Raw genomic sequence first — 57671 nt, 5'->3', positions numbered from 1 at the left:
GAAGTCATGATCTTCATTCCTGACTTCTTATAGATTTTTTCCAGAGCCTTAGAAACTTCAACATCTTCTACAGGCACGATGCGATCCATGTATTCAACAATGGTTACCTCTGTGCCAATGGAGTTATAAAAATAAGCGAACTCCACTCCGATCGCTCCAGAACCTACTACTACCATTTTCTTAGGCTGTTTCTCAAGAGTCATCGCCTTTCTGTAGCCGATGATTTTCTTGCCATCCATTTTCATAGATGGAAGCTCACGAGATCTAGCACCCGTGGCGATAACGATATTATCTGCAGAATAGACGGTCTTTTTACCGTCCTTATCGGCAACTTCGACCTTTTTGCCCGCTTGGATTTTACCCCAACCTGCTATCACGTCGATTTTATTTTTTTTCATCAGAAAAGTAACTCCCTTGCTCATTCCGTCGGCCACACCTCGGCTACGCTTCACCATGCCTTCGAAATCCGCTTTTGATTCCTTTACAGAAATACCGTAGTCGGAAGCGTGCTGGATGTACTCAAATACCTGTGCGCTTTTGAGCAAGGCTTTGGTAGGAATACAGCCCCAATTGAGACAAATTCCTCCTAATTCCTCTGCTTCAATGATGGCGGTTTTGAGTCCAAGTTGGCTCGCTCTAATCGCTGCTACATATCCACCTGGGCCACTGCCCAACACGATCAAGTCATATTTTGTCGAAGACATATTTTATAATCTTAATTGAAAACTGATTGAAACTATGCAAAAATAGGTCTTTTGGATTCAGAAAAAAATTTGGTGAGATGCGCAGAAAATAACCAAAAATGGACTTGAGCTTCCAGAAGAACCACTTTTCCAAATGTACTTTGGTACAAGTCATTTTTCTCGGGAAAAAATTCTGAAATTCTACTATCTTTTGACTTTAATTCTTGAGGATCAACTCAAAAGGGATTAGCCAAAGCATAGAAAAGATTCTTTTGGGTTTTTTTCTAATTTTGAACAAACAAAAACAACAAACGAATGGGATTACTTTCCGGTAAAACAGCCTTGATCACTGGTGCCTCCAAGGGCATCGGTAGAGCCATCGCTATCAAATATGCACAAGAAGGGGCAAATGTGGCCTTTACATTTTTATCCTCAGTGGAAAAGGGCCAGGCGCTAGAAGCCGAGCTAGCTGAGTTTGGTATCAAGGCCAAAGGCTTTAGATCTGATGCATCCGACTTCAAAGCCGCCGAAGAATTGGTGAATGCTGTGGTTGCTGAATTTGGCGCACTGGATATTTTGATCAACAATGCAGGGATCACTCGTGACAATCTTTTAATGCGCATGACGGAAGAAGCTTGGGATGAAGTGATCGGGATCAACCTAAAATCTTGTTTCAACACCGTAAAGGCCGCAACACGTACCATGATGAAGGCAAAAGCCGGATCCATCATCAACATCACCTCTGTGGTCGGGATCAAAGGAAACGCCGGACAGACAAACTATGCAGCTTCCAAAGCCGGCATCATCGGTTTTACAAAATCAGTAGCCTTGGAACTTGGCTCTAGAAATATTAGATCCAATGCTGTGGCGCCAGGATTTATCGAAACAGAGATGACTGGCGTCTTGGACGAAAAAACAGTTCAAGGATGGAGAGATGCTATTCCTATGAAGCGCGGCGGCCAGCCTGAAGAGGTGGCAAATGCCTGTGTTTTCCTAGGATCCGATATGAGCAGCTACATTTCCGGTCAGGTACTTCAGGTGGATGGAGCAATGCTGACTTAATTTTTCTCCTATTATTTAGAATCAAAAAAGCCCTGAAAATTGATTTTCAGGGCTTTTCTTTTGACTTAGCGAGGATTACTTATCACTCTCCAAAAACGGATATCGATAATCCACCGCAGAAACAAAGGTCTCCTTAATCGTACGTGGAGAAACCCAACGTAGTAAGTTGATCATAGAGCCAGCCTTATCGTTGGTTCCTGAAGCTCTCGCTCCACCAAATGGCTGCTGACCTACCACCGCACCAGTTGGCTTGTCGTTGATGTAAAAGTTACCCGCAGCATTCTTTAGCTTTTGGGTAGCCAAATCGATAGCATAACGATCTTGAGAGAAAACTGCTCCGGTCAAGGCGTAAGGCGAAGTCTGATCGACAAGTTCCAATGCTTCCTCGTAATGCTCTTCATTGTACACATAGATAGTCAAAACAGGTCCGAAAATCTCCTCACACATCGTGGTATACATAGGATCTTGGGTGACGATGACCGTAGGCTCAATAAAATATCCCTTGGACTTATCACAATTTCCACCTGCAATGATTTCGGTCAGTGGATTCACTTTGGCAGAGGTGATATAGCTTTCGATTTTATCAAAGGACTTTTCGTCAATTACTGCATTGACAAAATTGGTAAAGTCTTCCGTGCCACCCATTTTAATGGAAGCAAGATCCTCAAGCATATATTTTTTCACATCCTCCCAAAGATTGGACGGGATGTAGGCTCTTGAAGCCGCAGAACATTTTTGACCTTGGAACTCAAATGCTCCTCTCACTAGACCAACGGCTACCCCCTTCGCATCTGCCGATTTATGGGCGATCACGAAGTCTTTTCCACCAGTCTCCCCTACTATTCTAGGGTAAGATTTATACTTGTGAATATTTCCACCGATAGTCTTCCAGATATGCTGGAATACGCCAGTAGAACCAGTAAAGTGAATCCCAGCAAAATCAGGATGATTAAAAATCACCTCACCTGCTGTAGGACCATCGACATAGATCAAATTGATGACTCCATCTGGCACACCAGCCTCTTTGAATACTTCCATTAGCACATTTGCCGAATAGATCTGGGTATATGCTGGCTTCCAAACAATGGTATTGCCCATCATAGCGGCTGAGGTTGGAAGATTTCCTGCTATCGCGGTAAAATTGAATGGGGTCAATGCGAACACAAAACCTTCCAATGGTCTTTGTTCCAATCGATTCCACACACCATTACCCGAAACAGGAGGCTGCTGCGCGTAGATTTCGGACATGTATTTCACATTGAAGCGAAGGAAATCAATAAACTCACAAGCCGCATCGATCTCAGCCTGCATGGCATTTTTTGATTGTCCCAGCATGGTCGCCGCATTGATTTTTGCCCGGTAGGGTCCTGCGATAAGATCAGCTGCCTTTAAGAAAATCGCTGCACGCTGTTCCCATGCTAAATTTTCCCAATCATGTTTTGCCCCCAAAGCAGCGTTTATTGCTTGCTTCACATGAGAAGCATCTCCTTCATGAAAATGGCCAAGAATATGCTTATGATCATGCGGAGGAGACATCGGGCGTGTTTTACCCGTCCGAACCTCTTCCGAACCGATATACATCGGTACATCCAATTGCTTTGCACGAGCTTCCTTTACCGCAGCTTGCAATTCTTTTCGCTCCGGGCTTCCGGCAGCATAAGCTTTCACCGGTTCATTCACCGGATTGGGTATATTGAAAAATCCTTTTAACATGATATTTGGAGTTTATTTGATTACAAGTGGGGCAAAGATAAACACTTCGCTCAATTTGGCCTGTGATAGAAGTGACAAAAGGCTTAAAGAAATCCTTCCAACTCCTTCAAGTGTTGAATCGTAAAGGTAGGTTCGAGATCAATTTCCTTTTGATCAGGATTGAAAAAGACCTGGTCTATTCCTGCATTTATTGCACCCAGGATATCTGAATTGGGATTGTCTCCGATCATCAAGCAATCCTGATGGCGAGCATTCACGCGCTCTACGGTGTGATGGAAAATTCGAACATCCGGTTTCTTATGTCCTGTAGTTTCGGAAGTGACCACTAATTCAAAATACGGATCCAATTTAGCCGAACGGATCTTTTTAGCCTGAGACTCATTAAAGCCATTGGTAATAATATGGAGTTGATATTTTTCTTTGAGGTAATCCAAAATCTCAAACGTATAAGGGAAAACATGTGGCTTCGAAGAAGTTCTATGCATAAAATCCTCTTCAAATTCCGCAGGAATGGCCTCTGGTCTTCCACCAGCATGGGAGAAAATTCTTGGGAAGCGAGTTTTTCTGAGATTCACTTTATCTATCCGACCGACATTGTAATCGTCCCAAAGCTGATAATTCACATGGTGAAAAGAATTAAAAAATGCTTCGAAAGTGGGAATACCCAAGGAAAGCAATTCGTAATGATGATAAAGTTCGGAAAGTGATTCGGTAACATTTCTATCGTAATCCCAGAGTGTATGATCGAGGTCGAAGAATAAGTGTTGGTATTTTTTCAAAGGGTTAGCGTCTATATTGGTTGTTTTGAATTTTATTGATGGCTAGTTCACGGTTAGATTTCAGGATTTCGAAAGTTTCCTGATCCTTGATTAGGCTAGGGTCCTTTTGTATAAACTTAAAAATCTGCTGAATGATTTCGAGATACTCTTCTAAAATGTAATAAAACACCCATTGATCCACCCGACGGCTACCAAGCAGACCAGCATTCTTGAGGTAGATCAGGTGCCGACTTGTTTTGGTTTGGGTATAATCCAGGATCAATTCAAGGTCTGAGATCGAAAGTTCCTTGTTCCAGATCAAGAGATGGATTATGCGAACTCTCGACTCGTCAGATAGGGCTTTAAATATCCTCAGACCGTAATTTAAGCTGATATTTTTTAGACGCATTTGTAAGTTTTAACTCAAAAGATTGGAACAATACCGAAAAATCGTCCCAAATTACATATAATTGATGGAGCAAATGAACCAACGCTCCGAGTCTAAGTTATATTAATTGTGCAGCAATTTAATCTCTTCCGCCCGCTAGCTATTCTAGTCTTTGGATTTTTCTTCACCTTCATCTCGGCAAATGCCCAAGATCGAAGCGAAAAGAAAGTGATCCAACTATCCGGTATTATTTTGAATGCGGATAGTACTGATGCTGTAGCCGGTGTGAACGTCTATGTACCAAAAAAAGGGCGAGGAACGAGTTCTGGACGATTTGGATATTTTTCAATGCCCGTGCTTGAGGGTGATAGTGTAGTTTTTTCATTTATTGGTCTTAAAAAGCAAACTTTCAAAGTTCCTGAAAATGTCAAAGAAGATCGTGTCAGCCTGATCTTGACTATGGAAGTGGATGAAATTGCTTTGGCAGAGATCGAGGTAATGCCTTATCCCACCGAGGAGGAATTTAAACAGGCAGTGATTGCTATGAATGTAGTGGATCCGATGTCTATTTCCCGAGCAAACATGAGCCCAGAGATGCTTTTGAGATGGGCTGAATCCATGCCGGCATCGAGCAATGAAAACTTCAGGTATTTCCAGCAAGGGCAAATGTTGCAAAATCAAGACCTTTATGGCCCAAGACCTCTTCGATTGCTTGATCCATTTGCATGGTCACAATTCATTCGCTCCATTAAACGCGGGGATCTGAAGAGCAGAGATTAAGGGCAGGCTCGCCACGATGCATCATTTTGATTTTGTGAAGGTTTACTGAATCTCCGGGAGCACCCAGTTTTCCAATCCGCTTGGCATCTTCATCATGGTTTCAATCGCCTCGACTGTTCGTGGCGCATCAATTGATAGGTTGATCGGCTCAGCATCGGTTACCAAGATATCATCCTCGATACGGACGGCTATTCCCCACCATTTTGGATCGCAATCACTTCCTTCAGGAATATAGATTCCAGGCTCTACAGTAAGCACCATTCCCTGCTTCAACGCACCATAACCCCCGCGATCGTGGACATCCAATCCCAAATGATGACTTGTGCCATGAGGGAAATAACTATGCCTCTGTCCTGGCTTGATGATACCGAGTTCGGCAAGACCTTCATTGATTATTTGCTTGGTCACTCGGCTAATCTCACCAAATTCCACCCCTTCCTTGCACAATGCTATTCCAGCCTCTTGAGACTTGAAGACGAGCTCATAAATAGCTTTTTCCTCCTCATTGAATTTTCCATCAATCGGGATGGTTCGAGTAACATCAGCAGTGTAGCCTCTCCATTCTGCACCAAGGTCCATCAATAAAAGTCGTTCGTTGATGTCAGTAAGATCGTTTTCGGTGTAGTGCAGAATACATCCGTTATTTCCAGCACCCACAATTGAGGGATAGCCGATTTCTTCTGATCCGTACCGCTTATAAATGAATTCGTGGATCCCCTGAATTTCTCTCTCAGACATTCCTACTTTCGCCGCCTTCATGACCTCCACTTGACCAATGGCAGAAATTTTTGCCGCTTTGGCTAGCAGGGCAACTTCCTCTTGGGTCTTAACTTCTCTCAGTGCATCCATTGCCTTATCCAAGGCGGTAAGGTTGACTTTTTGAGTAGGAATAGATTTCTTCACTTCCATTCTCAACTCTGGAGTATTGGCATTTACAAAGTTATTGAGCACCTCATCCTCTTGGACCTCAGGATAGCGCTGTTGAAATCTACCTATGATTTGAGCCACATTGGCGGAGTTTTCAAGATCCGTAGCACGGATGAGTTCATAAGCTTGGAGCGTAGCCTCGCTTTTCCCCTCAGGATAATTTGAAGCGGTTTTGAACGTGCTGATCATATTGAGCAAAGGTGCATTTGAGCTACTCTCTTCAATTCCTTTTGCCAAGCTAAATGAGAATATTTCATCAAAATCTTCAGAATTCAAACTTGGCTTAGAGCTAAATTCAGAATTTAGAAAAACCACCTCAAAACCTAGAAGCTCCTTTGCACCTTCGATTCCAAGTCTTTTTCCGTTCCACATTTCAGCTCGTGGATCTCTATTTTGAACATAAAGGATCTCAGCAGCCTGAAAATCACCTAAATTTCTTTCTTCGCTAAAGATGACTAATGCAGCATTCGGCTCTCGGAAACCTGTGAGATAAAAGAAATCTGTATCAGGATGGTAAGCAAAGTCTACATCGTTTGTTCGGTTTTTAACGGGATTGTTGAAAAAGATGGCCATGGTATTTGCAGGCATTAACTTGCGTAGTTCTGCCCGTCTAGAAGCATGCCATTCGGCCGTAAGCCCATCTTCGAAATAAGATTGAGCTTGTGTAACGGATAATGTTAAAAAAAGAAGGAATAGAAATATGACTGATTTTCTCATTTGAATGAATTTTAAGGTGCCCAAATTGTACACTTTTAGCCATTTAACAAAGTCTTAACTCTCCAAAAGACGGATATCCTTATCTTTGGATACATAACAACATTATCTATGAAAAAAATTTGGATGATTTTGGGAGTTGCACTTTTTTTCTCCCTCAACCTAGCGGCTCAAAACAGCCCTAAAAAACCAAAACTAGTGGTCGGAATTGTGGTCGATCAAATGAGACAAGAGTACCTCTATAAATACGCCGCCCGATATGGTGAAGATGGATTTAAACGACTGATGGGTGATGGATTTATGATGAAAAATGCTCATTACAATTACATCCCTACCTACACTGGGCCAGGTCATGCTTCGGTTTATACAGGCACCACACCGGCCGTTCATGGAATCATCGGTAATTCCTGGTACTCAAGGAAGCTGAACGCCGCAATTTACTGCGCTGGGGATTCCACTGTTTCGGCGGTGGGGGGAAGCCAAGCCAGTGGACAGATCAGCCCTAGAAATATGCTCACCACTACTATTACAGACGAGCTTAGGTTTTCAAATAATAAAAAGTCCAAAGTAGTGGGAATAGCCATCAAGGATCGTGGAGCAAGTTTGCCTGCGGGTCACCTTGGGGACGCATATTGGTATGACAGTGGTACTGGAGAATTCATGACTTCAACTTACTATTCTGACGCCCTTCCAAAATGGGTAGAAGACTTCAATGGTCGCGAGCTTGCTGCTAAGTATTTGGAAAATACTTGGAACACCTTGTATCCTGTGGACTCTTATGTCAACAGCATTGCTGACAACAATGATTTTGAAGTGGGCTTTGGTGGCAAAGAAACTCCAACTTTCCCTTACAATCTTGCTGAGCTCAAAGCTCAAAATGGGGAATTGGGAATGGTAGCAACCACACCTTATGGCAATACTTTGACTTTAGACTTTGCCTATGCTGCGCTTGAGGGCGAGCAATTGGGCATGAGAGGCGAGACGGATTTTCTTGCACTTAGTTTTTCTACACCTGATTATATCGGTCACAGATTTGGCCCTACTTCGGTTGAATTAGAGGATAACTACCTCCGACTTGATCAAGAAATAGCCAAGTTTTTAAACTACTTGGATCAGACCTATGGCAAAGGAGAATATCTGATTTTTCTCACTGCAGATCATGGTGTCGCAGATATTGCGACTTACATGATGAGCGAAAATGTTCCAGCAGGAAATTTCCGGTTGAGCTATGTAAATGGTGTTCTTAAGGCCTACTTCAATGAGGTTTATGGAGAAGGAGAATGGATTAAAAATTTCTCCAATGATCAGATCTTTTTGAATACAGATCTTGCCATAGAAAAAGACATTGACATTGATGATATGGAAGAGGCTGCCGCACGGTTTATGCTTCGATTTAATGGTGTAAAAGAGGTCTATACCTCTACCGCTATGCGAAATGTTGATTTTACCGAAGGTAGTGCTGCACTCCTGCAAAATGGATATAATCATAAAGCTTCCGGTGAACTGCTAGTCATACTTGAGCCAGGTTGGCTAACAGGTGGGCCAAGGGGAACTACTCACGGCACAGGGTTTAGCTACGATACACATGTCCCTATCCTATTTTACGGCTGGGGTGTAAAGGCTGGCTCAAGTAGTAGAAAAGTGGCTATCACAGATATTGCTCCGACGCTTTCCATGATGCTTGGAATACGCCTTCCGAATGGAAGCACCGGTCAACCACTTCTGGAAATTCTAGAATAACATGATAAAAATCATGTTTTATGACAGCCTGGGTCTACTGGACTCAGGCTATTTTTTTGGCCATTTAAAGAATGGAGGTGGAAATGGCAGGTTTGCCACGCTTCGTATCTCCACCCTTTCAAACTCCAAATCATCATGCGAGACGGACATTCCGACATCTGGACGCATCTTGTCCTGAGCAGTAAAATGCATGAGCCCATTTTTAGTCCAAAAATGATCCCAGAAATCCAGCAAGCACTGGAGGATTTTATTTCCCAGACTCCAAATCGTCAAGGCACCTATTGCGTACTTTCAGATCATATTCATCTATTAGTCAAACTCCCTCCTGATATTTCCATAAATACTTTGGCAAACCAAATCCAGGATTTAGTCGCAGGGAGATTAAGGCAGCAAGGGCATCTAACCAACCTCGAGTGGGATAGTGACTATCACGCCCACTCCGTGAGTCTCAATCGACTGGAATTTGAAAAAAGTCTGATACAAAGACAGCCATTAAAACACCAAGACATTTCTCTGGCAGAAGAATTAAAGTTCTTAGGAATGTAAAGAGGCCGGAAATTCCGGCCTTATTTTAGTCTGTCCAACTCATCGGGTAATTTTCATCAACAAATTCCAGGGCATCTGTGGTGATATATAAGGACTTAAAGGTATCCAGCATGACAGCATACTCCTCAGTTGCCTTTGCACCGATTGATTTCTCTACGGTGCCTGGATGAGGACCATGTGGCAATCCCCCCATATGAATCGTGAATGATCCACGGTCTATTCCTCTTCGACTCATAAACTCTCCTTCTGCATAATATAAGACCTCATCCGAATCAATGTTAGAATGATTATACGGCGCAGGAATCGCAAGCGGATGGTAATCAAAAAGCCTAGGAACAAAAGAACAGATCACAAAACCCCAAGCTTGAAAAGTTTGATGGACTGGTGGTGGCTGGTGAATTCTACCCGTAATCGGCTCAAAATCATAAATAGAAAGCGCGTAAGGATACAAATACCCATCCCATCCCACAATATCAAGCGGGCTATGTCCATACGTATATTGATGAAGCATGTCTTGCTTTTTGATCTGCACGAGACAATCCTTTTTTTCTTCCTCGACTTGAAGTTCATGTGGCGGACGGATATCCCGCTCACAGTAGGGCGAGTGCTCCAAAAGCTGTCCTACCTCATTTCGGTATCTCTTTACCGTTTCGATTGGCCCCTTTGACTCAATCACCAATAGCCTCAGTGGTCCTTCTTCATCAAATTCAAAACGATAAATAGTGGTTCGAGGAATAACAATGTAATCGCCTTTCCTCACTTCAAGCTTACCAAACTGACTATACATCACACCATTTCCATCATGGATATAGATCAGCTCGTCACCATCAGCGTTTTTGAAGAAATAATCCATTTTTCGTTGCTTGGGTGAACAAATACCCATCATTACATCCGAATTCTTCATCAACATTCGGCGCGCTGTGAGGTAGTCTTCTCCGGTAGTTTGAACGCCTGTAGTCTTTAAATGGGTCTGCTGTAATCCATGCTCTTTGGCTTCAGTCCAAGCATAAGGCTTTGGCCTACCAATGGATTTCACCTCATTCGGGTTGTGAATATGGTACAGGTTGGAATAGATACCAGAGAAGCCCTTTGAGCTTACTAGCTCTTCCTTATAAAGACTCTGATCTGGTTGCCTGAATTGTGTATGTCTTTTCGGTGGGATCTTGCCCAGTCGATGGTAGTATGCCATGGTTTTTTGGGTTTATTCTGTCTGCAAATTACAAAAATCACGGAAAGCCTTCAGATAAAAAGTGACTGCTTTCACTGTATTTTTAACAAGGCCTTAGACAGAAAGTTTGCTAACTTGATAGCTATCATTGGATAATTGCCCGTAATATTTGGCAAAGTCTATCCTTAGGTTTTAATTGGATTCTATCCACAGTTAGCAAAGCTTACCATATGCAAGATCCTAGTGTAAAAAGAAAAAAACTTAAAGCTATTTTGGTCATTGCCGTTCTTTTAGGGCTGATTTATGCCAAAAACTCCTTAGAGCGGGAATCCTTTAAGGAAATGGGAAGGGCATTTACCGAGGTGTATGAAGACCGGCTGGTGGTAAATAGCTACATTTTCTCTATCTCCGAAAATCTTTTTGAAATCCAAGAGCTCGTTGATCACTGCGATATTGATAGTGACTATTCCCAGGCGGTAAATCAAATCAAATCCAAAGAAGACGAAATCCTGACGATAATCTCGGATTTTGAGCAAACCAAATTGACTGAAAAAGAAGCTGAACTTCTAGCAGATTTTAAGAAGATCATAGAAAATGACCTCCGAATCACAAGCTATGACTTACTTTACTCAGACTCATTGGGCGTCAATGTGGAGCAAGTGAAACTCTATGACGCTCGGATCAGTCGTGCTCATAATGATCTGGATCAACTTTCGAAAATCCAGGTCTCCGAAGGAGACCGTGTGACTCGGCAGGCAAAGCGTTTACTCAACAGATCTCAAATTTGGTCTCAGTTTGAGGTGGCACTTTTGGTTATTTTGATTCTGGTTCTTTACCTTTTAATATTTAGAGATTCTAAGCGAAATCGCGGAGTGGTTACATAAAAAAAGGGGCGTTAAGCCCCTTTTTTGCTATTCATCTGAATTTAAATTGCGTAAGCCTTATCCCCTTCATTGAAAGGAATACAGCCATCATACCTCCCGGGAACCTCCACATAATTCAATGCTTGAGTAGCTCCTATCTCTGATGTAAAATATCCCAAAACCGTCAAGTCTCTCAACATTCCAATCACAGGCACTTCTTCCGCTTTCATCTTATTCAAATAAGCCGTACGCTCTTCAGCAGATGCTTCTTCAAAGGATTTTCCATTTTCGGACTTGAATGCTTTCCGCATCTCATTAATCCCACTTACAAAAGCACCTTGGTTTTCAGCGTCATAAGTGTCTTTGACCATCATGACCATAAAGGATCCGATACCCGCAGCTTTCGCTCCTGGAGTGTCTGTTTCTGGAATAATTGTGTCTCCCACCTCATCCAAAAAGGCAATATCCGCAGGACTAAAATTTAGGCCCTCGATTTGATTTTCAGGCGCACAACCAGTCAAAATGGCTGTTGAACCAACCATGGTCCCTCCCATCATGAGAACCATACTCTTCAATGCATCTCTTCTATTTATACTCATGGTTTCTTTCTTTTTGGATTAGAGATTGTTTTTCTTCAGTTCACTCACAGCAAAATCCGCTGCTCTTGCCGTCAAGGCCATGTAAGTAAGGGAAGGATTTTGAGCCGCGGCAGAGGTCATACATGCACCATCTGTAACGAACACATTTTTCGCATCCCAAACTTGATTATTCCCATTCAAAACAGAGGTCTTAGGATCTCTTCCCATTCTGGCTGTTCCCATTTCATGGATACCTTGCCCGAAGGTGTAACCCGCATCATACGTTTGAATGTTTTTGGCTCCCGCCACTTCCAGCATTTCTGCTGCATCGTTCATCATGTCAACACGCATTTTGGTCTCATTCTCCTTGATTTCAGCATTCATTACGAGCGCCTCCATTCCCCAGGCATCTTTTACATCCTTGCTCAGTTTCGCCGTATTTTCGTGATAAGGTAAAATCTCACCAAAGGCCGTAAAGCCAATGCTCCAAGGTCCTGGTTTAGTCAAGGCCTCCTTCATCGGAGCTCCGAAGTTCATCTCCGCAACATCACGATTCCAGCCACTTCGGCTTGCTCCTCCTTGATATCCAAAGCCTCGGATATAATCGCGCTTGTCATCACCTAGGTTTCTAAATCTCGGGATATAAAGACCTGTAGGCCTTCTACCAAAATAATACTTATCATCATACCCTTCTACCTCGCCTCGGGCTCCTAGCCGGAAATGGTGATCCATCACATTGTGTCCCAATTCTCCGGAACTACTTCCCAATCCTTCTGGCCAAATATCCGTGGCAGAACGCATCAAAATCGCGCTTGAATTCAAAGCAGACGCACATAGGAAAATGATTTTGGCATCAAAAACGATGGTCTCCCTTGTTTCTGCATCTAGTATTTCTACTCCCGTGGCTTTTTGAGTGTCTTTGTCATAGATTAATCTGCGTACAATAGCCATAGGCCGTAAGGTCAAATTCCCCGTTGCCACAGCTGCTGGTAGAGTAGACGCCTGCGTACTGAAATACCCTCCAAAAGGACATCCCAAGGAACATTTATTTCTGTACTGGCAACCAACACGTCCGGGTAAAGGCTGAGTGATATTGGCTGGTCTTCCCATGATCCAATGTCTTGCGCCTTTATAGTGTTCTTTGATTCGCTTCGCAAAGTCTTCCTCCACGCAGTTCATCGGCATAGGTGGCATAAAATCTCCATCAGGAAGGATATCAAGACCATCTTTATTTCCTGAAATTCCTGCAAATTTCTCCACATAGCTGTACCATGGAGCAAGATCCTTGTATCGAATCGGCCAATCCACGGCTATACCTTCTTTGGCATTTGCCTCGAAATCAACATCAGCCCATCTATAGGACTGTCTCCCCCAAAGAAGCGATCGGCCACCAACTTGATAGCCTCTAAACCATGTAAATGGCTTCTCCTCTACATATGGGTCTGTATCTTCATGTGCCCACCAGTCAAGATTCAGCTCATTTAAAACATAATCTCTTCTCAAATTCGGGTGATTTTCAAGCATTTCTTGGGTGCGCCTCCCCCTGTGTGGCACCTCCCATGGTGGAAGCGTTGCCGTGTCATAGTCCTTCACGTGTTCTACATTCGGACCTCTTTCCAGCATAAGGACCTTTAGCCCTTTTTCTGTGAGCTCCTTTGCAGCCCAACCTCCACTGATCCCCGACCCGACTACAATTGCGTCATACTTTTGATTTGCCATATGAATGGTTTTTGGTTATTAGGTTAATTATACGTCACAGACCTGCACTGCTTGAGCTAGTGAGGCCATTTTATCTTCAGCTTTTGGGATAAATTCATGAGAAACATAGCCCTTGAAGCCTGTTGCCTTAATGGCTTCCATCACTGCGGGATAGTTAATCTCCTGTGATTCGTTCAATTCATTACGCCCTGGGTTCCCAGCGGTGTGGTAATGCCCAAAATATTGGTGATTGTCTCGAATGCTCCGAATCAGATCTCCTTCATCTATCTGCATATGATAAATATCAAAAAGCAGCTTAAAGTTTTCACTTCCCACACGTTTGCAAAGCTCAACTCCAAACGCAGACTTGTCATTGAGGTAATCTTTGTGATCCACACGGCTATTAAGCAATTCCATTTGAAGGATGACGCCATGCTTTTCGGCTAGGCCGATGATTCGCTTGATTCCCGCTTCACAATTTTTTAGTCCTGTTTCATCATCCATCCCACGTCGATTTCCAGAGAAGCAAATGAGATTTTTATATCCTGCAGCTGCAACTAAAGGGATCAACTCTGAGTAATTCTTTTCCAATTGATCGTGAAATTTGGTTTCGCCGAAACCATCCACTAGGCTTATTTCAGCCCCGTTGCACATGGAAGAATCGATGTCATATTTTTTTAAAATTGGCCAATTACTTGGTCCCATAAGGTCCATACCCTTAATCCCGATTTTTTTGCTTTCTATGCAAAGCTCCTCGACAGTGTAGTCTCGAAAACACCAGTGGCAAACTCCATGATTAATATTTCCTTTAAGCGGAGCGTAGGACTTGGGGCTTTCAAAAGCTGAAAGGCCGCCTATAGCAGCGCCGCCGAGCAACATTTTCTTAAATGAAGATCTTCTACTTGGGTCGTGGCTCATGGGAGAATTGGGGTTATTTGGGAAGCGCAGTCTTTTCTTCTTTGAAAAGCAGTGTGAAAAATAACAAAACCAAAACAGAAATACCAGAAGGAATTAACCAAATGGAACCCCAAATATGATTTCCTTCCGAATCTGAGTAATAATTTGAAATCAAACCAGCAGCCCAGAAACCTATTAGCATTCCGACTCCATAAGTTGCCAAAGTGATCAAACCTTGAGCTGAAGATTTAAACTTCGCTCCTGCGTGCGAATCGGTGTAGATTTGGCCACTTACAAAAAAGAAATCGTAACACACTCCATGAAGGAAGATCCCCACTAATAGCATCCATACTCCGTCATTGGCATCTCCAAAGGCAAAAAACAGATATCTCACCGCCCAGGCGAGCATCGCAACGATCAACGTCTTTTTCAACCCAAATCTAGAAAAGAATATGGGGAGAGCTAGCATAAAGAGTACTTCTGAGACTTGACCCAGGGCAATTTTCCCAGTCGAATTTTCTACACCTATTTCTGTCAGAAAAGGACTCACATTCTGATAGTAAAACGCCAAAGGAATACAGATCAAAATTGAGGAGATGAAGAATATCGCGAAGTTTCTATCCTTTAAAAGAGCGAGTGCATCTAGACCAATGATCTCGGCAAAACTGGTTTTATCAGCAGATTTTGCTTGTGGCGGAGTCTTGGGAAGTGTGAAACTATACACACCCAAAACCAATGAAAGAACACTAGCCATCAGCCAAGTATTTCGCAGAAGTCCTTCTTCCATTCCTGCCTGACTATCCCAGGCAAAAAAACTGATCAATAAACCAGCGGTAATCCATCCTATCGTGCCCCATACTCGGATCACTGAGAACTCTTTTGCCGGGTCTTTCATCTGGTTGAAAGAAATCGAATTCACCAAGGCTAAGGTGGGCATGAATAAGATCATGTACCCAAGTAGCACTGGGAAAAAACCACTGAAATCTGTGGAATTATACATGAAGAACATTAATCCTGCACCAATCAAATGAATCACACCTAGAATTCGCTGTGCATGGAAATAGCGATCAGCAATCAATCCTACCACAAATGGTGCAACGATGGCCCCCAAAGATTGAGTAGAAAAAGCCAGGGAAATATCACTATCACTCGCTTGAAGATTTGCCCCTAAAAAAGTCCCCATAGTCACATACCAAGAGCTCCAAACAAAGAATTCCAAAAACATCATGAAAGAGAGCCGAATGTTAGTGTAAAGTTTCATAGGATCAGGATTTGGGCAGGTTTCATTCTGCTAATTAAAGGGTAAAGTTTAGATTTCGGGCTTTTTAATTTATTTTCAACTCTTGTAAAGGGTAAATCTGGATATATGCCAAAGATTCTTATTTCTTCGGCCACTTATACCCAATTCATACTGCTAATCAATTATTCATGAATTGTAGTTTTTGAAATTTAGATTTCTGGCGAGAATCACTTATTTCAACCAATCAAATCAATAAACCCACTTTTCTCTAACCTATGTCTCATAGCAAAAAACTTAAACTAGGATTAATCGGCGGCGGACCAGGCTCCTTTATCGGGGCCATTCATTTGAATGGAGCCTTAATGGACGGACTCTTTGAGCTTGCTGCAGGGGCATTTAGCTCCAACCCGGAAAAATCAAAACAGCGAGGTGAAGAATTAATGCTTCCTCCAAATAGGGTATATGCGAGTTATGATGAAATGTTCGAATCAGAGCTGGCACTGCCGGAAGAAGAAAGAATTGATGTGGTGTGTATCGTCACCCCAAACCACATGCACTTTGACCCAACCATTAAGGCTCTCGAACATGGATTTCATGTAGCACTTGATAAGCCACTCACTCTCAATTATGAGCAGGCCAAAAAGCTGTATCATGCCGTGCAAAAATCAGATCAACTCTTTTTGCTCACGCATACCTATTCTGGGTATCCAATGATCAAGCAGGCCAAGCAGATGATTCAAAATGGCGAAATCGGCAAGGTTCGAAAGGTATATGTAGAATATCCTCAAGGATGGCTATGGAAGCTTCTCGAACATGAAAACAACAAGCAAGCAGCTTGGAGAACTGACCCCACGAAAAATGGCAAAGCTGGTTGTATGGGAGATATTGGGACCCACGCATTTCATATGGCAGAGTATGTCACCGGAGAAAAAGTCACCCACATCTGCGCTGACTTGTATATTAAAATCGATGGTCGCCCTATTGATGATGATGGGGTGGTGCTTATGCGATTTGAAAACGGTGCTTCCGGGGTGTTGATGGCGTCGCAAACCGACACGGGCCTAGAAAACAACCTGAAGATTCGCGTTTTCGGAGAAAAAGGAGGGCTGGAATGGGAGCAGGAATTGAACAATACACTTTTGGCAAGATGGCCAGATCGTCCGGACGAAATATATCGAGCCGGAACTGGATACTTGGGTTCCTTGGCGAATGCCAACACAAGGACTCCCGCCGGGCATCCTGAAGGCTATGTGGAAGCTTTCGCTAACTTGTATCGAAACTTTGCTCGCTGCATCTATGCCAAAAAAGCCGGAGAAAAGCCTTTGCCCGAATGGGAAGACTTCCCAGGAGTAGAAGACGGAATCCGCGGAATGGCCTTTATTGATCATGTTTTGGCCAGTAATGTTTCAGAACAAAAATGGACTCCGTTTATTGTAGAGAAGTAAACTAACCTTAAACCTAAAAATATGAAAACGATCAAAGGACCAGCAATATTTCTAGCACAGTTTGCAGATGATGCCGCACCTTTCAACAATCTCAAAAATATTTGCGCATACATGGCCGATTTAGGCTATAAAGGTGTACAAATCCCTTCATGGGACCCAAGAATGATAGACCTTCAAAAGGCCGCGGAAAGTAAGACCTATGCAGATGAGATTGCAGGGACAGTGGAAGAAGCCGGAATGGTGATTACCGAATTATCTACTCACCTTCAAGGTCAGCTTGTGGCAGTTCACCCAGCCTATAATGAGCTATTTGACGGCTTTGCTCCAGCAGAATTAAAAGGAAACCTTAAAGGGAAGGCTGAGTGGGCAACCCAGCAGCTGATGTATGCCGCGAAGGCTTCAAATAATCTAGGTCTTACCGCTCATGCTACTTTTTCAGGAGCCCTGATGTGGCACACGGTTTATCCATGGCCACAACGGCCAGCAGGATTAGTGGATACAGGTTTTGGCGAGCTCGCTAAACGATGGCTCCCAATTTTGAATGAATTTGATAATCAAGGAGTAGATGTGTGCTACGAGCTTCATCCAGGCGAAGATCTTCATGATGGAATCACCTTTGAAATGTTCCTTGACAAGGTCAATGGACATAAGCGTGCGAATATCCTTTATGACCCAAGTCATTTTGTCCTTCAGTGCTTGGACTACTTGCAGTTTATCGACTTCTATCACGATCGCATCAAGATGTTCCATGTGAAGGATGCCGAGTTTAACCCTACCGGAAAGCAAGGTGTATATGGTGGGTTCCAAGGTTGGGTAGAAAGAGCTGGCAGATTTAGATCGCTTGGTGATGGACAAGTTGATTTTGGAGGTATCTTTAGCAAACTATCTCAGTACGACTTTGACGGATGGGCAGTGTTGGAATGGGAGTGTGCGATCAAGCATCCAGAGCAAGGTGCAGCAGAAGGTGCACCTTTCATCGATGCACATATCATTCGAGTAACCGAGAAAGCATTTGACGACTTTGCCGGAAGCGGAGCTGATGAGGCCTTTAACAAAAAAATCTTAGGAATTTAACAATAGAACACAAATAGTAAATCATGAAAATCAACAAGTTAGTACCATTCAGTCTTGCCTTACTCGCTGGAGTAGCTGTGGCATGTGGAGGAGGAGGAGAAGCATCAAGTGAAGCAACTGCAGAGGCGCCTGCAGCTGCTCCTGCCAAGGAAATCAGTTTAGAAGAAAAGTACCAAGATGACCCAATCTATATCAAGGGTCTGGAAAAAGTAAAAGGATCGGATTGTACTTCCTGCCATATGGTGGAGCGAAAAATCGTTGGCCCATCTTATGCAGACGTAGCTGCGAAATACGAAAATACAGAAGAGAATGTAACCATGCTTGCTACCAAAGTGATCGCAGGCGGAGTTGGCAACTGGGGTGAAGTTCCTATGCCAGCACATCCAGGATTAAGTGAGGAAGACGCAAAAGACATGATCAGATACGTATTACTTCTTAAGAAATAAATCATGAACAAAACCTATCTAGCTCTAGCTTGCGCCTCAGGCTTATTATTTGCCTGCGGAGGCGAACAAACTACAAGTGAATCCGAAGAAGCAATGGTGGAAACTACCGTTTCAACAGAAAGTGAGTGGATTGATTTGTTTGATGGAGAAACCCTCAATGGATGGCACAAATACGGTGGAGGCTCTGTGGGCAAAGCCTGGAAAGTCGAAAACGGAGAGCTTTATCTAGATGCTGTAAATAAAGATGGCTGGCAGACAGGTGATGGTGGAGACATTGTCACTGACGAAGAGTTTGAAAATTTCCATCTGAAATACGATTGGAAGATTGCAAAAAACGGAAACAGCGGAGTGATCTTTTACATTCACGAGTCGGATGAATATCAATATCCGTGGCAGACTGGCCCAGAAATGCAAGTACTCGACAATGACGGGCATCCCGATGCTAAAATTGTGAGCCACCGAGCAGGAGATCTGTACGATTTGATCGTCTCAAGTGAAGAAGTAGTAAACCCTGCTGAACAGTGGAACGAAGCCGAGATCATCGCTAACAATGGCTCTCTTCAATTCATCCTGAATGGAACGACAATTATCAACACCACTATGTGGACTCCAGATTGGGAAGAACTAATCGCAAACAGTAAGTTTAAGGATATGCCTGGCTTTGGAACCTACAAAAAGGGAAGAATCGCCTTGCAAGATCACGGTGATCTAGTTTATTACCGGAATATCAAATTGAAAAAATTGTAAAAACTAAAGGCCTCCAAATGGAGGCCTTTTTTTATAGCTTGGTGACATTTGACTTTTTGACATAAGCCTGATTGCCTTTCCATTCGATTTTATACCAAATATCATTTGAACCTTTGATTTTCACCTTATGTCCTGGCTCCACGCGCTGAATCAACTCTCCCGCCCCAGTGGGGTCGGAAAGAATCAATGTGGGACTATGAGTAATCAAACCAGAATTCGAGCGAGAAAGAAAGTTATTCGCAAAGAATAGCAGTAACATCAAAAGTATGGTTGGCCAATAGACCGGAGTTTTTGTTTTTCGGTACGCATTCACCAAAACCAGAATCATAGAAAAAAGCAACAATCCAGAAAGTCCCAAAATAATCAATTGGTCATTTTCGGAGAGAAAAATCAAGAATCTGTCCGAATCGCTTATATCATATCCCTCTAAAACATTCTGTTTGGTTAATGTTTCAATTTTCGTAATAATCTGAGGATCAGGATTTATATCATAGTATTTCCCCAAATAAAGTGTCGCATTTTCATTGTCTTTCATTCCCTCCGCAATGAATGCCATCTTCAATAACATGGCCGGAGAATAGACTCCTTCCTGATAATTTTTTTGATAAAGTGACATCGCTTCTTGGAAGCTACGCTGATCAAACAAAGAATCTGCCTGCGCCAGCTCAATTGTATCTGCTTGAGAATTAATACTTTGAAAACAAAGAAACGCAACAAGTAAAAGTTTTGTAAGAAAGATTGGTTTTGGGTTTTGCATTTCTAGAATAGCGGCTTAAATTTGCAGTCCAATTACGGCAATGATCTAGCAAAAAGCAAGGCTAAGGAGTCAATTTGAAAGAGTATAACAGTCATTCAAGGAGTTAAAATTCTTGAAAAACATGATTCCGTAGCTCAGCTGGTAGAGCAATACACTTTTAATGTATGGGTCCTGGGTTCGAGCCCCAGCGGGATCACAATTAACTTGCAAGGAGTTAAATAAAGTATGAGTTTCGGGGTGTAGCGTAGCCCGGTATCGCGCCTGCTTTGGGAGCAGGAGGTCGTAGGTTCGAATCCTGCCACCCCGACAATTAAGTATCCAGGTCCTGTAGCTCAACTGGATAGAGCAACTGCCTTCTAAGCAGTAGGTTTCAGGTTCGAGTCCTGACAGGATCACAAAGCGGAATTACGTTCCGCTTTTTAGTTTATACGATTTCCGATTCCGTAGCTCAGCTGGTAGAGCAATACACTTTTAATGTATGGGTCCTGGGTTCGAGCCCCAGCGGGATCACCAAAAGCAGTCTTTTTAGGCTGCTTTTTTTGTTTCCAAAAATTAAAGAAGTCGAATTTTAAAAGGGTTGGGATAATTAAAAATTAAGCGGATCCAAATGTTTGAAATGTCCGTTAAGTTTAATTTTTTCCTTAGCGCTTTCGGCTGCTTTAAAAGCGGGTATCATTCGCTTGAAATACTTGATTAGATAGTCCAAACGTTCAATTTCCGTGGGAAGTAGCATAAGCTCTAACTCTTCCTCTAATTTCAAGCCTACCTTGTGCGAAAAGCTAAAAGAGTTTACTAGCATTGGCTCTATCTCTACAGGGTGATTCAGGAGAAATAGCATTTCTTTCAGATAGAAAGCGTACTCCTTCTGTTTCTGCTCGTGCGTACTAAAATCTAGCGGGATAAACTCTACTTCACCGCCGGCATACAGCTTTCCAGGAGCAGGATTGTCAAATGACTTGATCTGAAAAAACTTTTTACCTCGCGTCTTTATATCTAGTCGACCATCTTCGTAGCGATGATACACTTCTTCTAAACTTACCTCAGTTCCATAGCCTGTGAGTTTATCTGTAAAAACACAAACCCCGAAAGTAGTCCCCAAGGTCTCCACATCAGCGAGCATTTGTTGATACCTTGGCTCAAAAATATGGAGGTTTAGCGCCTCGTCTGGAAACGCCACAAGTTTCAATGGAAATAATGGGAGATACATAACTGCTTTTGATTAAGTAACCCAAAAAATCCGATTAGGTTATTGATGAAAGAAAAAAGTGAGAACGCTAAACTTCACAACCTGCGCTCATTCATTCTTTTGAGGTATAAAAAAATAGTCTCCTTAAAAAAGGAGACTATTATCATATATTTTCTGATCCATGAGGATCTAGATTTTTACTTATTGGCAATGAATGTAAGCAGGTCAATTACTTTATTTGAATACCCCCACTCATTGTCATACCATGCCACTACTTTCACAAAAGTATCACTCAACTGGATTCCTGCTCCCGCATCAAAAATAGATGTTCTTGGATCTCCTAGGAAGTCATTTGACACGACAGCGTCTTCAGTATATCCTAAAACTCCTTTCATTGTAGTCTCTGAAGCTTCTTTCATTTTGGCACAGATCTCTTCATAAGATGCACCTTTCTTTAACCTCACTGTCAAATCAACGACAGAAACGTCAGGAGTAGGCACTCTGAAAGCCATACCAGTAAGTTTACCATTCAATTCTGGAATCACTTTTCCTACCGCCTTAGCAGCACCTGTAGAAGATGGAATGATGTTTTGACCAGCACCACGTCCACCTCTCCAATCCTTGGCAGATGGGCCGTCCACCGTTTTTTGAGTGGCTGTGGTGGCATGTACCGTAGTCATTAGACCTTCTTCGATTCCGAAGTTATCATTTAATACTTTAGCAATTGGAGCCAAGCAATTCGTTGTACAAGATGCGTTTGATACGAACACCATGTCAGAGGTATATTTATCTTCATTCACGCCCATAACAAACATTGGTGTGTCGTCCTTAGAAGGAGCAGACATGATTACCTTTTTTGCGCCAGCATCTATATGTGCCTGCGCTGTAGCTGCTGTAAGGAAAATACCAGTAGACTCGATTACATAATCAGCTCCTACTTCACCCCACTTCAGATCTGCAGGATTTCTTTCTGATGTCACCCGGATTGAATTACCATTCACCACAAGGTTTCCGTCTACAACATCCACTGAACCTTTGAAGGTACCGTGAGTGGAGTCATACTTCAGCATATACGCCATGTAGTCCACATCGATCAAGTCATTGATCGCCACAACTTGAATATCTGATCTCTCCTGCGCTACTCTGAAGGCGAGACGACCGATTCTACCGAATCCATTAATTCCAACTTTAATCTTGCTCATAATTTTATTGATTATTTAGATAGGTTTGATTCCCAAAAAACTTGCTTCCGACGATCCCATAAAGGTCTAAAATCCCTGAAGCAGGGCTAAGTTATTACAAATATTTGGCTAGCCCAAACTCTCCTAATTCTGGGATCCACTTCCTTATAAAATAAGACAATTAGGAGCTGATCAAAAATGAATTCTTAAATTACCCTACGTCAAATTATAAAGCATGTTTGTAAACGCAATCCAACAGGTGTCTGGTTATGTCCGAGCCATTCACTCAATTTCAAGAAATTTTGGACAACCCAAGATTACCCCAGGAGCTGCCACCCTCTTTTTTGTGAACGACGAAGGCTGCGCCATCACTTGCAAACATGTGGCACAATGGATCACCTCTGCAAACACGATCAATCAGAAGTATGATGCATTCCTGAAAAAAAGCCAATCTGTGGCGGGAGGATCTAGAGCTGATATTGCCAAAAAGCTTGGGCTCAGTCCCGATAAAACAGCCGAAATGAGAATTACTTTTGTTGATTGTGTGGACCAAATCAAGAATTTAAAATTCCACATTCACCCTCAGCTGGACCTAGCCATTATTAAATTCGAGGGGTTCAATAAACTTCACCATCAAGGATCTGCCACTTTCATCCAGGATGAAAAAAGTATTCAGCCCGGCTTGATGGCGTGTAGACTTGGATTTCCTTTTCCAGAGTTTTCTAATTTCAAACTCAACCCGCAAACCCAAACCCTTAACTGGACCAAGGAAGGAAATCCAAGGTCACCTAGATTTCCAATAGAAGGTATGATCACCCGATTTATCGGTGACAAGCAGGGGAAAATATCAGGAATAGAAATGAGTACCCCTGGCCTACGCGGACAGAGTGGTGGGCCACTGTTTGATAGTGAAGGCCGAATTATCGGCATGCAAAGCCGAACCAAGCATCTTCATCTGGGATTTGATATCGAAGAAAAAACGATTGTGGCCCACGGTAAAACCAAGAAAATTAATGATTACGCCTTTATCCACCTGGGCGAATGCATCCATGTCTCGGTGATCAAAGACTTTTTGCGCCAGCATAATGTCAAATTTAAAGAGGGTTAAAAAAAAGCCGAGATTGATCAATCTCGGCTTCATCTTGATTATAGAATTTCTAAAATCCCATTAAGGGTTTCACTCGGCCGCATGGCCTTGGATGTCATTTCGGGATCTGGCCGAAAGTAGCCTCCAATGTCTTGATGTTCACCTTGAGCATTGTTTAGTTCAGAAACAATTTGGTCTTCATTCTCTGCGAGGGATTTTGCCAAATCAGCAAATTTAGCCCTTAAAGAAGGCTCCTCATTCTGCGCGACCAATGCCTCAGCCCAATAAAGCGCTAAGTAAAAGTGGCTTCCTCTATTATCTAACTTACCCACGACTCTAGCCGGAGATTTATCATTTTCGAGCCATTTTCCAGTAGCTGAATCCAAAGTCTTGCCCAAGAGCAAAGCTCCAGAATTTTCATAAACTCGGCCCAGATGCTCGAGAGATACCGCAAGAGCTAGAAATTCACCCAAAGAATCCCATCTCAAATGTCCTTCATTTACAAATTGCTCAACGTGCTTTGGAGCAGAACCACCCGCACCCGTTTCGAACAGACCTCCACCATTCATCAGGGGAACTATAGAAAGCATTTTTGCACTAGTACCCACTTCCAGAATAGGAAACAAATCAGTGAGGTAATCACGTAGCACATTTCCGGTTACAGAAATAGTATCCAGACCAGCTTTGATTCGTACTAGCGAAAACTCAGTTGCCTCCAGTGGAGACATGATATGGATTTCGAGTCCTGAAGTATCGTGACCTTGGAGATACGTATTGACCTTCTTGATCAATTCCCTGTCATGGGCTCGCTGTGGATCCAACCAGAAAACTGCTGGTGTATTGGATAGCCTTGCTCTGGTTACCGCTAGCTTCACCCAGTCTTGGATTGGCGCATCTTTAGTCTGGCACATTCTCCAAATATCTCCCTGCTCCACTTCGTGAGAAATCACAACCTGTCCATTGGCATCTATCACATCCACTCTTCCTGCAAAAGGAATCTCAAAGGTTTTGTCATGGGAGCCATATTCTTCAGCCTTTTGAGCCATTAGTCCAACGTTTGGAACTGTACCCATTGTAGTTGGATCAAAGGCGCCATTCTTTTTACAAAAGTCAATGGTCGCTTGATAAATCCCCGCATAGGATCGGTCAGGGATCACCGCAAGGGCGTCCTGTGCCTTACCTGCTTTGTTCCACATCTTCCCTGAAGTACGGATCATGGCTGGCATAGAAGCGTCGATAATTACATCACTTGGTACATGAAGATTGGTGATGCCTCGATCTGAATTCACCATCGCTAGGTCTGGCCCATCTGTATAGCAAGCATCAATATCAGCCATGATCTCAGCTTTTTTAGCCTCCGGCAAAGCTTCAATACTTGACAATAAATCTCCAAAACCATTATTCACATCTACACCCACGGACTCCAAGGTCTCAGCGTGCTTCGCAAAAACTGGCTCAAAAAACACCTTCACAGCATGGCCAAAAATAATAGGGTCAGAAACCTTCATCATAGTGGCTTTCAGGTGAATGGAAAATAGTACTCCTGCCTCTTTGGCTTCAGCTTTCGCCTTTTTTAAAAAATTTTTAAGAGACGCTACGCTCAATGTCGCCGCATCAATGACCTCACTCTCCTGAAGCTTCAAACCTGACTTCAGAACCTTTCTTTCCCCGCCTTTTCCAATCAACTCAATGGAAACTGTAGTAGCATTTGGAACGAGGTAAGATTTTTCACTTCCATAAAAATCCCCTTCAGTCATACTAGCCACATTGGATCTGGAATCTGACTTCCATTCTCCCATGGAGTGGGGATGTTTTTTTGCATAGGCCTTCACCGCTAAAGGAGCCCTCCTATCCGAGTTCCCTTCTCTCAAAACCGGGTTTACCGCCGACCCTTTGATTTTATCGTACCGTGCCTGAATTGCCTTCTCCTCATCTGATTTTGGTTCGTCTGGATAATTTGGAAGTGCGAAGCCTTTGGATTGTAGTTCTTTAATTGCAGCCTTTAATTGAGGAATAGAAGCTGAAATATTTGGCAGCTTCACGATATTAGCCTCTGGAGTTTTGGCGATTTCACCGAGCTCGGCAAGTGCATCATCAACTCGCTGATCCTCCTTCAAAAATTCCGGAAAATTGGCCAAAATACGACCCGAAAGAGAAATATCTCTGGTTTCTACCTCCACTCCGGCTACTTTAGTGAAAGCCTTTACGATAGGCAATAAGGAATAGGTAGCGAGTGCTGGAGCCTCGTCTGTAAGGGTATAAAGAATCTTTGGTGATTTGGTACTCATTATATTATTTGGATTAAAAAGAAGAGTCAATTAAAGCTATTTGATATGCGATTAGCAGGTATCAAGATGCACTTGAGATTAAAACCGAGGTTAAAATTCGCGGCTAAAATACATAAAATATTGGCGGGTCAAATGTGAAAAGTGGATTTAAGGTTAATCTAGGCCAAAGTGATCCGCATCTTTCCAAGCCGGAAATTTCTTGCGGTAGTCTTCCAAACTTTGCCGGTCAAGTTTGATAATCGAAATTTTCTCTTGGTTACCGAGCTGAGCTAAAGTCTTGCCCTTAAAATCGAATGCGGCACTTCCACCGCAGTATTCAATGTTGTTTCCGTCTACCCCTACTCTATTTACACCAATGCTGTAGCTCAAATTTTCAATTGCTCTAGCCGGCAATAATGCATCCCATGCTGAACTTCTTGCAGCCGGCCAGGACGCGATATAGAAAACCAAGTCATAGGCTGCCTCCTCCTTTTCCCAAGTATTCCTAGAAAAGACCGGAAAGCGAAGGTCATAGCAAATCTGCGGAAAAATTCTCCAGCCCTTCAATTCAAAAATTTTAAAATCAAAACCTGGGGAATAAACTTCATCTTCCCCGCTAAACCGGAAAAGGTGCCTTTTGTCGTAATGTTGAATTTTTCCTCCAGGGCTGGCCCATAGGAGTCGATTGAAAAATTTACCCTCTTCCTTGATAATTACGCTGCCCGTAATTACCGCATTGGTTTGAGCAGCCATTTGTTTCATCCACTTCGTTGCATGAAGATTCATCGGCTCTGCAAGCTTTTCGGCAGACATGCTGAAGCCCGTGGTAAACATTTCAGGCAAAATTATTAGATCCACCGCCTGATCAATTGTCCAGATTTTCTCTTCCAAGTTGGCTAAGTTGGCGGTTTGATTCTCCCAAGCCAGATCGGTTTGTACCAACGCGATGGATAACTCGCGACTGACCATTATCTCGTAGGGTAGATCATACGATAATCCGTATCGACTTTACCCTTACTTACGTCAATTAGCTTTGACTTGAGGAGTCTTTTTTTCAGGCCTTTGAGATAATCTACGAAAAGAATTCCTTCCAAATGATCGTATTCGTGCTGGATAACTCGAGCTGTCATCCCAGAAAATTCCTCTTCTCTAAGTACCCAGTTTTCATCAAAATACTCAATGGTCAGAGTCTCGGGGCGGGTAATTTCCGCACGAACTTCTGGAATGCTCAGACATCCTTCTTCAAAGCTATAATTGTCCCCATATTCATCCAAAATGATCGGATTGATAAAGGCTCGACGGATACCTTTCTCCTCATCCTCCTCATCCAGCATCAATGAACTATCGATGACAAATAGCCGGATTCCCTTATTAATTTGGGGGGCAGCCAAGCCCACACCAGAGGCATGATCCATGGTAGCAAACATATCGCTGATGAGTGACTCTAGGCCAGCTCCTTCTTCAATTTCCTCGGCTTCCTTTTTCAAAATGGGATTGCCGTAGGCAACTATTGGATAAATCATTGTCTTTCTAAATATGATTGCAGAATAATCGCGGCACTGACCTTGTCCAGATTCCCTGCTTTTTCTTGTCTATCTTTCTTTTTACTTCCCATGGCAATCATGCTTTGCATAGCCATCCTTGAAGTAAATCGCTCGTCTTCGAGCTCAATTTTTAATTGGGGAAATAGCTTCGATAACCTATCCTTCAGTGATATTACTTTCTGAGTCATTTCATTGAAAGTGCCATCAAGCTTAGTCGGATATCCTAAAACAATCGCCTCAACATCTTCCTTTTGGAGATATTTTTTCAAGTAGTTAACCAAGGAATCTGTAGGAATAGTTTCCAATGGGTTAGCCAAAATTTTGAGTGGATCTGTCACCGCCAACCCGGTTCGCTTTGTGCCAAGATCAATTGCCAAGATTCGTCCCATTAGTTGGTCCCGATCTTTTTGCGAATCAAACGAATAGCCTCACGCTCGAGTTGTACCGCTTTTGGGAAAAGTAACTGATCTTCAATCTGCGCATGGACGGTGAGCTCTCGCTCAAAGTTTTCTAGCTCATGATAGAGTACTTTCATGGTCAATGGTGCATTCTCAGGCAATTGGTAATCCATGGTCAACTTTCGGATACCCTCCATTTCGTCATCGTGAATTTCATGCTCATCAGCCAAGCTTGCGATGGGGTCCTTTTCCAAAATCACTAAGGCATCAGCCAGAGAATACTGATCTTCTTCCACATCCTGAAGCATTTCTATTCGCTTGAAAAGGCGATTTTCCTCCTCATGAATGTGGTGAATGAAATCCTCCACAAACAAGGGGAACATAATCCGTAAATCTGCCATCAGTCCGACATATTCCATTTCCGGTGTAATCCCTGCGATTAAATTGGAAAGAAATGGAAGCTCTTGCCGCACGAAGTAGTAATGCTTTTGCTTTAGATAAGCCACCAAAACTTCAATTGGATTGAGGTATAACTCTTCGGAAGTCGGTTCCTTTCTGGAAGCCCATTCTTCTAATTCGGCTACCAATTGGTCAGGATGGACTTTATGTTTTTCACAAACTTTTGAAAGGGTATCAGTAGAGTATTGGTAGAAACTAATCCCGAAATAATGCAAAACGGACGCAAAAACGTAGTTTTCAGAAACCAGTTCTGAAACAGTCGCTTCATTAATGTTTTTGCCCTGCTGCATCCTGCAAAATTAAGTTTTTTAACATAAAAACGGGGATTATTTCAGTCATATTCTGTACCATACGTATAAACAATTGTTAACTTTATCAAATGACTCGTTTGATCTAAGACTTTTTGTTCTAAAATGAGTTAGTAAATCAGGATTTAAACTTTACACACGTGAGTAATACATCAAACAGTAAATCTCAAATTCGTATTCCTATCATTCTTGCATTGGGCATCTCAGCCGGCATATGGATAGGGGCGACATTTGCAGAGCCAGACAATAGCCAGAACGATCTTAGAGCAGCACTCTTCAAGATGCAGGAGATCATGACTTATATCAATCGTGATTATGTGGATAGCGTGGATAGTGGAGAACTAGTGGAATATGGCATTACTAAAATGCTCGAAAATCTAGATCCTCACTCAAGCTACATTCCTCCTCAGGATGCCGAGTTAGCACAGTCTCAGCTCGATGGAGAGTTTGATGGGATTGGTGTTGAGTTTGGAATAATTAGGGACACTATTTATGTGGTAGCTCCTTTAACTGGCGGGCCTTCAGAAGCACTTGGTATTCAGTCTGGTGATCAAATCATCAATGTGGATGGGGAAAAGGTTGCCGGTGTTGGCGTAACCAATAGAGATGTTTTTGACAAATTGAGAGGTCCAAAAGGGTCAGTGGTAAAGGTAGATATCAAGCGAAAGAACAAGCCTGATTTGATTACATATGATATAACCCGTGACAAAATCCCGCAGTATAGTATCAATGCCACATATATGCTCGATGACGAAATCGGGTATATCAAAGTTACTCGATTTGCAGCGAACACCTATGAGGAGTTCAAGCAATCTCTTACTGATTTGAAAGCCAAGGGCATGAAAAAGCTCATCATTGATCTACAGGGTAATCCTGGTGGATATATGGGAGCAGCAATCAATATGGCAGATGAGCTTCTCGGAGACCGTTCGCTGATTGTATCTCAAGAAGGTAAAGTCGAGCAATACAGTCAAAAAGCCTATGCGTTCAGACCAGGACTTTTTGAAGAAGGATCGGTGATCGTACTAGTCAATGAAGGCTCTGCATCTGCATCTGAGATTTTGGCTGGAGCTATCCAAGACAATGATCGTGGTCTGATTGTTGGTCGTCGCTCATTTGGTAAAGGCTTGGTGCAGCTTCCCATAGACTTGTCGGACGGTGCTGAGTTAAGATTAACTATCGCTCGATATTACACACCTTCTGGCAGATCTATTCAAAAGCCTTATGGTAGTGATGCTCAGGCTTATGAGCGAGATTGGCTCGAGCGCTACGAGCATGGCGAGTTTTTCTCTGCGGACAGTATCAAGTTTAATGATAGCCTGAAGTATGAAACTAAAAAAGGCCGAACCGTCTATGGAGGCGGTGGTATTATGCCGGATTACTTTGTAGCGCTAGACACCACAAATAGTAGCGCGTATGTTTCACGACTCTTTAACTCAGATTCATCGCGAGAGTACATCCTTGATTTTGTAACTGAAAACAAAGACAAGTTTGCCACGATGAGCATGAATGATTACTACGAGGATTATACAGTCAGCGACGCTATGCTTCAAGATCTGGTGAAAGTAGGAGAAAAGAATAAGGTGGAATTTGATGCGAAAGATTTTAACGCTTCGAAAGAATACTTGAGAATCTTGATGAAGGCTCACCTAGGACGTCAGCTTTATGATGATAGTGCTTTCTACAAAGTCATCAATGATATCAATGAGGTCTATCTCCAAGCAGTCAATCTTTTTGACGAAGCCAGCAGAATCGCAATGGCCGATGACTTGAGAGATGAATAGTATTTCTTAAACGTATAGAAAGGCAGTCCTAGGGACTGCCTTTTTTTATGACCTTACTTCAAGGGGGATTTATCCATCATTATTTCCTAATTTGGATGAATTAACCTATCAAAACCAAATGAAAAAGATCTTCTCAATTCTCGTTTTCACCCTATTTCAAAGCACCCTTATAGCTCAGGTAAAGGTCAATCATATCGCCGTCCACGTCAGTGATCTGGATGCAAGCATGGATTTTTACGCTCAGATTGTGAGACTTCAAGAAATCGAAGAACCCTTCAAAGATGGACTGCATGCCTGGTATGACATTGGAAGTGGTGCGGCATTGCACTTGATCGAAAGCCAAAATACGCCAACCTCTCACTCTAAGGTCAACCATCTCTGCTTTAGCTTGGAAGACATGGACGCTTTTATCGAAACGCTCAAAGAAACGAGCTATCCCTTCGAAAGCTGGGAAGGTGAAAAAGGTAAAATCACCAATCGTGTGGATGGGGTGAGACAAATCTACATTCAAGATCCAGACGGCTATTGGCTGGAAATAAACGATGCCTACTAAAAAAAATGCTCGATTTTCATCGAGCATTTTTTTGTTTAGTCTTCATAGATTTTCGTGGGCCAGCTGTCATTACCCAGATTTACATCCGGTAAAATCTTATCCGGATCAATGACCACTTTGGTTACTCTCTTGTCAGTTTTGATCATGTGATTCCAGACGTTGCCACGCTGCCAGATTTCCACAGGCACCATCTGGCTCTCCATGCTACCATCATCAAAAGTAATCTCCAGTAAAACTGGCATAGGAATCTCACCCTCATTTTGCAGTACCACCACATAATTACCCGCATAAGGCGCTACAGTAGAAATACCCAGATCGATATTACCCGTACCATAAAACCAACCCTGCCAAAACCAGGATAAGTTCTCTCCAGCTACATTTTCCATAATATTGAAGAAATCGTCTGGAGTGGGGTGCTTGAAAGCCCAAGTGTTAATATAGGACTTAAAGGCATGATCAAATCGCTCATGGCCTAAGATATATTCGCGAAGCATCAAGAGTCCCATTGCTGGCTTATTGTAAGCGATCATTCCCAAATTTGAAAGATTTGAGACATCAGGATAAGTATCAATGCCCTCTCTTCTTTCATTGGTAAACCAATTCAAATAGCGGCGGGTCTGATTAAGTGTAGAAGGATATTCTCCGTTATTGAAAGCATTGGAGCTGTAATGATTGATAAAGGTGTTGAAACCTTCGTCCATCCAGGCATACCGTCTTTCATTAGTTCCCACAATCATAGGAAACCAATTATGCCCAAATTCGTGATCAGTCACTCCCCAAAGCCCTGCACCTTTTGAGCGATAGCTACAGAAATTCAAGCCTGGATACTCCATACCACCAATATCTGCAGCGACATTAGTCGCAGTGGCATACGGAAACTCGTACCACATCTCAGAGTAGTGTTCGATAGAGGCCTTACTATATTCTGTAGAGCGAGTCCAAGCTTCCTGTCCGTCACTTTCTTTTGGATAAACAGATTGTGCCAAAATAGTCTTTCCTGAAGGCAAATTGATTTTGGCTGCATCCCAGATAAAGGCATCAGAAGAAGAAAATGCGACATCCCTTGTGTTTTGGATTTTGAAGTGCCAAGTCACTGTCCCATCTTGCTTTGGCCGAGTTAACTCCGTGTTTTTGATTTCGTCTGGACCGACCAAATAGACGGTTTCATCGGAGTTCATCGCTTTTTGGTAGCGATTATAAACTTCCGCACTCAGGACTTCCTTTGGGTTCATCAACTCACCAGAGCCAACAACAATATGGTCATAGGGCACTGTGATTTTATAGTCGAAATCTCCATACTCGAGATAAAACTCTCCAGCTCCCAAATATGGCTCGATATTCCAGCCTTCGACATCGTCAAATACGGCCACTTTAGGATACCACTGAGCCATAGCGTAGATGTAGCCATCTTCTACTTTTAGTTTGCCCATACGATCCATACCATCGGTTGGGATTTTGTAAGTGAAATCCATAGAAACCGTCGCGGTTCCTCCTCGCGCTGAAAGTGGCTCTGCAAACCAAACCTGCATCCGAGTATCACTGATAATGTGCTCAGATGAGGTCGCACCCTTTTTGCCAACTTTAGCAAAAATATTGGTGAGTTCGTAACCTCCATCGGTATCACCATTGTAGCGATTACCCTGAATTGGAGTGGTAAGTGTACCTCTTGAGCTTTCTGTGAAGCGATTTTGCTCGAGCAAAATCCATACAAAATCTAGCGCCTCAGGGCTATTATTGGTGTAGGAAATCGAAATGGTCCCAGTCAAGGTATGAGCTTCATCATCCAAGGTCGCCTCGATGACATAATCTGCCGCATTCTGCCAATACCCTTCACCTGGCTTTCCTGATGCAGCGCGGTAGAAATTACCAGAGCGATCTCTGAATTCACCGAATTTTTTCTGGTTGGTCTCTGAGACTTCTTGGGCAATACTACTTTGCATAGCAAGCCCAACTAAACATAAGCCTAAAGCGGCTTTTATCAATCTATTCATGCGTTATCAAAATTTTTAAAGCCTGAAATTAAGGCATTATTAATTAGCTAGTAAGCCAGAGATGTAATTCCTTTCTGGATTTAACATCTTTTCTAATCCAGAATAACTTGCGGAGACTCTTTTTTTGCCACTTCTTTGCCCTCTGAAAATTTAACCAATGAAACTAGCCTTTCTTTTACTGACCAATTTGGTGGCCAATTTCAGCATCCAAGTATCTCAAGACACCAGTTCTACTGAGCTCAATGAGGTCATTATTCAAGAAAATCGTATCCAACTTCCTTTTTCCAAGCAAAGTCGAAATATCACGATAGTAGATCGCCTAGACCTAGAAACAACACCTGCGCGAAGCCTCCAAGAAGTACTAGCCTTTGTGCCGGGAGTAGATGTCAGGCAGCGTGGAGTGAGCGGAGTACAAGCGGATGTAGGAATCCGAGGAGGCTCTTTTGAGCAGACTTTGATGCTCCTTAACGGGATAAAACTTAGTGATCCTCAGACTGGGCATCACATGATGAATATCCCGGTACCGCTTCTGGAAATCGAACGGGTCGAAGTATTGAAAGGACCAGCATCGCGGATATTTGGACAAAATGCATACGCTGGAGCTGTAAACGTAATCACAGCCCTGTCCTCCGAAAGAAGTCTCCGCCTTCAAGGCTATGCAGGTGACTTCGGGATGAAAGGAATCAGTTTTGCAGGCTCCTTGCCCGCAGGAAAATACAAGCAAAATATGGCTATTTCCTATGATGACTCAAATGGGCACCAGTACAACTCCGACTATCAGATCAGCAATCTTTTCTATGAAGGAGGGTTAGATCTCAATGATAAAAATAGCCTCCGTGGAATGATCTCTTATGCAGACAGGACATTTGGAGCAAATAATTTTTATACGAGTTCCTTTCCTGATCAATGGGAAAGTATCCAAACGACTCTCTCCTCTTTAAGTCACACCTTTGATGGAGCTAGCTTTTATTTAAATACTCGTGCGTACTGGAGACGAAATGTGGATGAGTTTAGATTGAGGAGGAATGAACCAGAATTTTTCCAAAATAATCATACCTCGGACGTCTTTGCCTTGGAGGCAAATGGCAATTTCAAAAGCAGAATTGGGACTACAGGTTTTGGACTGGAAGCCAGAGAAGAGCGACTAGACAGCAATAACCTAGGCGAAAGAGATCGGACTCTTTACGGAGTATTTCTAGAACAATTCTTTCCTCTTGGGGAAAAATGGGACTTGCGTGCTGGCGTGTATTCCAATTACTACTCTGAATATGGTTGGAAACATTTCCCAGGAGGAGAATTAGGTTTTCAGGCTAGTGAAAACCTAAGGTTCTACTCTGGATACGGGGTAAGCTTTCGCATACCCACCTACACGGACTTGTATTATATCGGACCTACAAATATTGGAAATGAAAACCTTGTGCCTGAGGAAGCTCAAAACTTTGAAATTGGCGCCAAATGGTCTAAAGGTGGCTTTAACGGGGAGTTGGTTTATTTTCAACGGGACACTGACAATCTGATCGAATGGACCCGCCCTGATGAAGACACACCATGGCAACCGCAGAATTTCAATGAAGTCGGCTTTAGTGGAATTGAGGCATCCCTAAACTATCGAATAAACCCTGAGAGCAGTTTCCTTCATCTCCGAGAATTGATGGTTTCTTACAACTATATCGACGCCACACTTCAAGAAGAAGAAGGTGTGGAAACCAGATATTCATTAACTGCGCTAAAAAATCAATTCATAGCAGGTGCATTGGTGGGAATTGGTAAAAAACTCGAATGGAACACCAAAGTCCGATATATTGAGCGAATGGGACAAGAGCCGTACTTCCTACTCGATATGCGTGTCGATTATAATCGTACCGGAAAATTTGGACTCTTTGCGGAGGCTTCCAATATTACCAATACAGATTACATCGAGGCCGGTACTGTCCAAATGCCGAGAAGATGGTTTAAAGCAGGCTTTTTGATCAATTTAAATTAGAACTTAGCTCCCTACTTAGCCCCAAATGAGAGGTGATAAAGTATTGAATTAAAAAAATGAAAACCAATTGAAAAATTATTCGATTCAAAATCAATGACTTGAAATAAGAGTTCAAAAAATTAATCGGATTCTTTTGCACCGAAAAAAATTCAAATTACATTTGCATTCCCTTTTGAAAGAATCGGGAAGTAATTCTTGGGAGTTTAGCTCAGTTGGTTCAGAGCATCTGCCTTACAAGCAGAGGGTCGGGGGTTCGAATCCCTCAACTCCCACTAAAAGCCTCAGAGAAATCTGAGGCTTTTTTTATGTCATGCTTTTTTTACATACTATCCTCCAAGCAGATCGACAAATACTATCTTGGTCATACGTGCGAGGACTTAACTTCTCGAATCCAAAAGCACCTCACTAACCATAAAGGCTTTACGGCCAAAACAAAGGATTGGAAATTGGTTTATTTTGAAGAATATCCAACTAAGTCTGAGGCTTACCAAAGAGAACGCCATGTCAAATCCTGGAAAAGCAAAAAGAAAATCATCGAATTAATTCAGAATAAAATCTAGCTCAGTTGGTTCAGAGCATCCCGATTACATCGGGAGGGTCGGGGGTTCGAATCCCTCAACTCCCACATTCAAGCCTCAGATTTTTCTGGGGCTTTTTTGTTTTTTGAATCAATCGATTTAAAAAAAAAGGTCCCAACGAATGTTGAGACCTCTTTGCCTTATAGGCTAAAATCAAATATCAAACTTAATCCCTTGCGCCAGCGGCAACTCTGAGGAATAATTGATGGTATTGGTCTGCCGGCGCATGTAAGCTTTCCAGGCATCAGAGCCTGACTCTCTTCCTCCACCAGTTTCTTTTTCTCCACCAAAAGCTCCTCCTATCTCAGCACCGGAGGTACCAATATTAACATTAGCGATACCGCAGTCAGATCCTGCCACTGAAAGGAAGGCTTCTGCCTCTCGCATATTCGTAGTCATGATGGCGGAGGATAAGCCCTGTGGAACACCATTTTGAAGGGTAATGGCCTCTTCCAGAGTTTTATATCGAATCAAATAAAGAATTGGTGCAAAAGTCTCATGCTGAACGATCTCATAGTGATTTTCCGCTTCATAAATACATGGCTTCACGTAGCATCCAGATTCATAGCCCGCACCAGACAAAACTCCTCCAGGCACAATAACTTTTGCTCCTTCGGCTTCAGCTTTTTGGATTGCCTCCTGATACATCTTTACCGCATCTTGGTCAATCACCGGACCTACATGATTTTTTTCATCCAAAGGATTTCCAATGACGAGTTTTGAGTAAGCCGAGGCCAGTCTCTTGGAAACCTCGTCAAACACATCCTCGTGAATAATTAATCGACGTGTACTGGTACATCTTTGTCCAGCAGTACCCACAGCTCCGAAAAGAGCGCCACGAATCGCCATATCCAAATCTGCTTGAGGAGTGATGATGATGGCATTGTTTCCTCCAAGTTCGAGCAATGAACGCCCAAGTCTTGCTCCCACAGCCTGACCTACCAATTTGCCCATTCGAGTGGAACCAGTAGCAGAAACCAAAGGCACTCTAGGGTCATGAGAAAGCATTTCCCCTACCTTATAATCGCCTACGATCAAAGATGAAATTCCTTCCGGCATATTATGCTTTTTGAAAATCTCAGCAACAATATGCTGGCAAGCAATTCCAGATAGCGGAGCTTTTTCCGAAGGTTTCCACACGCATACATCGCCACAAACCCAAGCCAAAGCTGTATTCCAAGACCAAACGGCCACGGGGAAGTTAAAAGCTGAAATAATCCCAACTATCCCCAAGGCATGCCACTGCTCATACATTCGGTGTCCAGGACGCTCGGAGTGCATCGTCAGGCCATAAAGCTGCCTCGAAAGGCCAACTGCAAAATCACAGATATCAATCATCTCCTGCACCTCGCCAAGCCCTTCCTGATAAGACTTGCCCATTTCATAGGAAACAAGCTTACCCAAATCTGCTTTCACCTCTCGAAGTGCGTTACCGATTTCTCGAACAATTTCTCCACGGTGCGGAGCTGGAACTTTTCTCCAAGTTTCAAAGGCAATTTGAGCTTGTGAAATAATCTGTTCGTACGCCTCTTGATTAGTGGTCTGAACCTTTCCGATGAGTTTTCCATCCGCAGGTGAAAAAGATGAAATAAAATCTTCCTTGGAGTCTATCCAAGTAGACCCTGTAGATGAACCTAAATTAGTTTCGTTGATACCAAGCCGCTTTAATGAGGCCTGAATCCCGTATTGATCAGTCATAGTATTTTGGGAATTGAATGAATGTCTAAAGCTAAAAAATTTAGATGGAGGCAGGGAAATAAATGTTAAATATTCAACAGCTCTCGAACAGGTCTTTCCACCAAATTTGGATTACTAGCTTCCGAGAATCGCAAAAGGTGATTAATTCGCCGTGGTTTTAGATTCTTTGGGTTTCACCCATCTAGAAATAAATACAGCTGGATTATACTTATTGTATTTGGTTTTGAATTTTTCAGAGGGTGTGATTTTGTAAATCAGGTTGATCCGAAAATTACCAGTATTGATAGCCTGATCAAAAGATTCGTTGGGTACCAAATTCAGATTTTTCCAGACATAATTGGCATTCAAGGCAAAGCGCTCTCCGTTATATCCAAAAAAGCCTCGAAGGAAATACGTAGGCACCACACCCCAGCGCTTAAACTTTTCCACGTTTTGCCAATCCGAAAAACCCAAACTCAAATTAGCTGAGGCCACAGCGGTGAAGAAAAAACCTTTGCCAAATACTAAACTAGACGCCAAACCGGCATTTGGGCCAAACTGGAAATAATTTGCTTGTGAGAAATTCAGGTTGGCGACATTTTCTTCAACAGGAAGAAAAAGCGAATCTCCTTTCATAAAGCCTCCATAAGTTTCAAAACCAACAAAAGGCGAGAAACCAGATTTTTTTTGAATTGAGGATTGATTGTAGGCAGCGCTGAGAGAAATACGCTCTCCTCGAAATAGATAATTGGCATTGACACCTAAAAGCATCAAGCGAATATCTTCTCGCAGATACCTCTCATCGGTACTTTGCAAAAAAGATGGATCAACCGTGTATCCTCTATAGAACTGACCAAATAAGTCTATAATCCATCTTCTGGGATAAATATGGGACTGTAAGTCCAAGAACCCAGGCCAATCTTTGATTCGATCAGGATTAAGAAAGGCCACCGGAAAGGCCAAGTTCAACGTGAATTTCTGATAGGTAAAACCAAGCCCTAGATTTAATCCAGAATTAGGTTCAAAGCGGTAAATTCTATCATTTGGGCCATTGCGAACAATGAAATCCGTGTATTTTCGGGACATGTACATCCGGATGTTCATTTTTTCCGGGTGATTTTCGATATACGAAGTGTCAATTTTCCAATCATCCTTCCCCACATCTTGAGAATAACCCAATAATGGAATAGCTAAGATCGCAATGAAAAGAAAGGCCTTTCGGAGACACATTTTACAGACTTGAAAGTATAAGTCACGAATTACCCTTAAATCTAGATCAAAAAAAAGCCTCGGAGGTGTGTTGTTCATTTATGTCAAATTAATAATTAATTTTTCTCTAATTTCATGATAAGAATATTTCTCCTTTACAGACTTCATCCCTTTTTATTTTGAACCCATTAGTTTCTATCATCTGTCCTTGCTATAACCAAGCCCAATATTTGGAAGAAACCATTGAGTCTGCACTCAAATCCACCTATCGGCCCATTGAAATCATGATTATCAATGACGGATCTACTGATAATAGTATGGAGGTCGCCAAAAAATTATCTGAAAAATATCAGGAGATCACAGTAATAGATCAGTCCAATCGAGGTGTATGTTCGGCCAGAAATAATGGAATTAGAAATTCAAATGGCAGCTACATTCTATGCTTGGATAGTGATGACCTGATTTCTGATAATTATATAGCTGAGGCGATTATGGTTCTTGAGAATCAACCCGAAGTAAAAGTGGTCTACTGCGAAGCAGTAAAATTTAACGAACAAGGTCAAAAAGCTTGGAGGCTAAAACCATTCAGTCGAAACCTCTTGGCTCGAGACAATATGATCTATGTTTCGGCTATTTTCCGAAGGAGCGACTGGGAAAGAACAGGAGGCTTCTCAGAGGACATGCTTTTGGGTAGAGCCGATTGGGATTTCTGGATTAAGATGTTAAAAGATGGAGGAGAAGTAATTAGACTTCCATTCATAGGATTTTACTATCGATTGACAGGAAAAAATAGCATGAGAAAGCGAACCAACTCATCAGAAACAAAAAGGAAAAGAATCGCATATCTCAATGAAAAATACCCTGACTTTTTTGAACGAGAATTGAATGGTCCATTACGTTTCCAGCGCACTTGGTCTAAACCTTATAATACACTTTTGAAATTACTCGGGAAGCTTTGATCAAATCTTATCGAGACCCTTCCAGTATTTCAAAAAGTAATACTTGAACGGATTCTTATACTTCAATTGCTTCCATGGGCGACTCCCATGAGGTCTGTGCCATACGGGTGAATTCATTAGAACTGTGTTTTGAAAACCAAGCTCAATTGCCTTCTTGGAAATAAAGGTATCGTACCAATCCTTTGCTTCATCCAAGCCAGTAAAATCAAATGCGTTCAAAAAATCAGTGCTAAATAATGTGCAGCAGAAACTCAAGCTTCGTTGAGTAGGAATCACAGGCTCCTTTCGGCCTTTAAATTTCAGGTAAGGAAAGTTCACCACCCCTTGTTCATCCACAGTCACTGAGCCGGTCAGACCAGTCTTGGTTTTCCCTACATCAAAAGAGAGTAACTCCTCAATTGTAGTTGGTTTGACTACTACATCAGACTCGATCACTAAAAGTGGGACTGCCAATTCCAATGCCTTTTTCTGCGCTAGCTGTAAAACCAACTTATAGTTGGGTGAAGGATGATCTGTAATATCCTCGAGATGAATGAGCTCGTACCCTATTGCATTTTTATTTTTTTCAAGCGCCTCCTTAGACTCGGGACTTGAAAAATCATTGAAAATGATATGCCGATTCGAAACGCTAGATGCGGCAATTGCTCTGGCCGTATCTAAGGTGGTATCGATGGAGTTTTTCACCGGGGTAATCACCAAAACTTGTGCATCCATTTTCTGAAAATTTGATATAAAAGTAGCAGTATAAGCGTTTCAAAAAAAATAGCCCCGAAGGGCTATTAGTTAAGCTAAGGCCACAAGAGCCTTTTTGATTCTTTCTAGAGCTTCTTTTAAGTCTTCGTCTGAAGCTGCATAAGATAATCTTACGCAATTTGGAGCCCCAAAAGCAGTACCCGTTACTAAGGAAACATGCGCTTCTTCTAGCAAATAAATACAGAGATCATCTGCATTTTGGACCGTCTTTCCTTTGGCAGACTTGCCAAAAAAGGCTGTCACATCTGGGAAAAAGTAAAATGCTCCTTCTGGCACATGAGTTTTGATACCTGGGATATCTCTAAGCAAATCTAACACGAGGCCCCTTCTTCTGAGATAGGCCTCCGTCATTTTTTCAGAATCATCAAGCGGACCAGTAATTCCGGCAAAGGCTGCACGTTGTGCAATGCCCGTATTTCCTGAAGTAAATTGACCTTGCATTTTTTCGCAGGCTTTGGCTATTTCGAGAGGAGCACATATGTACCCTACTCTCCAGCCCGTCATAGCAAATCCTTTTGAGAAGCCATTTACTGTCACGGTGCGCTCAAACATACCTGGGAATGACGCGATGCTATGATTACCTCCCGCAAAGTTGATCAATTCGTAAATCTCATCCGCCACCACGATCACTCCATCATGCTTTTTGATCACGTCAGCAATAGCCTCAAGTTCTGATTTACTGAAAACTGAGCCTGTAGGATTACAGGGTGAAGAATAAATAACTGCTTTGGTCTTATCCGTGATGGCTGCCTCTAGTTGCTCTGCAGAAGCCTTAAAATTATTCTCGAGATTTCCTTCAATCAATACTGGAACTCCACCAGCTAATTTGATAATTTCAGCATAGCTAACCCAGTAAGGAGAGAATATCACCACCTCATCTCCTTCATTGAGTAGACACATAAAAGTGTTAGCAATGGAATGCTTCGCACCAGTTGATACCACTATATTTTCGGCCTTGGCATCTGAAATAGAATTTTGATCCCTCAGTTTTTTGGCGATGGCCTCACGAAGATCCTGATATCCCGCAACGGGTGGATATGAAAAGTATTTCCCACTATCTATCGCCTCTTTGGCAGCTTCCTGGATAAATTTTGGTGTTTTGAAGTCGGGCTCTCCCAAGCTCAAGCTGATAATATCAACTCCGCTTGATTTAAGCTCGCGTGCTTTTTTTGCCATAGCCAGCGTGGCTGACTCCTCCATGTTAATTATCCGATCTGATAGAATAGAATTCATTATATGCTTGATTTTTTTACAAATTTCTCAAAAATAGAGAGAAGATTTTTAAATCTAAACAATCTCTCAGATTTGATTGTGAATTGTTATTTTTGAGTAAAATAGCTCGATCAATATTTCGTTAGTTTCTTAAATGCGTCCTCTTTTTTTCAGTTTGGTGTTTTCTTTACTGATTTCTTTTTCGGCTATGGCCCAAAAAGAGAAAGGTGAAGACAAAAAGACAAGTGATCCGGATTCCGTAGGAACGGTAAACTCCGCTCTGCTACCCACCACTATGCCGCTCCTACTTTTCGATGAAGAAAAAGAAAAAGAGGAGAAAAAAGAGAAAAAGAAAAAGGCTAGAAAAAACATCTGGTTTGGCGTAAAAACGCGAAAAGGAGTAATCCAATCTGAATTTAGAGGACAAGACATTGTGGAGCTTTTCAACTTCACGGACGCAGAAATCACACCCGATCCCTACATCCGTGATATCTATTGGTTTGATCCAGGAGAAAAGGAAATCAAAACCTCTGGATACTCCAAAGAAGAAGGATATCTACTCCATGGCCCTTACGAAAGACAGCTCAATGAAGTAGTGGTGGAAAGTGGAATGTTCTATTATGGCACCAAACACAAAACCTGGATGCTTTACGATGCTAAGAACGTCTTGCAAGACAAAGATCACTTTTCCGAAGGTTGGCCTAGAGAATCTCGTATCACTTATTACGAGCAATCTTCACAGACTATTGAGCAGATCATTCCAGTTCAGTTTGGGCTGGAGGAAGGGAATTATTTTTACTTCTATGAAAATCGCCAGGTAGCAGTCACAGGAGAATACCAGTACGGCGAAAAAGTGGGACTCTGGACGGAATATTGGAATACCGGCAATACCAAAGCCATCAGAAAGCGGGAGATTCAATATCAGGAAGAGGCCTATACAAAAAATTTCCGGCCTTACATCCGAGCGGAATGGGATAAGGACGGAAATTTGATTTATCGGAAAGACAGTTGATTAGTTTTCTCTAAACTTGAATTGCTGGCCTCCGACGGATGCTTCATACATCAAGCCGCCAATTGTCCGAGTAAAGACCGCTACGCCATCTACATATTTTGCATTAGCCGAAACTCCAGAAGCAGCTGCTACAGCCGACACTTGGGCTGACATTTCAACCTTATTTTCCTTAAATCGATCAAAGGCTTCTTTGTCCTCGAAGAAGACTACTTCGCTATATTTTTGACCGCCCGCCTGGAAGCCAATAGTTACCTGAGTCATTCTGGCAAAGCCAATCATAGTCCCCTTTTCGTAAGCTACCCCATTACCAGAGGCCCCTCCTACTCCAAGACCACCTTTTCCCACATTGGGAAGAATGACGTAACCATATGCCGAATTGAAAAACGAAGACATGGTCGGATCATCCTCCAAAAAAGCTGCTTTGGCATCCTTGGCATCCTCAATGATGCGCTCATCCTTTTTATCACTTTGGCCAAGGGCTACTGTGACCACCATAATCAGAGCGATAGCTGAGAAAATTATTTTTTTCATAATAATTGGTTTAGTAGAAAGCATCTTCAAAATGCTTGAAATTTATTTTGCCAGACCGGTCTTTGTATACGCCGACAATATCAAAGCGAATATCCTTTTTCCAATCTATTACATAAATATAATGTTCTGCGGCTTTAATGAGTAATCGCTTCTTCGTGTAATCCACAAACTCCTCAGCATAGCCAAAGCCCGTACCAGAGCGAAATTTGACTTCCACAAAAACCAAAATCTGATTATGCTCCATTATCAAGTCGACTTCGGCATGGCTATGTCTATAATTTTGAGCTTTTAACTCGTAGCCGTTTTGAATCAACCACTCGGCTGCCAATTCTTCAGCTCGCTTTCCTTGATCATTATGCTCTGCCATAGCTATATTCCTTAAATTTGCAGGCAATGAACCCTCATCATCAATTTACGGTTTTGCCTTTAATATAGTCCATGAATCAATTTATAAATAAAAAAGTAGTTTTCCGAGACCTCGGCCCAATGGATTACCAAAAAGCCTGGGATTATCAGGAAGAGCTATTTGCCGAGACGGTGGCTATAAAAATTGCCAATAGAAAGCTGGACTCAGCTGATCAAAAGGTTACACCCAATTATTTGTTGTTTGTAGAACATCCCCACGTGTACACTTTGGGTAAAAGCGGGGATGAAAAAAATCTTTTGCTTGACGCAAATGGGCTGAAAGACAGAAATGCTAGCTATTACAAAATCAACCGCGGCGGTGATATCACCTATCATGGCCCTGGGCAATTGGTGGGGTATCCGATTTTAGATCTGGATAATTTCTTCACTGACATTCACAAATATCTACGGCTTCTGGAGGAGGCAGTGATATTAACCTTGAAGGAGTTTGGCATCACGGCAGGTCGGATTGAAGGTCTCACAGGAGTCTGGTTGGATCATGAGGCACAGATAAATCCAAGAAAAATTTGCGCCTTAGGCGTAAAAGCTAGCCGATGGGTCACCATGCACGGTTTTGCCTTTAATATTAATTCGGACTTGAGCTATTTTGAGTCTATCATCCCCTGCGGGATCGACGACAAAGCAGTGACTTCTTTAGAAAAAGAACTTGGTCGTAAAATTGAACTGGAAGAAGTCAAAGAAAAAATGAGAAGGCATATCTCTGAATTATTTGAAATGAACCTTATCCTAGAATGAAAAAAGATATTGATTTCCCAAAGGTCACGGGAGTGAAACTCGCCATAGTCAAAGAAGTCGTCCAAGGTGAGACGCAATGGAGCCTATACATTCTAAATCTCAATCTAATCGAATTGAGTACAATTTTGATCAACTCAAAAGGATATGGAGAAATAGACGGGGAGCAGAAAAAAACGTCTACCCTTCGTCATGTCATTAAGGAGTTAGGACCGCAGGAATTTGCGAGAGTCGAGCACTTAGATCCCGCAGTCTTTGCACTCACCAATGAGTTTTGGGTGAGCTACTACATAATGGATCAGATTTTTGATAAAAAGTTTATCTTTACACCTGGGAGTTTTGATTCTTCGCAGATTCGAATGATTCCCGAACTTGGAATGGAAGGAGTTCTTCATTCATAAATTTTTGCCTATGGCAGATTTTTTCAATGTACTTAGCGAGGTCCTTTTTTTGGATATCGAAACAGCATCGGGTTTTTCCGACTTCAATGAGTTACCCACTCGACTTCAAGACGAATGGCTAAAAAAAGAGCGCCTATTGGATCGAAGTGAAGAGGAATTCGAGCCAGGATCAAAGTATTTTGAAAGAGCAGGTATATATGCTGAATTTGGGCAAGTGGTGAGTATCGGTGTTGGCTTTTTTGTGGTGGACACCAAAGAAAAATCACTTTTCCTCCGAACAAAAGTTTACAGCCATGAGTCTGAAAAAGTGCTTTTGGAAAAATTCAAAAAACTCCTTACAAAAAAAGCTTGGACACTTTGCGCGCACAATGGCAAGGAATTTGACTTCCCATACCTGAGTCGCAGAATGCTCATCAATGCCATCCCTCTTCCCGAACCCTTGCAGATGGCAGGGAAAAAGCCTTGGGAAATTCGGCATCTTGACACCCTAGAATTATGGAAGTTTGGGGACTACAAACATTACACCCGACTGGAGTTATTGGCCTCCATTTTTGATATTCCCTCTTCCAAAGATGACCTTGACGGGAGTCAGGTCAATCACACCTTTCACATCGAAAAAGACATCGCAAAAATCAATAAGTACTGTCTGAAAGATGTGGAAGTAACCGCTAGAGTATATCTGGCAATGAATCCGCAAGCAGAAGAATTCACCTTTTCGGTGATTCATTCTGAAGAAACAAATTAAAGACAAGGACAAGAGTAGGTCGCGGACCCATTAATTTTTACCTTGTTTACACATTAATCACCCCCTATAATGGGAAGAAACAGTAGAAAAAAATCAACCTCAAGAAAAGGATCAAAAAGTCAGAATTCGGTAGACTTATCCAGAGTCCTTCTCAAATTTTTAAATGCCCACTATGGTGAGCAGTATAACGCTAAGCAACTCATCAAAAAGCTTGAAATCAGAGACTCCCTAACGAAAGGAGCAGTGGAGCCCACACTTCACCGAATGGCGCAAGATGGGCTTGTCTCAAAAAGTCCAAGAAATTACTTTTCGTCCAGTGCAGATCCAGATTTTATCGAAGGAAAAGTAGATTTTGTAAATCCGAGATTTGCATTTATAATCCCAGATGATCCCGAAAAAACGGATGGAGACATCATGGTAAAGGAAGCTAACCTGAAGCAAGCTTTACATGGTGACAAAGTTCGTGTGATGGTATTTCCCATGAAGGGAAAAACGGGCAAGCAAGAAGGCCGTGTTTTGGAAATCGTCAAGCGCGACCGAGATGAATTTGTTGGCCGAGTGGAAATTTCCCCTCGCTTTGCTTTTGTCGTCCCGGATTTCAGAAAAATGCACAAAGATATTTTTGTCCATCGGGGAGATCTGAATGGAGCGAAACACAATGAAAAAGTGGTGGTCAAGCTCACTGAATGGAGGGATGGAGACAAAAACCCAACAGGCACAGTCACTCAGGTTCTCGGCAAAGCGGGCGAACATGAAGTAGAAATTCACTCCATCATGGCGGAATTTGGGCTTCCCTTTGAATATCCCGCTGAGCCAAATGCTGAAGCAGAGTCTATTTCAGACAAAATTTTAAGCAAGGAAATCGCAAAACGAAAGGATTTCCGCGGTGTGACCACATTCACCATTGATCCTGATGATGCCAAAGATTTTGACGATGCCATATCTTATCGAGAATTAGAAAATGGGAATCTGGAAATCGGTGTTCATATCGCAGATGTGACGCACTATGTGAAACCAGATACAGCACTAGAAAAAGAAGCATTTCATCGGGCCACCTCGGTTTACCTTGTAGACCGAACCATTCCCATGCTCCCAGAGCGACTGAGTAACGGACTCTGCTCCCTTCGGCCAAATGAAGACAAGCTTACGTTTGCCTGCGTTTTTGAAATGACTCGCGATGCTCGAGTTGTAGATCATTGGATTGGGCGCACGGTGATTCATTCAGACCGTAGATTCACCTATGACGACGCCCAAGGCAATATTGACTCGCAGTCTGGTGATTTTTTCCAAGAACTCACTTTGCTCAATGAAATGGCCAAAAAAATCCGTAAAAAGCGATTTGACCACGGTGCGGTGAATTTTGAAACTGTGGAGGTGAAGTTTGATTTGGATGAAAAGGGTACTCCTTTGGGTCTCCGAGTAAAGGAGCGGAAGGACATTCACAAGTTGATTGAGGAGTTTATGCTACTCGCCAATAAGTACGTAGCCGAATTTGTATTTAAAAAACGAGCTGGAAGAGACACCTTTGTATACCGAACTCACGATGCTCCCGATATGGATCGATTGGATACTTTTGCCAACTTCGCGACGCGTTTTGGTCACAAACTTGAAATGCAAAGTGAGGCTAAAATTTCAGGAGCTTTGAATAAGCTCATGGAAGAAATCCAGGGCAAACCTGAGCAAAATGTCTTGGAGCAATTAGCCATTAGGAGTATGGCCAAGGCCAAATATACTACCGATCCAAAAGGACATTTCGGACTGGCATTCGCACACTACACCCATTTCACCTCACCTATTCGTCGATATCCTGATATGATGGTGCATCGACTTCTTCAGCACTACCTTGACAATGGTAAGTCCCCTGAGGTGGACCCTTGGGAAAAGAAATGCGAACACTCTTCTGAGCGAGAAAAAAATGCAGCAAATGCCGAGCGGGCTTCGATTAAATACAAGCAGGTAGAATTTATGGCTTTGGCTGAGGAAAAAGATTATGATGGAATTGTCAGCGGAGTCACAGAATGGGGAGTATTTGTCGAAATCACAGAAACCAAGTGTGAGGGAATGGTCCGACTCCAAACGATGGATGATGATTACTACGATTTTGATGAGAAAAACATGCGCTTGATCGGCAGCCGAACAAAAAAAATGATCACTTTGGGAGACAAAGTACTGGTTCGTGTAGTTAATACCGATATTGATCGCAGAACGATAGACCTCGAATTTGTTAAGAATGACGCATAAAACCCTCAGCCAAGAGCTACTGAGCAAGCTGGAGCAATACCTCTCCGAAATTAATTTTGGTGAATCGCCCAAAGAACTATACGAACCGCTCACTTATATTTTGAGTCTCAGTGGAAAAAGAATCAGACCAATTCTGAGCCTACTCTCTTATGGCATGTATCAAAAAGACGTGGAAAGCATCATGCCGCAGGCAGCCGCTATTGAGGTATTCCACAATTTTACACTGATGCACGACGACATTATGGATGAGGCTCCAATCCGGCGAGGAAAGCCAACAGTGCATGAAAAGTGGAATGCAAATACTGGAATCTTGTCTGGAGACGTCATGCTGGTAAGAGCCTATGATTTGCTTCTCCATACTCCTGCCGATAAACTCCATACGGTGATTAAGGACTTCAATCGGACTGCAGCTGAGGTTTGCGAAGGGCAGCAATTTGACATGAATTTCGAAAGCTTATCCTCTGTAAAAGAATCGGATTATATCAATATGATTCGACTCAAAACAGCTGTTTTGTTGGGCTTTGCGCTTCAGCTTGGAGCCACACTTGCAGGAGCTTCAAAAGCTGATATTGATAAACTTTATGATTTCGGAGTAAACATTGGTGTGGGTTTTCAGCTTAAGGACGATCTACTGGATGTCTTTGCCGATCAGTCAAAATTCGGAAAGCAGGTAGGTGGAGATATTATCTCAAATAAGAAAACCTTTTTGTTGATCAAAGCACTCGAACTAGCAAAAGGTGAAGAGGCTACCAAATTGAAAAGCTGGATTACCAAAGAGTCTTTTGACAAAGAGGAGAAAGTGGCTTCAGTAACTGGAATCTACAATTCTCTTGGAATCAAAGAACTCACAGAAGCAAAAATGAACGGCTACTTCGAACTCGCTTTTGAGGGTTTGGCTTCTATATCATTCCAAAATAAGGAGTTTTACCAAGAGTTGAAAGCACTGGCCGAAATGCTAGTTCATCGAGAAAAATAAGATGGATTTATCACTCACCGTTCTTTTGATTATTGGCACCTGTGCAAGTAGTATTTATGGGTTCAATAAGCCTGAATTTCTAGATCGCTGGATGTTTAATCCCTACCAAATTCATCATAGAAAACAGTGGGACCGATTTGTTCTTTCAGGACTCATCCACAAGGATTACATGCATCTGCTGTTCAATATGTTTACCTTCTATTTTTTTGGGGCAGTCGTTGAGCAATTCCTAAACTTTCAATTTGGCTCCACGATCGGTGGACTCATATTCGTTACGTTTTATTTAGCGGCCATCGTTATTTCAGATATCCCAACTTACTTAAAGTATAAAGACAATGCCTATTACCGGGCACTTGGAGCTTCGGGAGGAACAGCGGCGATGGTCTTTTCTAGTATCATTATTTTGCCTCTAGCCGATATTTGCCTTTTTGGTATCCTCTGTCTGCCAGGATTTATTTTAGGGGTGTTATTTTTAATTTATTCTTATACCAAAGGAAAAAGCGGAGGGGATAATATCAATCATGATGCTCATTTGTATGGCGCGCTTTTTGGAATAATTTTCATTCTAGTGCTTTCACCAGGAAGCGGCCTTACATTTATAGATCAAGTATTGAATTATCGTCCATTCTAAAAAACAAAGATGCCGTCCCAAGTATTGAGACGGCATCTGTTTTACCTATGAACTGGACTATTTTTTCTCGTCCAGTTTCATTTTCATCTCATCAATATTCAGAAGTTTGGAGATCTCGTCTTGCTCCACTTTTCTAAATCGAGCGAGTTGCACATCAATCTTTTCTACTAACTCGCCTCGCACTTCTTGAGCTTGATCCGTAGGAGGATAGCTTCCATTTCCTACCACAGAATTTAAATGCGCCAATTTGTTATTCAATCGAATCGGGAAATTCAATGGATCCTGACCACTCTTGTTTTTGGTTTGATACAAGGTCTCTTCTATCTGCGTCAATTCCGCTTGTATCTGCTCAAGATTAGCAGGTTTGGTATCCATGCTATCCAATTCTGCCCTGTAATTTCGGATCAATTTTATCGTACGGTGAACTTCCGTAAGCTTGTCACGAACTCCCAGCATAAACTCATACTGTGCTTCAAGATCTGCTTGACTAGACTCGTATCTTGGATCTGCCAGTATCTTAAAGTCTTGCTCTTGAGTCTCACCATCTACGGTCATTCTCACCGAATAGTCCCCCGGTGGAACCTTTGGACCGCGAAGATTGGCAGCCCACATAATGAGTCCATCAAAGCCTTCAGCATCATCCACAGCCAAATTCCAATTAAACTCATTGCTTCCTGCCTTTACTTTCAGAGTGTCTCCATTGATTCCTTTGGAAGAAAAGGTTTTTAAAACCTGCTTTTGTCTGTCTAGAAACTCAATCTTGATTTCCTCGCTTGGCTCATCATTGATATAATAATATACCAAAACACCACCAGCCCGATTGGTCCCATCTGTCAGGCTCTTTCTACTCGAACCATCCATTCGATAAGAATCCTGAGGTTTGAACAAATGCATTGACTTGCCTTTGATATCTGGAGTCGCTTGATGTAAAACTGTCAAATCATCAATGATCCAAAAAGATCGACCCTGGGTAGCAGCGATCAGGTTATTGTCCTTTACTGCCAAATCAGTAATCGGAACCGTCGGTAAGTTTAACTGTAAAGAATGCCAGCTTGCTCCATCGTCTTTGGAATAGTACATCGCAGTCTCGGTCCCTGCATAAAGCATCCCCTTCATGGCGGGGTCTGCCCGAATCACTCGGGTGAAATGCTCTGAATCGATGCCTGAAGTAATTTTGGTCCAAGTCTTACCATAGTCCTTGGTCTTGTATAAATACGGCTCAAAGTTTCCGAATTTATAACCTGTCGCTGCGAAATAGGCTTCCCCTGCATCAAAAGGACTAGCCTCAATGCTATTGATCTGAAGCCATTCAGGCATATCCGTCGGAGTGACATTTTGCCAAGATACTCCATTGTCTTGCGTCACATGAACAAGACCATCGTCCGATCCAGCCCAGATGACTCCTTGCTTAAGCGGAGACTCCGCTGCAGTAAATATCGTAGCGTAATATTCTACACCTGTATTGTCTTTTGTAATTGGTCCACCAGAAGGACCCAATTTGGAAGGATCGTTACGAGTCAAATCCGGTGAAAACACTTCCCAACTTTGCCCTTCATTAGTCGATCTATGGAATCGATTACTCGTAGTATAGAGCATATCCGAATCGTGAGGAGAAAAGAAAATTGGGAAATTCCACTGAAATCTATATTTCATATCCTCAGCTCCATGACCCATTGGATTGTTAGGATACACATTCACAGAACGTGAAATCCCTTTATCATGATCTACCCTCGTCAAATAACCACCGTATGATCCACCATAAACGATGTCATTGTTATCTGGATCAGGCGCAAGCCATCCACTTTCCCCTCCAGCAGACGGCTCCCAGTCCTCTTCACTGATACTTCTGCCATCATTTCTATGATTAATTCTAACCGTAGAATTATCCTGTTGAGCACCGTAAATTCTATAGGGGAAACTATTATCGGTTGTCACCCGATAAAACTGCGCGGTAGGTTGGTTCATATATGTGGTCCAATTTTTTCCTCCATCTTCGGAAATCTGCGCACCTCCATCATCAGCAATGATCATCCGCTGATTGTTTTCAGGATCTATCCACAGATCGTGGTGATCACCATGTGGAGCATTGGCGCCTTTAAAGGTTTTGCCTCCATCAGTGGATTTATGATAGCTCACGTTCAATACATAAACAGTTTCTTCATCCTGAGTATCTGCATAGATTCTTGAATAGTACCAAGCACGTTGTCTAAGATTCCGATCCTCATTGGTTTTAGTCCAAGTCTCACCAGCATCCATCGACATGAATACTCCGCCATTTTCATTTTCCACGATTGCAAAAAGCCGATTGGAATTTAGAGGGGAAACTGTGATTCCGATTATCCCTAAGGTGCCCTGCGGAAAGCCTTCCTTCTCGGTGAGATCTATCCAAGTCTTTCCTCCATCCGATGATTTAAATAGACCAGATCCAGGTCCGCCGCTTTCCAAGCTGTACGGAGTCCGTTTGATTTCCCATGTTGAGGCATAAAGAGTTTCTGGATCATTTGGATCCAAAATCAAATCAACAGCTCCTGCTTGGTCATTGGTGAACAAAACCTTTTCCCAATTTGCTCCACCATCTACAGTTTTATAGACGCCGCGTGTTGGGTCTGGCTTGAAAAGATCACCCAAGACGGCAGCATAAACCACGTCTTCATTGTCTGGGTGAATGCGTAGGCGGGATACAAATCTACTCTTTTCCAACCCTGCTCTGGACCAAGTCTCTCCCGCATCTGAACTTCTCCAAACCCCATATCCAAAGGAAACATTTCCACGAACTGTCTTCTCGCCACCACCTGCATAAACTACGGCAGTATCGCTCTGAGCTACAGCTACTGCACCCATCGATCCTCCAAAAAATCCATCTGACATAGGTTTCCAGGTCTTGCCAGCATCCAATGTTTTCCAGATTCCACCTCCTGCTGAAGCGAAATAATAATTTGTAGTACTTCCGGGGACACCGGTCACTCCGTCGGCCCTTCCTCCTCTAAATGGACCAATAAGTCGCCAGCTTAATGCATCATAAACCGTCGAATCCGGTACCTGTTGTGCTTGCACATAAGGAGGTAAAATTAAGAGTTGGATGCAAATGGCCAGCATCCAGTAAAAAGCTTGCTTTTTCATAAGTTTTTGTTAGGTGGTTTTTCAACCTAGAAATTAGTAATTGTCTATGCAATTCCCCAATAAATATGATTAAAGGCAAGGAGAAATTATAGAGCATAAAAAAAGCTCCATATCACTATGGAGCTTCTAAACTTATTGTTTTCTGCTTAAGCTTCTGCTGGCAAAACACTTACGTAAGATCTGCCATCTGCCTTCTTACGGAAAGTTACCACACCGTCTGCTTTTGCAAAAAGCGTGTGGTCTTTACCACAACCCACGTTCTCACCTGGGTGATGCTTAGTACCTCTTTGTCTAATGATGATGTTGCCAGCAATCACTTGCTCGCCACCAAATTTCTTCACGCCCAATCTTTTGGAGTGAGACTCTCTACCGTTTTTGGAACTACCGACGCCTTTCTTATGTGCCATGGTTTTATTCTTTTATGTTTCCCAATGGAAAACTTACAGTGAAATATTTTCTATCAAAACTTTGGTGAAGTCCTGTCTGTGGCCATTTTTCTTCTTATAGCCTTTTCTTCGCTTCTTTTTGAAGACGATGACTTTATCACCTTTGACATGCTCTAGGACTTTCCCAGATACCTTGGCTCCTGCTACTAGCGGAGCTCCTACTGATACAGTGCCGTCGGCTTCTGCCAACAAGACCTGATCAAATTCCACGGAAGCGCCAGCTTCTACATCCATTTTTGGAGCGTAGACGTGCTGATCTTGTGCTACTTTGAACTGCTTTCCTGCGATGTTTACAATTGCGTACATGTGATCTAAATATTCTTAGTCGAAATCGGAGTGCAAATATAAGAAAGACAACGAGAAGAAAAAAGCCCAGTTGGAAAAAAGCCTGAGTTAATTCCAAACTTGAATTTCAACAACCAAAACGAGTAAAACTAACCTTTACTTTGTTTCACAAAAGATCGACAAAGCTTGTCACGAAAGTAGAGGACCTAAATGTAATTTCATCTACTAATCAGACTTACAGTTACTTATACATACGCTTTCCCAAGATTCATTTTTTGAATATCAGTCAATTTTTCTTTGAATTTTGGTAAGAGGAAGTTTTTTAAATTTTTTTCAACTTTTTTGATAGGTCCAAAAATGGCTAATTTTTTAAAGTATCACTACCATTGATTAAATACAACTTATTTTTTTTCAATGATTTATATAGTTTTTGACTATTATTCAATAATCAACCTAAAGCAGCACTTGAAGGATTTTTTTTATGGGTTTTGCTTCACATATTTGTTCAGAGGCTGTCGAGAAATCGCGGCCTTTTGTCCCCCTAAGCATTTGAAGAGAAGAAATAATAATCTAACTCTTTGTATAACAAGTAAACTAAAGTAAAGAATGAATCAGGAACCTATTTTAGAAGAGAACGACGGAAGATTTGTACTGTTCCCAATCCAACACGACGACATTTGGCAATTTTACAAAAAAGCAGAGGCGAGTTTCTGGACAGCAGAAGAGATTGATTTGAGTCAGGATTTATCTGATTGGAAGAATCTTAGCGATGGAGAAAGACATTTCATTTCGCATGTTCTTGCATTCTTTGCCGCTAGTGATGGAATTGTAAATGAAAACCTTGCGGAACATTTTGTTTCTGAAGTACAATATACTGAGGCTAAGTTTTTCTATGGTTTCCAAATTGCCATGGAAAATATCCACTCTGAAACTTACAGCCTTCTGATCGATACTTATATTAAGGATAATGCAGAAAGAGATAAGTTACTAAATGCAATCGAGCATATTGACTGTGTAAAGAAAAAAGCGGATTGGGCTTTGAGATGGATCGACAATGGAAACTTCCAGGAACGTCTTATTGCCTTTGCAGCAGTTGAAGGGATTTTCTTCTCCGGTTCATTTTGCTCTATTTTCTGGATGAAGAAAAGAGGTTTGATGCCTGGCCTCACTTTCTCCAACGAATTGATTTCTCGTGACGAAGGGTTGCACTGTGATTTCGCTTGCCATCTATACACGCAGCATATCCAAAATCCACTTCCAAAAGATACGGTAACTCGAATTATTGAAGATGCCGTTGAAATAGAAAAGGAGTTCGTGACTGACGCACTACCTGTACGCTTAATCGGAATGAATGCAGACTTAATGTGTCAATACATCGAGTTTGTAGCAGATCGATTATTGGTCGAACTAGGCTGTGAGAAAGTCTGGAACAGCACCAATCCTTTTGATTTCATGGACATGATTTCATTACAAGGTAAAACCAACTTCTTTGAAAAGAGAGTTGGAGACTATCAGAAAGCAGGAGTGATGAGCTCCACCGAAGGCAAAGAGTCTAACGGTATCGCTTTTGACTCTGATTTTTAAGAATTAAACTTTTCCACCAACCCATAAAACCAATTTAAATGTTAGTAATCAAGCGAGACGGAAGAAGAGAATCCGTCAGGTTCGACAAAATCACAGCTAGAATTGAAAACCTATGCTATGAACTGGATCCAAAGTTTATCCAGCCCATCGAAGTGGCGAAAAAAGTCATCGACGGACTGTATGATGGTGTCACGACCACGGAACTTGACAACCTTGCTGCAGAGGTTTGCGCGTCACTGACGGTGAAGCACCCAGACTACGCTATCCTAGCAGCCCGTATCGCTATTTCCAATCTTCACAAAACCACCAGTCAGTCTTTTTCAAATACTATGAAAAGACTTTACACCTATATCAATCCAAAGACAGGAGCTAATGCTTCACTGATTGATATGGAGGTATATGGTATCGTCAAGAGAAACGCAGCTAGACTAGATGCGGCAATTGATTACAAGCGCGACTTTGGTTATGATTTCTTTGGATACAAAACATTGGAGCGAAGCTATCTCATCAGGTTGGATGGAAAAGTAGTAGAGCGACCTCAGCATATGCTCATGAGAGTGGCTATCGGAATTCACAAAGAGGATATCGATGCTGCGATAGAAACATATAATTTACTTTCAGAAAAGTGGTTTACTCATGCTACCCCTACTCTCTTCAATGCGGGTACACCCAAACCACAGCTCTCTTCATGTTTCCTTCTCACCATGAAGGACGACAGTATTGATGGTATCTACGATACATTGAAGCAGTGTGCTAAGATCTCTCAATCAGCCGGTGGAATTGGACTATCAATTCATCATGTGAGAGCAAAAGGTTCGTATATCAAAGGAACCAATGGTCAATCAAACGGAATTGTGCCAATGCTTAGAAACTTCGATATGACCGCAAGATATGTGGATCAAGGAGGCGGAAAGCGCAAAGGAAGTTTCGCAATATATCTTGAGCCTTGGCATGCGGATATCAAAGAATTTTTAGAGCTTAAGCGAAATCACGGGAAAGAAGAGATGCGCGCTCGGGACTTATTTTACGCACTTTGGATTCCAGATCTTTTCATGAAGCGTGTTGAAGAAAATGGCTCTTGGTCACTCTTCTGTCCAAATGAAGCCCCAGGGTTATCAGAATGTCATGGGGAGGAATTTGAGCGCCTATACACCAAGTATGAGCGTGAAGGCAAGGCCAGAGAGACTATCAAAGCCCAAGAGCTATGGTTTGAGGTGCTTGAGTCTCAAATCGAAACAGGGACACCTTATATGCTCTACAAGGATGCAGCGAATGGCAAGTCCAATCAGAAAAACCTGGGAACGATCAAATCATCTAATCTTTGCACCGAGATCATCGAGTACACCTCTCCTGACGAGGTTGCGGTTTGTAACCTTGCTTCAATCGCACTCCCTAAATTTATCAGTGAAGGGCCTGATGGCAAAAGATTCTTTGACCATAAAAAGCTGTATGATATCACAAAAGTTGCTACTCGAAACCTAAACAAGGTAATAGATGTAAACTACTATCCTGTAGAAGAAGCCCGGAGATCCAACTTCAGACACAGACCGATCGGACTTGGTATCCAAGGCTTGGCAGATGCTTTTATCATGTTAAGAATGCCATTCGATTCTGATGAAGCCAAAGGTTTGAACGAGGACATCTTTGAAACCATCTACTATGCGGCCATGGAAACATCTATGGAAATCGCCAAAGTAGAAGGAACCTACGAAACATTCGAAGGATCTCCGGCCTCAGAAGGAATTTTCCAGTTCGACATGTGGGGTGTTACCCCTAAGTCAAATAGATGGGATTGGACCTCACTACGTGAAAAAGTCAAGAAATTTGGTTTGAGAAACTCCTTATTAGTTGCACCAATGCCAACAGCGTCTACGTCTCAGATTTTGGGTAACAACGAGTGCTTTGAGCCATACACTACCAATATTTATACTCGAAGAACTCTTTCTGGTGAGTTCGTTGTAGTGAACAAGCATTTGATGAAAGATTTGATCAAGCTAGGTCTCTGGAATGACACTATGAGAAATAGGTTAATTGCAGCCAACGGTTCTGTCCAAGATTTGCCTGGCGTTCCACAGCACATCAAGGATCTTTACAAAACCGTATGGGAAATTTCTCAGAAGGTAGTGATCGACATGGCAGCCGATCGAGGTGCATACATTTGTCAGTCACAGAGCATGAATGTGTTCTTGCAGGATCCTAATTTTGGAAAACTGACATCAATGCATTTCTATGCTTGGAAAAAAGGACTGAAAACAGGTATGTATTACCTAAGATCACAAGCTGCTACAAGTGCGATCAAGTTCACCTTAGACAAAACAGGCTTCGATACCAAGGATGCAAAAGCACTCAAAGAAGAGGAGGAAGCAAGAATACAGCAAGAAGCAGCAATAGCCTGTTCCATCGACAATCCGGATGATTGCGAGGCTTGCGGAAGTTAATATTTTAAGAGTTCGTTAATTGTTAAAAAGCGTTTGAGTGTTTCAAACGCTTTTTTTGTACATTCTAGCTTAAACGAATGGTAATGAATATCGAAAACATCAAGTCCAAACTCCAAACACTAGATCCTAATGCTGAACCAGAGTTTGGAGTAATGACTCCACAACACATGATCGAGCACTTAATTCTTACGGTCAAGCTCTCTTATGGTAGAATTAAAATCCCTCATTTCGAACCAACGGAAAAGCAGCTCCAGCAAAAGAAAACCCTTTTATATGAATTGGATGAATTTCCAAAGGGTATCAGAGCCCCAGGCTTAGGAGATAATTTACTCCCCCTTCGTTTTCAATCTTTGGATGAGGCTAATAACGAATTATTAGAAAGCATAGAAAAATACAAGGAACACTTCAAAGAACAACCAAATTCAACTCCCATTCACCCACGATTTGGTGGATTGAATAAAAGCGAATGGGATTTATTTCACACGAAACATTTCAAACATCATCTTTCGCAATTTGGCCTTTAAGAATGCCTTGCACAGATGACTGGCAAACCGTACTCGCTTCAATAGCTGCTTCTTCTACTTATAGATTTAAGTCTATTGATTTCCAATGATAAATCCCTAAAGTCTGAAACGCAAAAAAGCCAGCTAGATAGCTGGCTTTTAAATAATGTGGCGGCGACCTACTCTCCCAGGTGTAACCCCAGTACCATCGGCGCTGCAGGGCTTAACTTCTCTGTTCGGGATGGG

At 42.3% G+C, this 57671-nt stretch carries 53 protein-coding genes, 6 tRNA genes and 1 rRNA gene (1 of these 60 running past the window's edge); 31 read left to right on the top strand and 29 right to left on the bottom strand.

The window, feature by feature from the left end; all coding sequences use genetic code 11:
* Positions 1-704, bottom strand: the 5' portion of a protein-coding gene (gene lpdA, locus ACFOSV_RS17505) for a dihydrolipoyl dehydrogenase (protein ID WP_377907370.1). The gene continues 694 nt to the left of window position 1, outside the view; only the first 704 of its 1398 coding nucleotides appear in the window; it begins with the start codon at positions 702-704; its stop codon lies beyond the left edge, outside the window.
* A gap of 294 nt (positions 705-998) precedes the next feature.
* On the opposite strand from lpdA, the gene fabG reads away from it, so the two are divergent.
* Positions 999-1745, top strand: a complete 747-nt coding sequence (fabG, locus tag ACFOSV_RS17500) for a 3-oxoacyl-[acyl-carrier-protein] reductase (RefSeq protein WP_377907369.1) — start codon at positions 999-1001, stop codon at positions 1743-1745.
* A gap of 75 nt (positions 1746-1820) precedes the next feature.
* On the opposite strand, the gene pruA is transcribed toward fabG, so the two are convergent.
* The 3 genes from pruA to ACFOSV_RS17485 form a co-directional block, all read right to left on the bottom strand.
* A complete protein-coding gene (pruA, locus tag ACFOSV_RS17495) occupies positions 1821-3458 on the bottom strand; it encodes an L-glutamate gamma-semialdehyde dehydrogenase (protein WP_377907368.1) in 1638 nt (545 codons plus the stop codon).
* A gap of 83 nt (positions 3459-3541) precedes the next feature.
* Complete coding sequence (locus ACFOSV_RS17490) at positions 3542-4237, bottom strand: YjjG family noncanonical pyrimidine nucleotidase (RefSeq protein ID WP_377907367.1); 696 nt, start codon at positions 4235-4237, stop codon at positions 3542-3544.
* Positions 4238-4241: 4 nt separating this feature from the next.
* Positions 4242-4625: an ArsR/SmtB family transcription factor gene (locus ACFOSV_RS17485; RefSeq protein ID WP_377907366.1), complete on the bottom strand. Its 384-nt coding sequence runs from the start codon at positions 4623-4625 to the stop codon at positions 4242-4244.
* 141 nt (positions 4626-4766) lie between these two features.
* Here ACFOSV_RS17485 and ACFOSV_RS17480 point away from each other — a divergent pair, with 141 nt between their 5' ends.
* Positions 4767-5384 carry a carboxypeptidase-like regulatory domain-containing protein gene (locus ACFOSV_RS17480; RefSeq protein WP_377907375.1) on the top strand — a complete coding sequence of 206 codons (618 nt, stop codon included), beginning with the start codon at positions 4767-4769 and terminating at the stop codon, positions 5382-5384.
* 42 nt (positions 5385-5426) lie between these two features.
* On the opposite strand, the gene ACFOSV_RS17475 is transcribed toward ACFOSV_RS17480, so the two are convergent.
* Positions 5427-7028, bottom strand: a complete 1602-nt coding sequence (locus tag ACFOSV_RS17475) for an aminopeptidase P family protein (protein WP_377907365.1) — start codon at positions 7026-7028, stop codon at positions 5427-5429.
* 108 nt (positions 7029-7136) lie between these two features.
* Here ACFOSV_RS17475 and pafA point away from each other — a divergent pair, with 108 nt between their 5' ends.
* Both pafA and ACFOSV_RS17465 read left to right on the top strand, forming a co-directional pair.
* On the top strand, positions 7137-8765 hold the full coding sequence (gene pafA, locus ACFOSV_RS17470; protein WP_377907364.1) for an alkaline phosphatase PafA: 1629 nt from the start codon (positions 7137-7139) through the stop codon (positions 8763-8765).
* Between the two features lie 135 nt (positions 8766-8900).
* Positions 8901-9311, top strand: coding sequence for a transposase (locus ACFOSV_RS17465; protein ID WP_377907363.1), 411 nt, complete (start codon positions 8901-8903; stop codon positions 9309-9311).
* A gap of 25 nt (positions 9312-9336) precedes the next feature.
* Here ACFOSV_RS17465 and ACFOSV_RS17460 read toward each other — a convergent pair whose 3' ends face one another.
* On the bottom strand, positions 9337-10500 hold the full coding sequence (locus ACFOSV_RS17460; protein WP_377907362.1) for a homogentisate 1,2-dioxygenase: 1164 nt from the start codon (positions 10498-10500) through the stop codon (positions 9337-9339).
* Positions 10501-10709: 209 nt separating this feature from the next.
* On the opposite strand from ACFOSV_RS17460, the gene ACFOSV_RS17455 reads away from it, so the two are divergent.
* Entirely contained in the window at positions 10710-11363 is a 654-nt protein-coding gene (locus ACFOSV_RS17455) for an MCP four helix bundle domain-containing protein (RefSeq protein WP_377907361.1), read from the top strand.
* Positions 11364-11404: 41 nt separating this feature from the next.
* Here ACFOSV_RS17455 and ACFOSV_RS17450 read toward each other — a convergent pair whose 3' ends face one another.
* Genes ACFOSV_RS17450 through ACFOSV_RS17435 form a run of 4 tightly spaced genes read right to left on the bottom strand, consistent with a single transcriptional unit; the run spans position 11405 to position 15776 of the window.
* Positions 11405-11941: a gluconate 2-dehydrogenase subunit 3 family protein gene (locus ACFOSV_RS17450; RefSeq protein WP_377907360.1), complete on the bottom strand. Its 537-nt coding sequence runs from the start codon at positions 11939-11941 to the stop codon at positions 11405-11407.
* 18 nt (positions 11942-11959) lie between these two features.
* Positions 11960-13639 carry a GMC oxidoreductase gene (locus tag ACFOSV_RS17445; protein ID WP_377907359.1) on the bottom strand — a complete coding sequence of 560 codons (1680 nt, stop codon included), beginning with the start codon at positions 13637-13639 and terminating at the stop codon, positions 11960-11962.
* A gap of 27 nt (positions 13640-13666) precedes the next feature.
* Positions 13667-14536 (bottom strand): hydroxypyruvate isomerase family protein, encoded by an 870-nt coding sequence (locus ACFOSV_RS17440; RefSeq protein WP_377907358.1) that lies wholly within the window; start codon positions 14534-14536, stop codon positions 13667-13669.
* Between the two features lie 13 nt (positions 14537-14549).
* Positions 14550-15776 carry a nucleoside permease gene (locus ACFOSV_RS17435; RefSeq protein ID WP_377907357.1) on the bottom strand — a complete coding sequence of 409 codons (1227 nt, stop codon included), beginning with the start codon at positions 15774-15776 and terminating at the stop codon, positions 14550-14552.
* 254 nt (positions 15777-16030) lie between these two features.
* Between ACFOSV_RS17435 and ACFOSV_RS17430 the strand changes: the two genes are divergently transcribed.
* The 4 genes from ACFOSV_RS17430 to ACFOSV_RS17415 are packed head-to-tail and all read left to right on the top strand — an operon-like array spanning position 16031 to position 19467.
* Entirely contained in the window at positions 16031-17200 is a 1170-nt protein-coding gene (locus ACFOSV_RS17430) for a Gfo/Idh/MocA family protein (RefSeq protein WP_377907356.1), read from the top strand.
* 21 nt (positions 17201-17221) lie between these two features.
* On the top strand, positions 17222-18274 hold the full coding sequence (locus tag ACFOSV_RS17425) for a sugar phosphate isomerase/epimerase family protein (RefSeq protein WP_377907355.1): 1053 nt from the start codon (positions 17222-17224) through the stop codon (positions 18272-18274).
* 23 nt (positions 18275-18297) lie between these two features.
* A complete protein-coding gene (locus ACFOSV_RS17420) occupies positions 18298-18720 on the top strand; it encodes a c-type cytochrome (protein WP_377907354.1) in 423 nt (140 codons plus the stop codon).
* A gap of 3 nt (positions 18721-18723) precedes the next feature.
* Positions 18724-19467: a 3-keto-disaccharide hydrolase gene (locus tag ACFOSV_RS17415; protein WP_377907353.1), complete on the top strand. Its 744-nt coding sequence runs from the start codon at positions 18724-18726 to the stop codon at positions 19465-19467.
* A 31-nt stretch (positions 19468-19498) separates the two neighbouring features.
* On the opposite strand, the gene ACFOSV_RS17410 is transcribed toward ACFOSV_RS17415, so the two are convergent.
* A complete protein-coding gene (locus ACFOSV_RS17410) occupies positions 19499-20224 on the bottom strand; it encodes a hypothetical protein (protein ID WP_377907352.1) in 726 nt (241 codons plus the stop codon).
* A 123-nt stretch (positions 20225-20347) separates the two neighbouring features.
* Here ACFOSV_RS17410 and ACFOSV_RS17405 point away from each other — a divergent pair.
* The 4 genes from ACFOSV_RS17405 to ACFOSV_RS17390 all read left to right on the top strand — a co-directional run bounded on the left by ACFOSV_RS17405 (position 20348) and on the right by ACFOSV_RS17390 (position 20737).
* Positions 20348-20420 (top strand) — tRNA-Lys (locus ACFOSV_RS17405).
* A gap of 37 nt (positions 20421-20457) precedes the next feature.
* A tRNA-Pro gene (locus ACFOSV_RS17400) sits at positions 20458-20531 on the top strand.
* Positions 20532-20545: 14 nt separating this feature from the next.
* Positions 20546-20619 (top strand) — tRNA-Arg (locus tag ACFOSV_RS17395).
* A gap of 42 nt (positions 20620-20661) precedes the next feature.
* Positions 20662-20737 (top strand) — tRNA-Lys (locus ACFOSV_RS17390).
* Between the two features lie 73 nt (positions 20738-20810).
* On the opposite strand, the gene ACFOSV_RS17385 is transcribed toward ACFOSV_RS17390, so the two are convergent.
* The gene (locus ACFOSV_RS17385) at positions 20811-21431 is read right to left on the bottom strand and encodes an LON peptidase substrate-binding domain-containing protein (protein ID WP_377907351.1); all 621 of its coding nucleotides are present in this window, start codon (positions 21429-21431) and stop codon (positions 20811-20813) included.
* A gap of 176 nt (positions 21432-21607) precedes the next feature.
* Positions 21608-22612 carry a type I glyceraldehyde-3-phosphate dehydrogenase gene (gap, locus tag ACFOSV_RS17380; protein ID WP_377907350.1) on the bottom strand — a complete coding sequence of 335 codons (1005 nt, stop codon included), beginning with the start codon at positions 22610-22612 and terminating at the stop codon, positions 21608-21610.
* Positions 22613-22826: 214 nt separating this feature from the next.
* Between gap and ACFOSV_RS17375 the strand changes: the two genes are divergently transcribed.
* Positions 22827-23699, top strand: coding sequence for a S1 family peptidase (locus ACFOSV_RS17375; RefSeq protein WP_377907349.1), 873 nt, complete (start codon positions 22827-22829; stop codon positions 23697-23699).
* A gap of 38 nt (positions 23700-23737) precedes the next feature.
* Here ACFOSV_RS17375 and ACFOSV_RS17370 read toward each other — a convergent pair whose 3' ends face one another.
* The 5 genes from ACFOSV_RS17370 to ACFOSV_RS17350 all read right to left on the bottom strand — a co-directional run bounded on the left by ACFOSV_RS17370 (position 23738) and on the right by ACFOSV_RS17350 (position 28636).
* Complete coding sequence (locus tag ACFOSV_RS17370) at positions 23738-25966, bottom strand: NADP-dependent isocitrate dehydrogenase (protein ID WP_377907348.1); 2229 nt, start codon at positions 25964-25966, stop codon at positions 23738-23740.
* A gap of 153 nt (positions 25967-26119) precedes the next feature.
* Entirely contained in the window at positions 26120-26914 is a 795-nt protein-coding gene (locus tag ACFOSV_RS17365; protein WP_377907347.1) for an amidohydrolase, read from the bottom strand.
* Positions 26914-27468, bottom strand: coding sequence for a peptide deformylase (def, locus tag ACFOSV_RS17360; RefSeq protein WP_377907345.1), 555 nt, complete (start codon positions 27466-27468; stop codon positions 26914-26916). Before def ends, ACFOSV_RS17365 begins: the two co-directional genes overlap by 1 nt.
* Positions 27465-27878, bottom strand: a complete 414-nt coding sequence (ruvX, locus tag ACFOSV_RS17355) for a Holliday junction resolvase RuvX (RefSeq protein WP_377907344.1) — start codon at positions 27876-27878, stop codon at positions 27465-27467. The genes def and ruvX overlap by 4 nt, the downstream gene beginning before the upstream one ends.
* Positions 27878-28636 (bottom strand): hemerythrin HHE cation-binding protein, encoded by a 759-nt coding sequence (locus ACFOSV_RS17350; protein ID WP_377907343.1) that lies wholly within the window; start codon positions 28634-28636, stop codon positions 27878-27880. Before ACFOSV_RS17350 ends, ruvX begins: the two co-directional genes overlap by 1 nt.
* 158 nt (positions 28637-28794) lie before the next feature.
* On the opposite strand from ACFOSV_RS17350, the gene ACFOSV_RS17345 reads away from it, so the two are divergent.
* Both ACFOSV_RS17345 and ACFOSV_RS17340 read left to right on the top strand, forming a co-directional pair.
* Positions 28795-30438 (top strand): S41 family peptidase, encoded by a 1644-nt coding sequence (locus tag ACFOSV_RS17345; protein WP_377907342.1) that lies wholly within the window; start codon positions 28795-28797, stop codon positions 30436-30438.
* 118 nt (positions 30439-30556) lie between these two features.
* A complete protein-coding gene (locus tag ACFOSV_RS17340) occupies positions 30557-30991 on the top strand; it encodes a VOC family protein (protein WP_377907341.1) in 435 nt (144 codons plus the stop codon).
* 35 nt (positions 30992-31026) lie between these two features.
* Here the strand turns inward: ACFOSV_RS17340 and ACFOSV_RS17335 are convergent, their stop codons facing one another.
* The gene (locus tag ACFOSV_RS17335; RefSeq protein ID WP_377907340.1) at positions 31027-32982 is read right to left on the bottom strand and encodes a M1 family metallopeptidase; all 1956 of its coding nucleotides are present in this window, start codon (positions 32980-32982) and stop codon (positions 31027-31029) included.
* A gap of 157 nt (positions 32983-33139) precedes the next feature.
* Between ACFOSV_RS17335 and ACFOSV_RS17330 the strand changes: the two genes are divergently transcribed.
* The 4 genes from ACFOSV_RS17330 to ACFOSV_RS17315 all read left to right on the top strand — a co-directional run bounded on the left by ACFOSV_RS17330 (position 33140) and on the right by ACFOSV_RS17315 (position 35584).
* Positions 33140-34966 carry a TonB-dependent receptor plug domain-containing protein gene (locus ACFOSV_RS17330; RefSeq protein WP_377907339.1) on the top strand — a complete coding sequence of 609 codons (1827 nt, stop codon included), beginning with the start codon at positions 33140-33142 and terminating at the stop codon, positions 34964-34966.
* Between the two features lie 197 nt (positions 34967-35163).
* Positions 35164-35238: transfer RNA gene (locus ACFOSV_RS17325), tRNA-Val, on the top strand.
* 33 nt (positions 35239-35271) lie between these two features.
* Positions 35272-35526, top strand: a complete 255-nt coding sequence (locus tag ACFOSV_RS17320; RefSeq protein WP_377907338.1) for a GIY-YIG nuclease family protein — start codon at positions 35272-35274, stop codon at positions 35524-35526.
* Positions 35525-35584 (top strand) — tRNA-Val (locus tag ACFOSV_RS17315). The genes ACFOSV_RS17320 and ACFOSV_RS17315 overlap by 2 nt, the downstream gene beginning before the upstream one ends.
* A gap of 113 nt (positions 35585-35697) precedes the next feature.
* Here ACFOSV_RS17315 and amaB read toward each other — a convergent pair.
* A complete protein-coding gene (gene amaB, locus ACFOSV_RS17310) occupies positions 35698-37242 on the bottom strand; it encodes an L-piperidine-6-carboxylate dehydrogenase (RefSeq protein WP_377907337.1) in 1545 nt (514 codons plus the stop codon).
* Between the two features lie 141 nt (positions 37243-37383).
* Positions 37384-38529 carry a DUF4421 domain-containing protein gene (locus ACFOSV_RS17305; protein WP_377907336.1) on the bottom strand — a complete coding sequence of 382 codons (1146 nt, stop codon included), beginning with the start codon at positions 38527-38529 and terminating at the stop codon, positions 37384-37386.
* An 80-nt stretch (positions 38530-38609) separates the two neighbouring features.
* On the opposite strand from ACFOSV_RS17305, the gene ACFOSV_RS17300 reads away from it, so the two are divergent.
* Positions 38610-39389 (top strand): glycosyltransferase family 2 protein, encoded by a 780-nt coding sequence (locus tag ACFOSV_RS17300; protein ID WP_377907335.1) that lies wholly within the window; start codon positions 38610-38612, stop codon positions 39387-39389.
* Here the strand turns inward: ACFOSV_RS17300 and ACFOSV_RS17295 are convergent, their stop codons facing one another.
* Both ACFOSV_RS17295 and ACFOSV_RS17290 read right to left on the bottom strand, forming a co-directional pair.
* Positions 39390-40103: a glycosyltransferase family 2 protein gene (locus ACFOSV_RS17295; RefSeq protein ID WP_377907334.1), complete on the bottom strand. Its 714-nt coding sequence runs from the start codon at positions 40101-40103 to the stop codon at positions 39390-39392.
* Between the two features lie 69 nt (positions 40104-40172).
* Positions 40173-41375 carry a pyridoxal phosphate-dependent aminotransferase gene (locus ACFOSV_RS17290; protein WP_377907333.1) on the bottom strand — a complete coding sequence of 401 codons (1203 nt, stop codon included), beginning with the start codon at positions 41373-41375 and terminating at the stop codon, positions 40173-40175.
* A gap of 133 nt (positions 41376-41508) precedes the next feature.
* On the opposite strand from ACFOSV_RS17290, the gene ACFOSV_RS17285 reads away from it, so the two are divergent.
* Positions 41509-42366, top strand: a complete 858-nt coding sequence (locus ACFOSV_RS17285; RefSeq protein WP_377907332.1) for a toxin-antitoxin system YwqK family antitoxin — start codon at positions 41509-41511, stop codon at positions 42364-42366.
* Here the strand turns inward: ACFOSV_RS17285 and ACFOSV_RS17280 are convergent, their stop codons facing one another.
* Together ACFOSV_RS17280 and ACFOSV_RS17275 are read right to left on the bottom strand one after the other, a co-directional pair.
* Complete coding sequence (locus tag ACFOSV_RS17280; protein WP_377907331.1) at positions 42367-42897, bottom strand: lipid-binding SYLF domain-containing protein; 531 nt, start codon at positions 42895-42897, stop codon at positions 42367-42369.
* Positions 42898-42907: 10 nt separating this feature from the next.
* The gene (locus ACFOSV_RS17275) at positions 42908-43264 is read right to left on the bottom strand and encodes a YraN family protein (RefSeq protein ID WP_377907330.1); all 357 of its coding nucleotides are present in this window, start codon (positions 43262-43264) and stop codon (positions 42908-42910) included.
* A gap of 71 nt (positions 43265-43335) precedes the next feature.
* On the opposite strand from ACFOSV_RS17275, the gene lipB reads away from it, so the two are divergent.
* The 6 genes from lipB to ACFOSV_RS17245 all read left to right on the top strand — a co-directional run bounded on the left by lipB (position 43336) and on the right by ACFOSV_RS17245 (position 49049).
* A complete protein-coding gene (lipB, locus tag ACFOSV_RS17270) occupies positions 43336-44058 on the top strand; it encodes a lipoyl(octanoyl) transferase LipB (protein WP_377907329.1) in 723 nt (240 codons plus the stop codon).
* The gene (locus tag ACFOSV_RS17265) at positions 44055-44456 is read left to right on the top strand and encodes a hypothetical protein (RefSeq protein WP_377907328.1); all 402 of its coding nucleotides are present in this window, start codon (positions 44055-44057) and stop codon (positions 44454-44456) included. Before lipB ends, ACFOSV_RS17265 begins: the two co-directional genes overlap by 4 nt.
* A gap of 10 nt (positions 44457-44466) precedes the next feature.
* A complete protein-coding gene (locus tag ACFOSV_RS17260; RefSeq protein WP_377907327.1) occupies positions 44467-45201 on the top strand; it encodes a 3'-5' exonuclease in 735 nt (244 codons plus the stop codon).
* A gap of 69 nt (positions 45202-45270) precedes the next feature.
* On the top strand, positions 45271-47442 hold the full coding sequence (rnr, locus tag ACFOSV_RS17255; protein ID WP_377907326.1) for a ribonuclease R: 2172 nt from the start codon (positions 45271-45273) through the stop codon (positions 47440-47442).
* Positions 47432-48418, top strand: a complete 987-nt coding sequence (locus tag ACFOSV_RS17250; protein WP_377907325.1) for a polyprenyl synthetase family protein — start codon at positions 47432-47434, stop codon at positions 48416-48418. Before rnr ends, ACFOSV_RS17250 begins: the two co-directional genes overlap by 11 nt.
* A 1-nt stretch (position 48419) precedes the next feature.
* Entirely contained in the window at positions 48420-49049 is a 630-nt protein-coding gene (locus ACFOSV_RS17245; protein WP_377907324.1) for a rhomboid family intramembrane serine protease, read from the top strand.
* Between the two features lie 57 nt (positions 49050-49106).
* Here the strand turns inward: ACFOSV_RS17245 and ACFOSV_RS17240 are convergent, their stop codons facing one another.
* The 3 genes from ACFOSV_RS17240 to rplU all read right to left on the bottom strand — a co-directional run bounded on the left by ACFOSV_RS17240 (position 49107) and on the right by rplU (position 52921).
* On the bottom strand, positions 49107-52169 hold the full coding sequence (locus tag ACFOSV_RS17240; protein ID WP_377907323.1) for a WD40/YVTN/BNR-like repeat-containing protein: 3063 nt from the start codon (positions 52167-52169) through the stop codon (positions 49107-49109).
* Positions 52170-52315: 146 nt separating this feature from the next.
* Positions 52316-52576 carry a 50S ribosomal protein L27 gene (gene rpmA, locus ACFOSV_RS17235; protein ID WP_377907322.1) on the bottom strand — a complete coding sequence of 87 codons (261 nt, stop codon included), beginning with the start codon at positions 52574-52576 and terminating at the stop codon, positions 52316-52318.
* A 33-nt stretch (positions 52577-52609) separates the two neighbouring features.
* Entirely contained in the window at positions 52610-52921 is a 312-nt protein-coding gene (rplU, locus tag ACFOSV_RS17230) for a 50S ribosomal protein L21 (RefSeq protein ID WP_377907321.1), read from the bottom strand.
* Positions 52922-53506: 585 nt separating this feature from the next.
* Here rplU and ACFOSV_RS17225 point away from each other — a divergent pair.
* The 3 genes from ACFOSV_RS17225 (at position 53507) to ACFOSV_RS17215 (ending at position 57446) form a co-directional block, all read left to right on the top strand.
* Entirely contained in the window at positions 53507-54484 is a 978-nt protein-coding gene (locus ACFOSV_RS17225; protein WP_377907320.1) for a ribonucleoside-diphosphate reductase small subunit, read from the top strand.
* A gap of 38 nt (positions 54485-54522) precedes the next feature.
* Complete coding sequence (locus tag ACFOSV_RS17220; protein ID WP_377907319.1) at positions 54523-56922, top strand: ribonucleoside-diphosphate reductase subunit alpha; 2400 nt, start codon at positions 54523-54525, stop codon at positions 56920-56922.
* An 83-nt stretch (positions 56923-57005) separates the two neighbouring features.
* Positions 57006-57446, top strand: coding sequence for a DUF1569 domain-containing protein (locus tag ACFOSV_RS17215; RefSeq protein WP_377907318.1), 441 nt, complete (start codon positions 57006-57008; stop codon positions 57444-57446).
* Positions 57447-57591: 145 nt separating this feature from the next.
* Here the strand turns inward: ACFOSV_RS17215 and rrf are convergent.
* Positions 57592-57671 (bottom strand): 5S ribosomal RNA (gene rrf, locus ACFOSV_RS17210); the annotation flags it as partial.

Source organism: Algoriphagus namhaensis (genome assembly GCF_042649705.1).
GTDB classification, from domain to species: domain Bacteria; phylum Bacteroidota; class Bacteroidia; order Cytophagales; family Cyclobacteriaceae; genus Algoriphagus; species Algoriphagus namhaensis.
The sequence above is the reverse complement of the archived record's forward strand: the minus strand, read 5'-3'. Positions and strand labels throughout refer to the sequence as shown.

Coding starts and splice junctions, on each gene's coding strand:
- ACFOSV_RS17260 (WP_377907327.1), top strand. CDS start 44,467: ATGGCAGATTTTTTCAATGTACTTAGCGAGGTCCTTTTTTTGGATATC.
- ACFOSV_RS17370 (WP_377907348.1), bottom strand. CDS start 25,966: ATGAGTACCAAATCACCAAAGATTCTTTATACCCTTACAGACGAGGCT.
- ACFOSV_RS17465 (WP_377907363.1), top strand. CDS start 8,901: ATGCGAGACGGACATTCCGACATCTGGACGCATCTTGTCCTGAGCAGT.
- ACFOSV_RS17375 (WP_377907349.1), top strand. CDS start 22,827: ATGTTTGTAAACGCAATCCAACAGGTGTCTGGTTATGTCCGAGCCATT.
- ACFOSV_RS17245 (WP_377907324.1), top strand. CDS start 48,420: ATGGATTTATCACTCACCGTTCTTTTGATTATTGGCACCTGTGCAAGT.
- ACFOSV_RS17485 (WP_377907366.1), bottom strand. CDS start 4,625: ATGCGTCTAAAAAATATCAGCTTAAATTACGGTCTGAGGATATTTAAA.
- ACFOSV_RS17410 (WP_377907352.1), bottom strand. CDS start 20,224: ATGCAAAACCCAAAACCAATCTTTCTTACAAAACTTTTACTTGTTGCG.
- ACFOSV_RS17250 (WP_377907325.1), top strand. CDS start 47,432: ATGACGCATAAAACCCTCAGCCAAGAGCTACTGAGCAAGCTGGAGCAA.
- ACFOSV_RS17285 (WP_377907332.1), top strand. CDS start 41,509: ATGCGTCCTCTTTTTTTCAGTTTGGTGTTTTCTTTACTGATTTCTTTT.
- pafA (WP_377907364.1), top strand. CDS start 7,137: ATGAAAAAAATTTGGATGATTTTGGGAGTTGCACTTTTTTTCTCCCTC.
- ACFOSV_RS17275 (WP_377907330.1), bottom strand. CDS start 43,264: ATGGCAGAGCATAATGATCAAGGAAAGCGAGCTGAAGAATTGGCAGCC.
- ACFOSV_RS17295 (WP_377907334.1), bottom strand. CDS start 40,103: ATGGATGCACAAGTTTTGGTGATTACCCCGGTGAAAAACTCCATCGAT.
- lipB (WP_377907329.1), top strand. CDS start 43,336: ATGAATCAATTTATAAATAAAAAAGTAGTTTTCCGAGACCTCGGCCCA.
- ACFOSV_RS17445 (WP_377907359.1), bottom strand. CDS start 13,639: ATGGCAAATCAAAAGTATGACGCAATTGTAGTCGGGTCGGGGATCAGT.
- rnr (WP_377907326.1), top strand. CDS start 45,271: ATGGGAAGAAACAGTAGAAAAAAATCAACCTCAAGAAAAGGATCAAAA.
- ACFOSV_RS17365 (WP_377907347.1), bottom strand. CDS start 26,914: ATGGTCAGTCGCGAGTTATCCATCGCGTTGGTACAAACCGATCTGGCT.
- ACFOSV_RS17450 (WP_377907360.1), bottom strand. CDS start 11,941: ATGAGTATAAATAGAAGAGATGCATTGAAGAGTATGGTTCTCATGATG.
- ACFOSV_RS17335 (WP_377907340.1), bottom strand. CDS start 32,982: ATGAATAGATTGATAAAAGCCGCTTTAGGCTTATGTTTAGTTGGGCTT.
- ACFOSV_RS17320 (WP_377907338.1), top strand. CDS start 35,272: ATGTCATGCTTTTTTTACATACTATCCTCCAAGCAGATCGACAAATAC.
- ACFOSV_RS17340 (WP_377907341.1), top strand. CDS start 30,557: ATGAAAAAGATCTTCTCAATTCTCGTTTTCACCCTATTTCAAAGCACC.
- ACFOSV_RS17415 (WP_377907353.1), top strand. CDS start 18,724: ATGAACAAAACCTATCTAGCTCTAGCTTGCGCCTCAGGCTTATTATTT.
- amaB (WP_377907337.1), bottom strand. CDS start 37,242: ATGACTGATCAATACGGGATTCAGGCCTCATTAAAGCGGCTTGGTATC.
- rpmA (WP_377907322.1), bottom strand. CDS start 52,576: ATGGCACATAAGAAAGGCGTCGGTAGTTCCAAAAACGGTAGAGAGTCT.
- ACFOSV_RS17430 (WP_377907356.1), top strand. CDS start 16,031: ATGTCTCATAGCAAAAAACTTAAACTAGGATTAATCGGCGGCGGACCA.
- ACFOSV_RS17350 (WP_377907343.1), bottom strand. CDS start 28,636: ATGCAGCAGGGCAAAAACATTAATGAAGCGACTGTTTCAGAACTGGTT.
- ACFOSV_RS17330 (WP_377907339.1), top strand. CDS start 33,140: ATGAAACTAGCCTTTCTTTTACTGACCAATTTGGTGGCCAATTTCAGC.
- ACFOSV_RS17290 (WP_377907333.1), bottom strand. CDS start 41,375: ATGAATTCTATTCTATCAGATCGGATAATTAACATGGAGGAGTCAGCC.
- ACFOSV_RS17305 (WP_377907336.1), bottom strand. CDS start 38,529: ATGAACAACACACCTCCGAGGCTTTTTTTTGATCTAGATTTAAGGGTA.
- ACFOSV_RS17425 (WP_377907355.1), top strand. CDS start 17,222: ATGAAAACGATCAAAGGACCAGCAATATTTCTAGCACAGTTTGCAGAT.
- ACFOSV_RS17440 (WP_377907358.1), bottom strand. CDS start 14,536: ATGAGCCACGACCCAAGTAGAAGATCTTCATTTAAGAAAATGTTGCTC.
- ACFOSV_RS17280 (WP_377907331.1), bottom strand. CDS start 42,897: ATGAAAAAAATAATTTTCTCAGCTATCGCTCTGATTATGGTGGTCACA.
- pruA (WP_377907368.1), bottom strand. CDS start 3,458: ATGTTAAAAGGATTTTTCAATATACCCAATCCGGTGAATGAACCGGTG.
- ACFOSV_RS17455 (WP_377907361.1), top strand. CDS start 10,710: ATGCAAGATCCTAGTGTAAAAAGAAAAAAACTTAAAGCTATTTTGGTC.
- ACFOSV_RS17420 (WP_377907354.1), top strand. CDS start 18,298: ATGAAAATCAACAAGTTAGTACCATTCAGTCTTGCCTTACTCGCTGGA.
- ACFOSV_RS17265 (WP_377907328.1), top strand. CDS start 44,055: ATGAAAAAAGATATTGATTTCCCAAAGGTCACGGGAGTGAAACTCGCC.
- ACFOSV_RS17225 (WP_377907320.1), top strand. CDS start 53,507: ATGAATCAGGAACCTATTTTAGAAGAGAACGACGGAAGATTTGTACTG.
- ACFOSV_RS17475 (WP_377907365.1), bottom strand. CDS start 7,028: ATGAGAAAATCAGTCATATTTCTATTCCTTCTTTTTTTAACATTATCC.
- ACFOSV_RS17215 (WP_377907318.1), top strand. CDS start 57,006: ATGAATATCGAAAACATCAAGTCCAAACTCCAAACACTAGATCCTAAT.
- ACFOSV_RS17240 (WP_377907323.1), bottom strand. CDS start 52,169: ATGAAAAAGCAAGCTTTTTACTGGATGCTGGCCATTTGCATCCAACTC.
- ACFOSV_RS17435 (WP_377907357.1), bottom strand. CDS start 15,776: ATGAAACTTTACACTAACATTCGGCTCTCTTTCATGATGTTTTTGGAA.
- def (WP_377907345.1), bottom strand. CDS start 27,468: ATGATTTATCCAATAGTTGCCTACGGCAATCCCATTTTGAAAAAGGAA.
- gap (WP_377907350.1), bottom strand. CDS start 22,612: ATGAGCAAGATTAAAGTTGGAATTAATGGATTCGGTAGAATCGGTCGT.
- ruvX (WP_377907344.1), bottom strand. CDS start 27,878: ATGGGACGAATCTTGGCAATTGATCTTGGCACAAAGCGAACCGGGTTG.
- ACFOSV_RS17460 (WP_377907362.1), bottom strand. CDS start 10,500: ATGGCATACTACCATCGACTGGGCAAGATCCCACCGAAAAGACATACA.
- ACFOSV_RS17220 (WP_377907319.1), top strand. CDS start 54,523: ATGTTAGTAATCAAGCGAGACGGAAGAAGAGAATCCGTCAGGTTCGAC.
- rplU (WP_377907321.1), bottom strand. CDS start 52,921: ATGTACGCAATTGTAAACATCGCAGGAAAGCAGTTCAAAGTAGCACAA.
- fabG (WP_377907369.1), top strand. CDS start 999: ATGGGATTACTTTCCGGTAAAACAGCCTTGATCACTGGTGCCTCCAAG.
- ACFOSV_RS17385 (WP_377907351.1), bottom strand. CDS start 21,431: ATGTATCTCCCATTATTTCCATTGAAACTTGTGGCGTTTCCAGACGAG.